The organism is Flavobacterium sp. (assembly GCF_041911335.1).
In the GTDB taxonomy this organism is placed as follows: Bacteria; Bacteroidota; Bacteroidia; order Flavobacteriales; family Flavobacteriaceae; genus Flavobacterium.
In genome coordinates this window covers 1-57671 of record NZ_JAYRPD010000001.1, presented here as the reverse complement: position 1 = coordinate 57671, position 57671 = coordinate 1, and the positions used below count along the sequence as shown (strand labels likewise).

Annotated in this window: 51 protein-coding genes and 2 tRNA genes (1 of these 53 running past the window's edge); 29 read left to right on the top strand and 24 right to left on the bottom strand. The window is 32.3% G+C overall.

Going from position 1 to position 57671, the window contains the following annotated elements; all coding sequences use genetic code 11:
* The 4 genes from ACE3PD_RS00265 to ACE3PD_RS00250 form a co-directional block, all read right to left on the bottom strand.
* A protein-coding gene (locus tag ACE3PD_RS00265; RefSeq protein WP_374398478.1) for a polyribonucleotide nucleotidyltransferase crosses the window boundary here: on the bottom strand, positions 1-1106 show its 5' portion. The gene continues 1063 nt to the left of window position 1, outside the view; only the first 1106 of its 2169 coding nucleotides appear in the window; its start codon is at positions 1104-1106; its stop codon lies beyond the left edge, outside the window.
* 137 nt (positions 1107-1243) lie between these two features.
* A complete protein-coding gene (gene rpsO / locus ACE3PD_RS00260; RefSeq protein WP_231843136.1) occupies positions 1244-1513 on the bottom strand; it encodes a 30S ribosomal protein S15 in 270 nt (89 codons plus the stop codon).
* A gap of 117 nt (positions 1514-1630) precedes the next feature.
* Positions 1631-2857, bottom strand: a complete 1227-nt coding sequence (locus ACE3PD_RS00255; RefSeq protein WP_374398475.1) for a cation:proton antiporter — start codon at positions 2855-2857, stop codon at positions 1631-1633.
* A 70-nt stretch (positions 2858-2927) separates the two neighbouring features.
* A complete protein-coding gene (locus tag ACE3PD_RS00250; protein ID WP_374398473.1) occupies positions 2928-3383 on the bottom strand; it encodes a GAF domain-containing protein in 456 nt (151 codons plus the stop codon).
* Positions 3384-3385: 2 nt separating this feature from the next.
* On the opposite strand from ACE3PD_RS00250, the gene xrtF reads away from it, so the two are divergent.
* From xrtF to ACE3PD_RS00200, 10 genes are all read left to right on the top strand, one after another.
* Positions 3386-4009, top strand: coding sequence for an exosortase family protein XrtF (gene xrtF, locus ACE3PD_RS00245; RefSeq protein ID WP_374398471.1), 624 nt, complete (start codon positions 3386-3388; stop codon positions 4007-4009).
* Positions 3990-4439 carry an exosortase F system-associated protein gene (locus ACE3PD_RS00240; RefSeq protein ID WP_374398469.1) on the top strand — a complete coding sequence of 150 codons (450 nt, stop codon included), beginning with the start codon at positions 3990-3992 and terminating at the stop codon, positions 4437-4439. Before xrtF ends, ACE3PD_RS00240 begins: the two co-directional genes overlap by 20 nt.
* Before the next feature lie 4 nt (positions 4440-4443).
* Positions 4444-4908: a hypothetical protein gene (locus tag ACE3PD_RS00235; RefSeq protein WP_374398467.1), complete on the top strand. Its 465-nt coding sequence runs from the start codon at positions 4444-4446 to the stop codon at positions 4906-4908.
* Positions 4909-4964: 56 nt separating this feature from the next.
* Positions 4965-7265 carry a TonB-dependent receptor domain-containing protein gene (locus tag ACE3PD_RS00230; protein ID WP_374398465.1) on the top strand — a complete coding sequence of 767 codons (2301 nt, stop codon included), beginning with the start codon at positions 4965-4967 and terminating at the stop codon, positions 7263-7265.
* A gap of 11 nt (positions 7266-7276) precedes the next feature.
* Positions 7277-7624 (top strand): heavy-metal-associated domain-containing protein, encoded by a 348-nt coding sequence (locus ACE3PD_RS00225; protein WP_374398463.1) that lies wholly within the window; start codon positions 7277-7279, stop codon positions 7622-7624.
* Positions 7625-7775: 151 nt separating this feature from the next.
* The gene (locus tag ACE3PD_RS00220; protein ID WP_374398461.1) at positions 7776-8111 is read left to right on the top strand and encodes a hypothetical protein; all 336 of its coding nucleotides are present in this window, start codon (positions 7776-7778) and stop codon (positions 8109-8111) included.
* A 74-nt stretch (positions 8112-8185) separates the two neighbouring features.
* Positions 8186-10681, top strand: coding sequence for a YbcC family protein (locus ACE3PD_RS00215; RefSeq protein ID WP_374398459.1), 2496 nt, complete (start codon positions 8186-8188; stop codon positions 10679-10681).
* 3 nt (positions 10682-10684) lie between these two features.
* The gene (locus tag ACE3PD_RS00210) at positions 10685-12553 is read left to right on the top strand and encodes a proton-conducting transporter membrane subunit (RefSeq protein WP_374398457.1); all 1869 of its coding nucleotides are present in this window, start codon (positions 10685-10687) and stop codon (positions 12551-12553) included.
* 15 nt (positions 12554-12568) lie between these two features.
* The gene (locus ACE3PD_RS00205; RefSeq protein WP_374398455.1) at positions 12569-14179 is read left to right on the top strand and encodes a SulP family inorganic anion transporter; all 1611 of its coding nucleotides are present in this window, start codon (positions 12569-12571) and stop codon (positions 14177-14179) included.
* A 3-nt stretch (positions 14180-14182) separates the two neighbouring features.
* Positions 14183-14944 (top strand): DUF2490 domain-containing protein, encoded by a 762-nt coding sequence (locus ACE3PD_RS00200; protein WP_374398453.1) that lies wholly within the window; start codon positions 14183-14185, stop codon positions 14942-14944.
* 63 nt (positions 14945-15007) lie between these two features.
* On the opposite strand, the gene groL is transcribed toward ACE3PD_RS00200, so the two are convergent.
* From groL to miaB, 8 genes are all read right to left on the bottom strand, one after another.
* Complete coding sequence (gene groL / locus ACE3PD_RS00195) at positions 15008-16633, bottom strand: chaperonin GroEL (protein ID WP_374398451.1); 1626 nt, start codon at positions 16631-16633, stop codon at positions 15008-15010.
* Between the two features lie 55 nt (positions 16634-16688).
* A complete protein-coding gene (gene groES, locus ACE3PD_RS00190; protein ID WP_374398449.1) occupies positions 16689-16964 on the bottom strand; it encodes a co-chaperone GroES in 276 nt (91 codons plus the stop codon).
* A gap of 138 nt (positions 16965-17102) precedes the next feature.
* Positions 17103-17465 carry a preprotein translocase subunit SecG gene (gene secG / locus ACE3PD_RS00185; protein WP_374398447.1) on the bottom strand — a complete coding sequence of 121 codons (363 nt, stop codon included), beginning with the start codon at positions 17463-17465 and terminating at the stop codon, positions 17103-17105.
* A gap of 2 nt (positions 17466-17467) precedes the next feature.
* The gene (locus ACE3PD_RS00180) at positions 17468-18274 is read right to left on the bottom strand and encodes a tetratricopeptide repeat protein (protein ID WP_374398445.1); all 807 of its coding nucleotides are present in this window, start codon (positions 18272-18274) and stop codon (positions 17468-17470) included.
* 47 nt (positions 18275-18321) lie between these two features.
* Positions 18322-18825 (bottom strand): LptE family protein, encoded by a 504-nt coding sequence (locus ACE3PD_RS00175; protein WP_374398443.1) that lies wholly within the window; start codon positions 18823-18825, stop codon positions 18322-18324.
* A complete protein-coding gene (locus tag ACE3PD_RS00170; protein WP_374398441.1) occupies positions 18825-20084 on the bottom strand; it encodes a sigma-54 interaction domain-containing protein in 1260 nt (419 codons plus the stop codon). The genes ACE3PD_RS00175 and ACE3PD_RS00170 overlap by 1 nt, the downstream gene beginning before the upstream one ends.
* Before the next feature lie 44 nt (positions 20085-20128).
* Positions 20129-20500 carry a GxxExxY protein gene (locus ACE3PD_RS00165; protein WP_374398439.1) on the bottom strand — a complete coding sequence of 124 codons (372 nt, stop codon included), beginning with the start codon at positions 20498-20500 and terminating at the stop codon, positions 20129-20131.
* 41 nt (positions 20501-20541) lie between these two features.
* The gene (miaB, locus tag ACE3PD_RS00160; protein WP_374398437.1) at positions 20542-21990 is read right to left on the bottom strand and encodes a tRNA (N6-isopentenyl adenosine(37)-C2)-methylthiotransferase MiaB; all 1449 of its coding nucleotides are present in this window, start codon (positions 21988-21990) and stop codon (positions 20542-20544) included.
* Positions 21991-22255: 265 nt separating this feature from the next.
* On the opposite strand from miaB, the gene topA reads away from it, so the two are divergent.
* From topA to ACE3PD_RS00125, 7 genes are all read left to right on the top strand, one after another.
* Positions 22256-24757: a type I DNA topoisomerase gene (topA, locus tag ACE3PD_RS00155; protein WP_374398435.1), complete on the top strand. Its 2502-nt coding sequence runs from the start codon at positions 22256-22258 to the stop codon at positions 24755-24757.
* A gap of 3 nt (positions 24758-24760) precedes the next feature.
* Positions 24761-25909, top strand: a complete 1149-nt coding sequence (locus tag ACE3PD_RS00150) for a formimidoylglutamase (RefSeq protein WP_374398433.1) — start codon at positions 24761-24763, stop codon at positions 25907-25909.
* A gap of 156 nt (positions 25910-26065) precedes the next feature.
* Complete coding sequence (gene gldK / locus ACE3PD_RS00145; protein ID WP_374398431.1) at positions 26066-27448, top strand: gliding motility lipoprotein GldK; 1383 nt, start codon at positions 26066-26068, stop codon at positions 27446-27448.
* 54 nt (positions 27449-27502) lie between these two features.
* Positions 27503-28138, top strand: a complete 636-nt coding sequence (gene gldL / locus ACE3PD_RS00140; protein WP_374398429.1) for a gliding motility protein GldL — start codon at positions 27503-27505, stop codon at positions 28136-28138.
* Between the two features lie 51 nt (positions 28139-28189).
* Positions 28190-29722 carry a gliding motility protein GldM gene (gene gldM, locus ACE3PD_RS00135; RefSeq protein ID WP_374398427.1) on the top strand — a complete coding sequence of 511 codons (1533 nt, stop codon included), beginning with the start codon at positions 28190-28192 and terminating at the stop codon, positions 29720-29722.
* A 50-nt stretch (positions 29723-29772) separates the two neighbouring features.
* On the top strand, positions 29773-30693 hold the full coding sequence (gene gldN / locus ACE3PD_RS00130; RefSeq protein WP_374398483.1) for a gliding motility protein GldN: 921 nt from the start codon (positions 29773-29775) through the stop codon (positions 30691-30693).
* A gap of 65 nt (positions 30694-30758) precedes the next feature.
* Positions 30759-31811, top strand: coding sequence for an NAD(P)/FAD-dependent oxidoreductase (locus ACE3PD_RS00125; RefSeq protein WP_374398425.1), 1053 nt, complete (start codon positions 30759-30761; stop codon positions 31809-31811).
* A 17-nt stretch (positions 31812-31828) separates the two neighbouring features.
* Here the strand turns inward: ACE3PD_RS00125 and ACE3PD_RS00120 are convergent, their stop codons facing one another.
* The gene (locus ACE3PD_RS00120; protein WP_374398423.1) at positions 31829-32245 is read right to left on the bottom strand and encodes a DUF983 domain-containing protein; all 417 of its coding nucleotides are present in this window, start codon (positions 32243-32245) and stop codon (positions 31829-31831) included.
* Between the two features lie 146 nt (positions 32246-32391).
* On the opposite strand from ACE3PD_RS00120, the gene ACE3PD_RS00115 reads away from it, so the two are divergent.
* Positions 32392-34314 carry an ABC-F family ATP-binding cassette domain-containing protein gene (locus ACE3PD_RS00115; protein ID WP_374398421.1) on the top strand — a complete coding sequence of 641 codons (1923 nt, stop codon included), beginning with the start codon at positions 32392-32394 and terminating at the stop codon, positions 34312-34314.
* A gap of 183 nt (positions 34315-34497) precedes the next feature.
* Here the strand turns inward: ACE3PD_RS00115 and ACE3PD_RS00110 are convergent, their stop codons facing one another.
* The 6 genes from ACE3PD_RS00110 to ACE3PD_RS00085 all read right to left on the bottom strand — a co-directional run bounded on the left by ACE3PD_RS00110 (position 34498) and on the right by ACE3PD_RS00085 (position 40991).
* The gene (locus ACE3PD_RS00110) at positions 34498-35154 is read right to left on the bottom strand and encodes a response regulator (RefSeq protein ID WP_374398419.1); all 657 of its coding nucleotides are present in this window, start codon (positions 35152-35154) and stop codon (positions 34498-34500) included.
* A 19-nt stretch (positions 35155-35173) separates the two neighbouring features.
* Positions 35174-36946, bottom strand: a complete 1773-nt coding sequence (locus tag ACE3PD_RS00105) for a tetratricopeptide repeat protein (protein ID WP_374398417.1) — start codon at positions 36944-36946, stop codon at positions 35174-35176.
* A gap of 320 nt (positions 36947-37266) precedes the next feature.
* Positions 37267-39081: a PQQ-binding-like beta-propeller repeat protein gene (locus tag ACE3PD_RS00100; protein ID WP_374398415.1), complete on the bottom strand. Its 1815-nt coding sequence runs from the start codon at positions 39079-39081 to the stop codon at positions 37267-37269.
* A 17-nt stretch (positions 39082-39098) separates the two neighbouring features.
* Positions 39099-39470 carry a hypothetical protein gene (locus tag ACE3PD_RS00095; protein ID WP_026724172.1) on the bottom strand — a complete coding sequence of 124 codons (372 nt, stop codon included), beginning with the start codon at positions 39468-39470 and terminating at the stop codon, positions 39099-39101.
* An 8-nt stretch (positions 39471-39478) separates the two neighbouring features.
* Positions 39479-39958 (bottom strand): YbjN domain-containing protein, encoded by a 480-nt coding sequence (locus tag ACE3PD_RS00090; protein WP_374398413.1) that lies wholly within the window; start codon positions 39956-39958, stop codon positions 39479-39481.
* 79 nt (positions 39959-40037) lie between these two features.
* Positions 40038-40991: a GSCFA domain-containing protein gene (locus tag ACE3PD_RS00085; protein ID WP_374398411.1), complete on the bottom strand. Its 954-nt coding sequence runs from the start codon at positions 40989-40991 to the stop codon at positions 40038-40040.
* 80 nt (positions 40992-41071) lie between these two features.
* Here ACE3PD_RS00085 and ACE3PD_RS00080 point away from each other — a divergent pair, with 80 nt between their 5' ends.
* Positions 41072-41443, top strand: coding sequence for a RidA family protein (locus ACE3PD_RS00080; protein WP_374398409.1), 372 nt, complete (start codon positions 41072-41074; stop codon positions 41441-41443).
* Between the two features lie 39 nt (positions 41444-41482).
* Here the strand turns inward: ACE3PD_RS00080 and ACE3PD_RS00075 are convergent, their stop codons facing one another.
* Positions 41483-41920 (bottom strand): lipocalin family protein, encoded by a 438-nt coding sequence (locus tag ACE3PD_RS00075; protein WP_374398407.1) that lies wholly within the window; start codon positions 41918-41920, stop codon positions 41483-41485.
* Positions 41921-42014: 94 nt separating this feature from the next.
* Positions 42015-44666: an alanine--tRNA ligase gene (alaS, locus tag ACE3PD_RS00070; RefSeq protein ID WP_374398405.1), complete on the bottom strand. Its 2652-nt coding sequence runs from the start codon at positions 44664-44666 to the stop codon at positions 42015-42017.
* Between the two features lie 176 nt (positions 44667-44842).
* Here alaS and ACE3PD_RS00065 point away from each other — a divergent pair, with 176 nt between their 5' ends.
* The 5 genes from ACE3PD_RS00065 (at position 44843) to ACE3PD_RS00045 (ending at position 48051) form a co-directional block, all read left to right on the top strand.
* Positions 44843-45820, top strand: coding sequence for a M23 family metallopeptidase (locus ACE3PD_RS00065; protein WP_026724164.1), 978 nt, complete (start codon positions 44843-44845; stop codon positions 45818-45820).
* A 65-nt stretch (positions 45821-45885) separates the two neighbouring features.
* A complete protein-coding gene (locus tag ACE3PD_RS00060) occupies positions 45886-46218 on the top strand; it encodes a MerR family transcriptional regulator (RefSeq protein ID WP_291109306.1) in 333 nt (110 codons plus the stop codon).
* A 30-nt stretch (positions 46219-46248) separates the two neighbouring features.
* A complete protein-coding gene (locus ACE3PD_RS00055) occupies positions 46249-46851 on the top strand; it encodes a LemA family protein (protein ID WP_374398403.1) in 603 nt (200 codons plus the stop codon).
* Positions 46851-47288, top strand: coding sequence for a TPM domain-containing protein (locus tag ACE3PD_RS00050; RefSeq protein ID WP_374398401.1), 438 nt, complete (start codon positions 46851-46853; stop codon positions 47286-47288). Before ACE3PD_RS00055 ends, ACE3PD_RS00050 begins: the two co-directional genes overlap by 1 nt.
* A 1-nt stretch (position 47289) precedes the next feature.
* On the top strand, positions 47290-48051 hold the full coding sequence (locus tag ACE3PD_RS00045; protein WP_374398399.1) for a YgcG family protein: 762 nt from the start codon (positions 47290-47292) through the stop codon (positions 48049-48051).
* A gap of 59 nt (positions 48052-48110) precedes the next feature.
* Here ACE3PD_RS00045 and ACE3PD_RS00040 read toward each other — a convergent pair whose 3' ends face one another.
* Positions 48111-50894 carry an outer membrane beta-barrel protein gene (locus tag ACE3PD_RS00040; RefSeq protein WP_374398397.1) on the bottom strand — a complete coding sequence of 928 codons (2784 nt, stop codon included), beginning with the start codon at positions 50892-50894 and terminating at the stop codon, positions 48111-48113.
* Between the two features lie 131 nt (positions 50895-51025).
* Entirely contained in the window at positions 51026-52336 is a 1311-nt protein-coding gene (gene der, locus ACE3PD_RS00035; protein ID WP_026724158.1) for a ribosome biogenesis GTPase Der, read from the bottom strand.
* A gap of 241 nt (positions 52337-52577) precedes the next feature.
* On the opposite strand from der, the gene ACE3PD_RS00030 reads away from it, so the two are divergent.
* Positions 52578-53069 (top strand): hypothetical protein, encoded by a 492-nt coding sequence (locus tag ACE3PD_RS00030; RefSeq protein WP_374398394.1) that lies wholly within the window; start codon positions 52578-52580, stop codon positions 53067-53069.
* A gap of 224 nt (positions 53070-53293) precedes the next feature.
* On the opposite strand, the gene era is transcribed toward ACE3PD_RS00030, so the two are convergent.
* On the bottom strand, positions 53294-54178 hold the full coding sequence (era, locus tag ACE3PD_RS00025) for a GTPase Era (RefSeq protein ID WP_374398392.1): 885 nt from the start codon (positions 54176-54178) through the stop codon (positions 53294-53296).
* 117 nt (positions 54179-54295) lie between these two features.
* Between era and ACE3PD_RS00020 the strand changes: the two genes are divergently transcribed.
* From ACE3PD_RS00020 to ACE3PD_RS00005, 4 genes are all read left to right on the top strand, one after another.
* A tRNA-Met gene (locus tag ACE3PD_RS00020) sits at positions 54296-54368 on the top strand.
* A 30-nt stretch (positions 54369-54398) separates the two neighbouring features.
* Positions 54399-54471, top strand: a tRNA-Met gene (locus ACE3PD_RS00015).
* A 254-nt stretch (positions 54472-54725) separates the two neighbouring features.
* Entirely contained in the window at positions 54726-55934 is a 1209-nt protein-coding gene (locus tag ACE3PD_RS00010) for a site-specific integrase (protein ID WP_374398390.1), read from the top strand.
* Positions 55935-55991: 57 nt separating this feature from the next.
* A partial coding sequence (locus tag ACE3PD_RS00005; RefSeq protein ID WP_374398388.1) for a DEAD/DEAH box helicase occupies positions 55992-57671 on the top strand: 1680 nt, incomplete at its 3' end.

The window sequence follows — 57671 nt, the reverse complement described above, 5'->3', positions numbered from 1 at the left end:
GCTTCTCTTGAAGTTCCTAAAGTTACAGTAGCTAATGCTTGAGTTTCCCCACGTGTGAATAAAGAAGAACCGTGTACAGAAGGTAAATAATCAACTTCACACCAAATTGGGCGAATATCAGTTGTTTTTCTACCGTCTAAACGAATTCCTTTTTCTAAAATTACGTTACGAACTGCTGTTTTTTGAACTTTATAGTTGTATTTGCTTACTAATTCTGATAAATCTGGATTTTCTGCATATTCTTCTTCTGAGAATAAAGCTTTAACTTCCTCTTTAACAACTGCAAATTTTTCTCCTCTTTCACTTTTTGCTGAAGCTTCTTGAGCAATAGCATAATATTTGTCGTAAGAAGCCGCTTTTACTTTTGCGTAAACGCTTTCGTCTTCTTTTTCTGGTTCATATTCTCTGTAAGCTGGTGAGCCAACAGCTGCTCTCAATCTCTCTTGAGCTTCAATTTGAACTTTAATTGCTTCGTGAGCAAATTTGATCGCTTCCACCATTTCGGCTTCTGAAATTTCTTTCATTTCACCTTCCACCATGGCAACAGAATCTTTAGAAGCACCAATCATCATGTCGATGTCTGATTGTTCTAATTCTTCTCTGCTTGGATTAATTACAAATTTTCCATCCACTCGTGCAACACGAACTTCAGAAATTAAGTTGTAAAAAGGAATGTCAGAAACAGCTAATGCTGCTGAAGCTGCTAATCCAGCTAAAGCATCTGGCATAACACTGTCATCATGACTCATTAATTGAATCATAACTTGTGTTTCAGCGTGGTAGTCATCTGGGAAAAGTGGACGTAATACACGGTCTACTAATCTCATAGTTAAAACTTCGCTATCACTTGGACGCGCTTCTCTTTTGAAGAAACCTCCAGGAAAACGACCTGCTGCTGCGAATTTCTCGCGGTAATCTACTGTTAAAGGTAGGAAATCTACCCCAGGATTGGCAGTACGGGCTGATACAGCAGTAGCTAACAGCATGGCATCGCCCATACGAACCACGACAGAACCATCTGCTTGTTTGGCTAATTTTCCAGTTTCGATTGAAATGCTTCTTCCATCTCCTAAATCGATTGTTTCTTGGAATACTTTTGGAATCATAAAATTTTAATTCTTAATTAAACAAAGGGTCAGTTGTGTTGTTGTTGTGTGTGTAGTTGTTTGTAACCCAATGAAAAACCAAACTTTTTCTGTCAATATAAACAAAACAAAAAGGGGCACGAAGCCCCTTTAGTTGATTATTTTCTAATACCTAATTCTTTGATAATCTCACGATATCTGTTGATATCTTTCTTTTTTAAGTAGTCAAGAAGACTTCTTCTTTTACCTACTAATTTCACTAACGAACGCTCAGTGTTGAAATCATGACGATTTGCTTTTAAGTGTCCGGTTAAGTGGTTAATTCTAAATGTAAACAAAGCGATTTGCCCTTCAGCAGATCCTGTGTTTTCCGCTTTTCCTCCGTGTTTAGCGAAGATTTCTGATTTAACTTCTTTAGTTAAGTACATGCTAATATTGTATTAAATGATTATTATGTATGAATTGCTTTTACAATTCGGTTGCAAAGGTACTCTTATTTTTTTAATACACAAGTAATCAAACTTATTTTTAAATTACATGTCAAATTATTTATCAATAGAAACAAATGCTCTTTTTAATAAGAAAGGTGTTGCTAATGTGGTAATTAATCCCATTATAACTAGCATAGAAAAGATTTCTGTATTAATAATTCCAGCTTTGTAAGCAATATTTGCAATTACTAATTCCATAATGCCTCTAGCATTTAATCCAAAACCTAATGCAAGTGAAATTTTATGATCTAAACGAGCAAAACGCCCACCAACATATCCGCCAATAATTTTTGATAAAAATGAAACCGCAATTATGGCAAATAAAAGGGGGTAATTTTGAATGGATGAAAATTGAAATTCTAACCCAATTCCAGCAAAAAAGATTGGAGCTAAGAATCCCATCGCCATACTATTTGTTGTGTTGTGAAATGTGTTTAAATGTTTTTCGCCAACTAATTCTTTTGAAATAAGCATCGAAGCAAAAAATGATCCAATGATAAAATGTAGCCCTATACTTTCTGTAATTGTTGCAAAAATCAAAATAAAGACAAAGAAAACAGCAAATAAAGATTCTTTACCTTTTAATACTTCTAATATTTTATTCAACTTGTTCTCGATGAAGTTTTCTTCGTGAGATAATTTTTTAATTAATTTATAGGTTGCAATTACCAAGATTAAAAAGCAACTTAATTTTAATATAGTAATAAGCGTTGCTTCGGTAATGTTTGCAAAAGTAGGTTCAACATCTTTAATGTCTAATAAAATTCCTAAAATTGTTAAAGCAATTACATCATCAAAAATGGCTACCGAAATAATTTTTTGACCTACAGGCGAATTTAGTTTACCTAAATCCATTAAAATCCGAATGCTTACTGGCAAAGCCGTAATTGCTACACAAAGTCCAATAAAAATAGTAGACATTACATCCTGTCCAAAATAACTTCCTACTAAGTAACCAGAAATAATTGGGATAAAAAAGGCAAGTATTGAAATGACAATATTTCTTCCTTTCATGGATTTAACAATTTCATCTAAATGAATTTCTAATCCAGCAATAATAACCAATAAAAATACACCTAACTCCGAAATAACTTTTAACTCTTCGGTTCTATGTATAAAATTTAAAATAGTTGGTCCAAGTAAAACACCTGCTAAAATTTCTCCAATCATAGCGGGTTGCTTAAAACGCTCCATTATTTCGCCAAAAAGTCTCGCTAAGACTAATAAAATTAGAAGATTAGCAAAAAAAGGAAGTTCTAAACTTTGTACACCAAACTGCATAAAATATGTAAATCTAACTCTGTTAAAAATCAGACAAATGTATAAAAAAGAGTTAAAGATTATTTGTTACTTAAAATAATTTTGCAACTTGTTCATTTACAAACTCTAAAAAGCGTTCGTCAGCTTCTGTGAAAGGGTCTATAACGTGAGAATCGATGTCAATTTGACCTATATTAACTCCGTTAACGAATAGAGGAACCACAATTTCTGATTTTACTGTAAAACTACATGCAATGTAATTGTCTTGCGCTTTCACATCAGGAACCACAAAATTTGCATTTGATTCGGCCACTTGTCCGCAAATTCCTTTTCCAAATGGAATTACAGTATGATCGGTTTCAGCTCCAACATACGGACCTAAATGCAAAGTTCTAGCTTCGTGATTCGCGAAATAAAATCCTACCCAATCATAATAACTTACGTTCTCACTTAATAATTGGCAAATTTCTTTTAGTTTTTCATCGCGAGTAGCATTTTCTTTTTCAATAATGCTCGAAACAATTGGTTTTAATTCTTCAAATGTCATAGTTGTATTTTTTTTTGCAAAAGTATTTATTCCGCACTATTAAAAAATCTATATTTTTGTTAAAAATAATACGTTTGAAAAATATTTTTAATCAGTACAAGCAATTTTTTACTTTTTTACTAAAGTTTGTTTTGTTTTACGTTGTTTTTATTTTTGTTTACAAGTTGTATTTAAGTCAATTTGATTTGCAAAAAAACGAAGTAGATGGCATCACAAAGTCAGTAGCTTATCAAACTCAACAATTCATGTTGTGGTTTGAGAATGACGTTAATATAGTGAAAAATGAAAATGAGCCTTCAATAAAAATGATCTACAAAACTAAATATGTAGCGCGAATTATAGAAGGTTGTAATGCTATAAGTGTAATGATTTTATTTGCGTCGTTTATTTTTGCTTTTTCATCGCAATGGAAAAAAACCACTTTGTATATTCTAATAGGCATTTCTGTAATTCATATTTTAAACATTATTAGAATTGCTGTTCTGTCTTTGTCTTTATTTTATTTTTCAGAATATGAAGAAGTTCTTCACGGAACTTTATTTCCACTTTTCATATATGGAGTCGTTTTTATTTTATGGATTCTTTGGGTAACTAAATATTCGGGCTATGTTAAAAAAAATAAATAAGCACAAGTTCAGAATTAGTTTACTTCTTCTATCTCTTTTAGGGTTAATCTTAATACGAACATTCGAAAGTCAACTCTTTTACGATCCTTTTTTAGCTTTTTTTAAATTAGATTACCAAAACAAATCATTGCCTGATTTTGATGGTATTTCTTTGTTTTTCGGACTATTAATTCGGTATGTTTTGAATATGTTACTTTCTTTAGGAATTATCTATCTATTATTCAGACAATTACCGTTGGTTCGATTCGCGATGCTTTTATATGGTGTATTTTTTGTGGTATTGATAGTTTTGTTTTTTGGATTGCTTCATTTTTCTAAACATCCAGATTATTTGATTTTATTCTATATCCGAAGATTTTTAATTCAACCTCTTTTTTTAGTTTTATTTATCCCAGCATTTTATTATCAAAAAATAAATCGAGCTACATAAACAATTGAAATTTAGAATAAAATTAACGCAAATTAAAATTCAATTTCCTACTTTTGTTCCGATGAATTTCAGAAAACACATAAGTGTCGTTTTAGCTTCCTTAGTATTGCTTGCCAATTTAGGATTGAGTTTTGCTGTGCATTATTGTAAAGATGAAATTGCATCGGTTTCTTTTCAATATCAAGAAGACGAACCTTATGTTGAAGAGGTGAAATCATGTTGTGCAAAAGAAGATTCTCACGATTCTTGTTGTTCTAACAAGCTAATCAAAGTTGAAAAAAAGACCGATGATATATTGGTTAAATCCCTTCAATTAGATTTAGAACCAACTGTTTTTACAACTGATTGGAAACCAAGTTTTATTGCATTTGAATCAGAAAATTTTGTTTCAAATGAAGTGGCTTTTTATTGCGATTCTCACGCGCCGCCACTCTATAAACTCTATTGTCAATTGGTTTTTTACGCATAAGTTTATTGTTTTTTATTCTGTAAATCAAAGAATTAATAACAATAAATAACTTTATTATGTTTAAAAATATAGCGTTTTTGCTATTCTTTGTTTCTCAATTTCTTTATTCTCAAGAAACGATAAAAGGAACAGTAAAAGATGAAAATAATCAACCTTTATTAGGTGCTAATGTGTTTTGGTTAAATACCGCTATTGGAACCACCACAGATGAAAATGGGAATTTCACTATAAAAAAATCTCCCGAAACTTCTTTTTTGGTAGTGAGTTACATTGGATTTGAAACTAAGAAAATAGAAATTACTTCAAATACGATTTCAGTAGTTTTAAAAGAAGTAAATACCTTAAAAGAAGTCGTGGTTTCTAAGACGAAAAAAGGAACCGAACATTCTTTATACAAAGTTCAAAACATTCAAGTCATGGGACAAAAAGAGTTGCTAAAAGCGGCTTGTTGTAATTTGTCTGAGAGTTTTAGTACGAATCCATCCATCGATGTAAATTTTTCGGATGCCGTAACAGGAAATCGCCAAATTAAGATGTTAGGATTAACGAGTCCGTATATTTTAATTGCGGAAGAGAATATTCCTTCTGTTCGTGGTGCTTCGCAAGCTTACGGATTGTCGTTTGTGCCTGGAACTTGGGTAGAAAGTATCCAAATTACCAAAGGTGCTGGTAGTGTAATTAATGGTTACGAAAGTATTTCAGGGCAAATTAATTACGAAGTTTTAAAACCTTCAAATGATATTCCGTTTTTCTTAAATGCGTATGCTTCGCAGGATGAACGTTACGAGATCAATACGCATTTCAATAATAAATTTACTGATAAATTAAGCTCGACTTTGTTTTTGCACGGAAATACGCGTGTGGGAAAAAATGATATGAACAACGACGGATTTTTAGATGGTCCAATTGGAAAACAAGTCAATATTTTAAATCGTTGGCAGTATGCTGACGCTGAAAAAGGATTGGTGAGTTTTTTAAACGTTCGTTACATGAACGATGAAAAGCAAGCGGGAGAAATGGATTTCAATCCAGATACAGATAGATTAACAACAAACGCTTGGGGAAGTGAAATCAACACAGAAAAAATTGAAATATCAAACAAAACAGGTTATGTTTTTCCCGATATGCCGTATCAAAGTTTCGGATTTCAAAACTCGTTTCAATCGCACAAACAAGATTCGTATTTTGGTTTAAGTCAATATGATATTCATCAAAAAAGTTTTTATTCGAATTTATTATTCAATTCGATTATCAACAACACAAAGAATAAATTCACAACAGGTTTAAATTTCTCTTACGATGATTATAACGAATTTGTTGCGGTGAATTTCAGTCGTGATTTTTCAAGAATTGATAACTCAGTTGGTGCGTTTTTTGAATACACTTATGATAATTCTGGCAATTTCAGTTTAGTTGCTGGAGCAAGAGTTGATAATCACAATCGTTTAGGAACTTTTGTTACGCCAAGATTACATATTCGTTATAATCCATGGAAAGAAGCTGTAATTAGAGCTTCAGCCGGAAGAGGAAAACGTGCGGCTAATATTTTTGCTGAAAATCAACAATTATTTGCATCCAACAGAAATTTCTCAATTTTGAATACCGATGGGAAATTATATGGATTAAACCCTGAAATAGCATGGAATTACGGGTTGAGTTTTATTCAAAAATTCAAATTAGCTGGAAAAGATGCTGAGGTGATTTTAGATTATTACAGAACTGATTTCCAAAATCAAGCGGTGGTTGATGTGGATCATTCACCACAAGAAGTATTGTTTTATAACTTAAACGGAAACAGTTTTGCGAATTCATTTCAAGCAGAATTTTCAATTGATTTGATGACGCATTTAACTTTTAAAACGGCTTATAAATATTACGATGTTCAAACGCAATTCACAAGAGGACAGTTGGAAAGACCTTTACAGGCAAAACACCGAGTTTTTGGAAACTTAGCCTACGAAACTCATATCAAAGACAAAGGGCAACAATGGAAGTTTGATGTAACTTATAATTGGTTAGGCGAACAACGTTTACCTTACACACAATCCAATCCCGCGCAATATCGTTTGGATGAGTATGCGCCTTCTTTCGGAACATTAAATGCTCAAATTACGAGAACATTTTCAAGTGTTTTTGAAGTGTATGTGGGAGGTGAAAACATGACAAATTACAAACAAACAAACGGAATTATTCAAAATGAAAACCCTTTTGGTACTTATTTTGATAGTAGTATGATATACGGACCCACTTTTGGTGCCATGTATTATGCTGGATTACGATTTAAAATTAAAGATAAAAAAGAGAGTCATAAAATTGAAGAGCTAACTCCAGTTGAAGAGGAAACTCATAACCACTAAATAATAGAAAAATGAAAAGAATAGTTTTATTAGTATTATCCTGCATTTTTTCGCTAACTATGGTAGCCCAAGAGAAGAAAAGCAAAAACAAAAAAGTAGAGTTTAAAGTCGCAGGAAATTGTGAAATGTGCGAAAAACGCATTGAAAAAGCAGCTTATTCTGTAAAAGGAGTTAAAAGCGCTGAGTGGCACGCCGATCATGGTGATATTCATTTGATTATAGACGAAACGAAGTGTTCTAAAGAAGATGTTGCAAAGGCTATTGCCGCTGTAGGTCATGATACCCAATTTACAAAAGCCAAAGATGAAGACTATGATAAACTTCATGGTTGTTGCAATTATGAGAGAATAGAAAAATAGTAAAAAAACCGATTAGAAATTCTAATCGGTTTTTTGTTAAAATTAATCAGAAATTAATTTTTTGAATTAAAATATAATATACATTTGTAGTCACTTTAGGTAGCAAGTGAAATCAATTTTGAAAAGATTATTACAAGCATTTTTATTTTTTATGCTCACATTTTTCATGTGGGCTATTGTTGTTTCATATAATGTTTCAAAAGATGTTGAATTAAAAGCTAAAGCTGAATTTCAACAAAAGTATACCCCATCTGATTTTTCTCATTTTCAAACCGTTGATCTAGAAGAAGGAGAATATGTTACTGTTGAAATAGAACCTGAATTTAAAATTGAGTTGGATGTAATTTTAATTCCAACAAAATCAATTGTTATTGTTAAATCTTCTTTAGAGAAGAGTTCAAGTTCATATTTATCCCAATTCTTTTCTTCTAAAGAAATTATTCCACTTTACGATTTATATTGTAATTGGAAGTTTCATCTTTCTTAATACACATTTATTTTTTTTCACGTCATTAATTTGATTGTGAATGTTCACTGTGTATTAATTTATTTCATTAATCAATGAAAACAAATACCGTTGGTTTTGACGAACACGAAGTTCTTCATTACTTAACCCATTATTTACCAGCACAAAATCCGTTGAAAGACTTTGTGCATCACAATACATTACACGCTTTTCAAAATAAAAAGTTTCATGAAGCATTACTTGAGGCTTCTACGATTTTTGGTTACAAAACGTATTTATCAATAACTGATTTTAGACAACGATTTGCTAATAATGAGATCAATGAAATTGTTTTAGATGCTATCATTATAAAATCAAAAGGAGCTGAAAATCTTCAAACTTGGAAAGAGAAATTGCTCAAAACAAACTACGATGAATCCGTTTCTCCAAGAATTGGGAGTTTACGTTCTAATTGGAAAAAATACTACGCTATAAATCTTGAAAAATCAACGCATGGTTTGTTGTTTCGTGTATTGTGTAGTTATTTGGATCAAGGGGTTGCTATCTGGAATTTTCCTATCCATGATAAAGGATTTTTAGCTTCCATTAGAGAATTAGAAAGAAATACTTTTAAAGGAATTTTTACTTCTGACAGAGCCAAAAAGTTATTACAAGAAGACGCTTCCATTACACAATTATTAGAATTAATTGTTGGTAAAGAAGAATTATTCGAACAATATTTATTCGATCAACAATTCGGTCATCCAGGTTGGAGCGGAATGATTGCTACTATTGAAAACAATCCAAGTTCTTTATTAGATTCAAAACATATAACATTAGAAGAACTAATCAAGTTTGAATTACTTCTTGAGATTGATACTTTAGATACGAAGTTCAACAATATTTGGTCTCCATTAGGATTTAAAGTTAAGAATACTAATTTTTTACTTTTTGAAAAAGTAAATTATAACGAATTATTCGATGTTTTATCACTTTGGCAACAAGCATTTGAATGGAATTTCTATGATGCAGTTTTATCCAATGTTCAAAACGTTAAAGAAGAAAAGGTAGAACAAATACCAAGTTTTCAAGGCATGTTTTGTATGGATGACAGAGAGTGTTCGTTTAGAAGACATATTGAACACATCGACAAAAATGTTTCTACATACGGAACGGCAGCTTTCTTTAACTTTGAGTTTTTCTATCAACCGGTAAATGGAAAATTTTATACCAAATTATGTCCAGCTCCTGTTACTCCAAAATTCTTAATCAAAGAAGAACATAGAAAGAAAAAACAAGCTAAAGATTTACATTATCACAAGCAATCGCACTCGTTATTTTTTGGTTGGATTATAAGTCAAACTTTAGGGTTTTCTTCGGCTTTAAAATTGTTCTTGAATATTTTTAAACCTTCAATGTCGCCTGCAACTACATCTTCATTCAAGCATTTACATAAAAAATCGAAATTAGTTATTGAAAATACTGATGCTAATCTAAAAGAGAATGATTTACAAATTGGTTTTTCGGTAGAAGAAATGGCCAATAGAGTAGAAGGCTTGTTGAAAAGTATCGGACTTGTTTATAATTTTTCACCAATAGTTTACGTTGTTGGGCACGGAGCAACTAGTATCAATAATACGCATTATGCAGGTTATGATTGCGGTGCTTGTTCAGGTCGACCAAGTTCTGTAAACGCAAAAGTAGCTTCGTTTGCAGCGAATCATTCAGAAGTTAGAGCTATTTTGAAAGAAAGAGGAATTGATATTCCAAATGCAACTCAATTTTTACCAGCTTTACACGATACGACTCGCGATGAAATTGCTTTTTATGACGAAGATACTTTATCTGAAAATAACAAAGCTTTACACCAACAAAATGTAATCACATTTACAAAAGCCTTGGATAACAATGCAAAAGAGCGTTCAAGACGTTTTGATACGATTAATACTTCAGATACTTTAGAAAAAGTACATGAAAAAGTAAAACGTCGTTCTTTATCTTTATTTGAGCCACGTCCCGAATTAAATCACGCTACGAATGCGATGTGTATTGTAGGAAGAAGAAGTTTGTCAAAACAATTGTTCTTAGACCGACGTTCGTTTTTGAATTCGTATGACTATAAAGTCGATCCTTCCGGAGATTATTTAGCCATTATTTTAGGCGCAGTTGCTCCGGTGGGTGGGGGAATTAATTTGGAATACTATTTCTCCAGAGTTGATAATCAAAAATTAGGAGCCGGCTCTAAATTACCTCATAACGTAATGGGATTAATTGGAGTTGCGAACGGAATCGATGGCGATTTACGTCCTGGTTTACCAAGTCAAATGATTGAGGTTCACGACCCAGTTCGTTTGTTAGTCATTGCCGAACATTTTCCAGAAAAGGTAATTTATGCAATTTCTAAAAATCTAGCTACTTACGAATGGTTTAAAAACGATTGGGTAAAATTAGTGGCAGTTCAACCTGAAACTAAAGAGCTTTTTGTTTTTGAAGACGAAAAGTTTGTTCCCTATCAACCTATTCAAACTGTGAATTTCATTAAAGATGAAATGCAGTTAGTTGAAACCACAAAAGAGAATCTTCCGGTAGGAATAATTACAAATACATTTTAAGTCATGAACGAATTATTGCAATATTTTATACTGTTGCCGTTTTTAGGCTTTATCATTAGTTTGTTTTTGCCTGAATCTAAAGAAAAAGCCATTTCATGGACGGCTTTTGGAACGGTTTTTTTACAATTAGTAGGATTAGTAGCTTTTATCATTTTTTGGATAATTAATGGCGCAAAAGATTTGAATTTAGTAGAATTGTCGATATTAAAAACAGCTCATTATGAGTTTTTTATCGATTTCTATTTTGATCAAATTTCTGCTGTTTATTTATTCATTGGAGCTTTATTAACTTCTATGATAACTACGTATAGTCGCTATTATTTACATAGAGAAAAAGGATACAAACGTTTTTTTAATACGGTTTTGCTTTTCTTTTTCGGATATAACTTAGTTGTTTTATCAGGAAATTTTGAAACCTTATTCATTGGTTGGGAAATCATTGGAATTTCTTCTTTCCTTTTAATCGCTTTTTACAGAGAACGTTATTTGCCTGTTAAAAATGCTTTCAAAGTATTTTCAATTTATAGAATTGGCGATGTCGGATTGTTATTAGCGATGTGGGCAAGTCACCATTTATTTCATGAAAATATTACCTTCATGAAGTTGAATAATTACGAATTGGTAAATGAGCATTTGCAAAATCATTCTATCATCGGAATATTCATTGCGCTTTGTTTGGCTTGTGCTGCTGCGGCAAAATCGGCTCAGATTCCGTTTTCATCTTGGTTACCAAGAGCTATGGAAGGTCCAACGCCTTCGAGTGCTATTTTCTACGGTTCGTTATCAGTACATTTAGGAGTTTTCTTAATGTTGAGAACATTTCCATTTTGGGAACATCAAACCACCATGCGATTTGCTATTGGATTAATGGGACTAACAACGAGTTTAGCGGCATCGGTTATGGCAAGAGTTCAGTCTTCTGTTAAAAGTCAAGTTGCCTATAGTTCAATTTCTCAAATCGGAATTATATTTATTGAAATTGCTTTAGGATTTGAAACTTTAGCGTTAATTCACTTTGCTGGAAATGCATTTTTGAGAACGTATCAATTATTGGTTTCTCCATCAGTAGTGAGCTACTTGATTCGCGACCAGTTTTACAATTTCAAACCAAGAGAAAAAGCAATCGAAGATTCCTATCCAAAGAAAATAGAATACACACTTTACATTTTAGCTTTGAAAGAATTCAATTTGGAAGGATTTCTAAATATGGTATTATGGAAACCATTGAAAATTATAGGTAAATCGTTAGATTTCTTGAATATCAAGAGAATTTATTTCTTCTTTATTCCAATTTATTTAATGGGATTCATCACGTATAAATTCAAGTTGCATTTACCTTATCAGTTGACGAATATTCTTCCTGAATTGTTTGCTTTTATTGGATTGGTATTCGTATTCAAATCATTTTCAGAACGAAGAAGTCCGTTTTTAGCATGGATTTTAATCGTAATGAATCATTTTTGGATAGCCTTAGCCATCGTATTTAATGATAAAGTAAGTGTAAGTGAAATTGCTTACTACTTAGCAGGAATTATTGTTGCAGGAATCATTGGTTACATAGCTTTATTACAACTTCGAAAATTAGAAAGAAGAATTTTAATAAATCAGTATTTAGGTCATGTTTACGAACATCCTAAGTTTGCTTTCTTTTTCTTGTTAGCTACTTTGGGAATTACGGGTTTTCCAATTACAACAACTTTCATTGGCGAAGATTTGATTTTTAGTCATATCGATAGTAATCAACTTTTCTTAGCCTTTTTTGTAGCATCAAGTTTTGTGGTTTCGGGTATTGCTGGAATCCGAATTTATGCTCGTCTTTTCTTAGGTCCTCATGTTAAAACGTATCATGAGTTGCCTTACAAATCATCTTAATTTATTTGAAAATATATGAACGCAAATATAAAAAAATACATTCCTGCTGATGGTTTAGCAGGTTTAAAAGAAAATTTTAAAACCGATGCTATTTCAGGTTTCATCGTGTTTTTATTAGCATTGCCATTGAGTTTAGGAATTGCAAAAGCTTCTGATTTTCCACCAATTATGGGATTAATAACGGCTATTATTGGTGGAATTGTCGTTTCGTTTTTCATGGGTTCTCGCTTAACGATTAAAGGACCTGCAGCAGGTTTAATTGTAATCGTGGCAGGAGCTGTGGCCGAGTTTGGTCAAGGGAACAACGAATTAGGTTGGAAATTAGCACTTGGAGCAATGGCTGTTGCTGGAGTAATTCAAATTCTTTTCGGAGTTTTGAAATTAGGAAAATTAGCCGATTTTTTTCCGCTTTCTACTATTCACGGAATGTTAGCGGCTATTGGAATTATCATTATTGCTAAACAAATCCCAGTTTTATTGAATGATAATCCTGCGTTAGCGAAAGGTATGGGACCAATTGAATTACTTGTAAACATTCCAAAATTCATCATCAATTTAGATGCAAAAGCTTCGATTATTGGAGTAGTGAGTTTGGCAATTATGTTGGGTTGGCCATACATCAAAAACAAATCGATCAAAATGATTCCAGCTCCTCTGGTTGTGTTGTTATTTGCTATTCCATGTGAGTTATTTATGGATTTTGCGCACACAGAACCACCTTATGCTTTAGTGAAAATTGGAAATTTGGTAGATAATATCCATTGGAATGTAGATTTTTCAGGAATTAGTCAAACCGGATTATTCATTAAATATGTCATTATGTTTGCTTTGGTGGGTACTTTAGAATCGTTGTTAACTGTAAAAGCTATCGATTTATTAGATCCTTTCAAAAGAAAATCCAACACAAATAAAGATTTAATCGCTGTTGGAATTGGAAATACATTAGCCTCTATTTTAGGAGGTTTACCAATGATTTCCGAAGTTGCTCGTTCTTCATCAAATGTAAATAATGGTGCAAAAACGCGTTGGGCTAACTTCTTTCACGGATTTTTTATCTTAGTTTTCGTATTGTTAGCAGCACCTTTATTAGAAATGATTCCTAATGCAGCTCTTGCGGCAATGTTGATTAGTGTGGGAATTAAATTAGCGCATCCAAAAGAATTCATTCACATGTTACACATTGGAAAAGAACAATTATTTATTTTCACAGTAACGGTTTTGGTAACTTTATTCGAAGATTTATTATTGGGAATTTTTGCTGGAATGTTAGTAAAAATGATCATTCATGTGGTAAATGGAACACCAATTTCTTCGTTTTTTAAAGCCCCAACGGTAGTTTCGTTTGTAAATAACGAATACAAAGTTGAGATTAGTAAAGCTGCTATTTTTTCGAATTATTTGGGTATCAAAAGAAAATTAGAAGAAATTCCACCAGGATATCAAGTGCGTATTTGTTTGAAAAAAACTAAGTTGGTTGACCATTCTGTAATGGAAAATTTAGAGCATTTTAAACATGATTATGAAGCTAATGAAGACGGCGGAACAGTTACGATTATTGGTTTAGATAATCATAAAGCCTTATCTTCGCACCCAAAAGCTTCTAGAAAAAATTTAATCGTTCAATAAGTAATGAAATATATAAAAATACGCTTGCTATTCTTAGTTGGAATAGCGAGCTTTCTTGCTGTGAATACTAGTTTAGCACAAGTAAAAGAGAGTAACAATAACATTTGGTTGCACTATTTTGGAAAGAACATGATTACGGAAAAATTCTCTTTTTCATTTGAAGCCACAATGCGATATGCCAACGGGGTTTCGGAAAAACAACAGTATTTTATTCGTCCGTCAGTAGATTATCAATTTACTAAAAAGTTTATGGGAAGTGTTGGATTTAGTCATTATAACACGTATTCCTACGGAAATCCTGCGATGAATAAAATTAGTATTCCCGAAAATCATTTTTGGATTCAAGGAACGTTTGTTCATAATAGCGGACAATTAAAAATTACACATCGATTACGAGATGAACTTCGATATGTTGGAATAGCAAAAGCACAATCGAATGGTGATTTAGAAATAGATCATTATGATTATAGAAATCGAATGCGTTATATGCTTTTATTCAATTATCCTTTGATAAAAAAAGAAGACGTAACGAAGTTTTTTGCTTTGTTTGGCGATGAGGTTTTTGTGAATTTAGGTTCGAATGCAGGAAAGACTTTTTTAAATCAGAACCGATTGATAGGCGGAATAGGTTATAATTTTGATAAAAAACATCAAATTCAATTAAGTTATATTCATCAAAATATTTGGAATTATACCAATACATTTCAGGAAAGTAATCCCACAGTTCGTTTAACTTATGTTACCAATTTTGATTGGAGCAAATAAAACAAAACCCCGATTCGAAATTTCAAATCGGGGTTTTTATTACTTTGTGTTTTTCACTTTGAATTACATCATGCCTGGCATTCCTCCGCCCATTGGCATTGCAGGACTATCTTCTTTGATGTCAATTAAAGCACATTCAGTAGTTAAAATCATTCCAGCAACAGAAGCAGCGTTTTCTAAAGCTACACGAGTTACTTTCTTAGGATCGATAATTCCAGCAGCTAACATTTGAACGTATTCTCCTGTTTTTGCATTAAATCCGAAATCATTTGTTCCTTCTGTAACTTTTGCAATTACTACTGAACCTTCACCACCCGCATTTTCAACGATAGTTCTTAAAGGCGCTTCTACTGCTTTGTTCACGATTTGAATTCCTGTCGCTTCATCAGCATTTTCAGCTTTAATAGTATTTAATGCTGCTTTTGCTCTTACTAAAGCAACACCACCACCAGCAACAATTCCTTCTTCAACCGCTGCACGAGTTGCATGTAAAGCATCATCAACGCGGTCTTTTTTCTCTTTCATTTCTACTTCAGAAGCTGCACCAACATATAAAACGGCAACACCTCCAGCTAATTTAGCTAAACGCTCTTGTAGTTTTTCTCTATCGTAATCAGAAGTGGTTGTTTCTATTTGCGCTTTGATTTGGTTTACTCTTGCTTTGATGTTTTCAGCATCTCCAGAACCGTTTACAATTGTAGTGTTGTCTTTATCAATTGTGATAGTTTCTGCAGTTCCTAACATGTCTAAAGTAGCGTTTTCTAATGAATATCCACTTTCTTCAGCAATTACAGTTCCTCCAGTTAAGATTGCGATGTCTTCTAACATTGCTTTTCTTCTGTCACCAAAACCTGGAGCTTTAACCGCAGCGATTTTTAATCCACCACGTAATTTGTTTACAACTAAAGTTGCTAATGCTTGTCCATCAACATCTTCAGCAATAATTAATAAGGGTCTACCTGATTGTGCTACTGGTTCTAAAACTGGTAATAACTCTTGTAAGTTAGAGATTTTTTTATCGTATAATAAAACGTATGGATTGCTTAATTCAGCCACCATTTTATCAGCGTCAGTTACGAAATAAGGTGATAAATAACCTCTATCGAATTGCATTCCTTCAACCACATCTACATAAGTATCTGTTCCTTTTGCTTCTTCTACAGTGATAACACCTTCTTTTCCAACTTTAGAGAAAGCAGTTGCGATTAAATCACCAATAGTTTCATCATTATTCGCAGAAATAGAAGCTACTTGTTTGATTTTTTCAGAAGAGTCACCAACAGCAACAGATTGTTTTCCTAATTCTGAAACAATAGTTTCCACGGCTTTGTCAATTCCACGTTTTAAATCCATTGGATTTGCTCCAGCAGCTACGTTTTTCAAACCTTCTTTAACGATTGCTTGAGCCAAAACGGTTGCAGTAGTTGTTCCGTCACCAGCTAAATCATTGGTTTTAGAAGCTACCTCTTTTACCATTTGAGCACCCATATTTTCTAATGGATCTTGTAATTCGATTTCTTTTGCAACAGAAACACCATCTTTAGTTACCGTTGGACCACCAAATGATTTTGAAATAATTACATTTCTTCCTTTTGGACCTAAAGTTACTTTTACTGCATTTGCTAATGCGTCAACACCACGTTTTAAACCATCGCGAGCTTCAATATCGAATTTTATATCTTTTGCCATTTTATTTTTTGTTTAAATGTTTAAGTTTAAATGTTTAAAAGTTGTTGTTATACGATTAAAGAACTGCGTATATTTCGTCTTCACGCATGATTAGGTAATCTTTACCTTCGTATTTAAACTCTGTTCCAGAGTATTTTCCATAAAGAACTACATCGCCAACTTTAACAGTCATGGTATGATCTTTTTTACCATTTCCTACGGCTACCACAGTTCCTTTTTGAGGTTTTTCTTTTGCAGTGTCTGGAATAATAATTCCTGAAGCGGTTGTAGTTTCAGCTGCTAACGGCTCAATAACTACTCGATCTGAAATAGGTTTAATGTTTAATGACATAGTTTTTATATTTTAATAGTGTTATTAATTTGTTGCTTGCATTATTTCAGAAATTATGCCAAAGCAATTTTCTGACAATTTTTCGGTAAAAAAAATGCCAGCACTGACATGCTGGCATTTTGTTATTTTGTACAATTCTTATTTTGTAGAATCAGTAGCTGTTGGTGCTGGTGTAGCAGCAGGAGCAGCTTGTTGTGTAGCTTCTGGAGTAGTAGGTACTGTTGTGGTAGGAACCGCAGTGTCGTCATTACCTAAAACTTTAGAACCAGATGCAGTTCCATTGAAACTTAAACTAGATAGTAAAATTAATGCAATTAAAATTCCTCCTAATGTCCAAGTACTTTTATCTAAGAAATCAGTTGTTTTTTGAACTCCACCTAATTGTTGAGAACCACCAAATGAAGAAGATAAACCTCCACCTTTAGGGTTTTGAACCATAATAGCTAAGATTAATAAAAAACAAACAATTGTTATCGCAATTAAAAAACCTGTGAATCCCATAATTAATTATTATTTTGTTGTAAATTTTTGATTTCATTTATTCGGTCTGCAAAGAAACTACTTTTTTCTGGATATTTCAAAATTAATATTTCATATGCTTGTATCGCTTTTGTGTATTTTTTTTGTTCCAGATATACTTTTGCTAAAGTTTCCGTCATTAGGTGTGTTGGTTCTTCAACGCTTTTACTAATGTTTATAGGTGTTTTGATGTTTTCTTTTATGGGAGCAATTTTAGGGTTGGCTTCGATAAATTTATCAATAATAGCTATTTTTTTTTCCTTTTCGGTGTCAATTTGAGCTTTTATTTCCTCTTTTACACGCACTATAGGTGAAATTTTCGTCAATTGTAGCCATTCCTGAAACGAATGTCTTTCTGCAGGAGTAAAAGGTAAAGGTTTGCCTATTTCCAATTTTTCTTCTGAACTTTCACCAATTGTTTCTTCTTCTGAAGTTTCAATATCAGTGTTTATTTCTTCAATTTCAAGTGTTACAGTAACTTCATTTAGGTCATGCACTTCAATATCTAGAATTGATTTTTGAATTGCATCGATCTTTTCTTGTTGGATAGCTGTGAAATTATCCGATGTAATAAATTCAAATAAAATAGATCGGTCTGTGGTGTAAGCTGCTGTTTTTTTTAATTCGTAGTTGTACCTAAAACTTTCTTGATTGTTCAAACCTTTTAAATGTAAAGCACGTGCTGCCTGAAAATAGGGGAATTGTAAAACTACATTCTCTAAAGCAATGGTCTGCTTTTCGTTTATAGTTTCGGGCTTATTTAAAAGATAGGTTAAATCAGATAGGTTCATTTTAATATTAATTACACTTCAAGTTCAAAATTTAAAACTATTTAAAATTACCATTTAGCTAATGATTCGTTAAAAATATCTTGTGTTATTCGTTCAAAAATTACATCTAATGATTTGTTGAGTTGTGAACCAACCAATTGTTGATTGGCATCAAAATCATCAAAATGCGAAAAGCGTTTTTCAAAATTATCATCTTCTTTATTTCTGTTAGTAAATCGTACCATTACAGTTATTGTCAAGCGGTTTTGCGCCGCTCTTTGATCTGCTGTAGCAGTCATAGGAGTTATACGATAATCAACGATTTCACCTTCATAAATCAATTCGCCACCTTGAGAAACAAGATTTAAATTGGTTTGACTTTGAATAATATCTTGCAATTCTAATGTGAAAGTTCTTTCAATTCCTGGTTCAACCAATGGAGCATTGTTTTGAAAGTAATTTACTTGAAATGTTTTAGCATCCACAGGTTTTGCTCCTGTAAAATTATAAACACCACAACTAGTTAATAGAAAGGAAAAAGTTATAGTTATTGCTTTGATGAAATATCTCATTATAAATCGTATTGTTTAATTTTTCTGTATAATGTGCGTTCTGAAATTCCTAATTCGTCAGCTGCTGCTTTTCTTTTTCCTTTATTGCGTTCTAAAGATTTTTTGATTAATTCAATTTCTTTCGCCTCCAAACTTAAGGTTTCTTCTTCGTCAACGGTTTCGGCAAATAAATAATTCTCATCGTCATCGTTTTCAAACTCTTCTTGAATCATATTGTTTTGATTTGGAAGCATTTCAACTCTTGGTTCTTCTTCAAAAATAGCATTTTCTTCGGGTTTGCCGTAAATTTTTTGAATTAATCCTTTGTTGGCTTCCTGAACTTTTGAACTTCCGTTTTGCATTAATTCCATCGTAAGCTTTTTCAAATCGTTCAAATCGCTTTTCATATCGAAAAGGACTTTGTACAAAATTTCTCTTTCGTTACTAAAATCACTTTCCGATTTTTTAGTTCCAATGACTGAAGGTAAATTCGGATTTTCTATTGGTAAATAGGAGAGAAGCGTTTGCGATGAAATCTCACGTTTTGTTTCTAAAACCGAAATTTGTTCGGCTACATTTCGTAATTGACGAATGTTTCCGCTCCATCTATATTTTAAAAGTATTTCAACTGCGCTGTCATCTAATTTAATAGGTGGCATTTTGTATTTATGTGCAAAATCCGAAGCAAATTTTCTAAACAACAAATGAATGTCGTCTTTACGTTCACGAAGTGGTGGTAATGTAATTTCAACTGTACTCAAACGATAATATAAATCCTCACGGAATTTACCTTTTTCAATGGCATCAAACATATTCACATTCGTAGCCGCTACGATTCTTACATTCGTTTTTTGAACTTGCGATGAACCTACTTTTATGAATTCGCCATTTTCTAAAACACGTAATAAACGTACTTGAGTAGTTAAAGGTAATTCACCAACTTCATCTAAGAAAATAGTTCCGCCATCTGCTACCTCAAAATACCCTTCACGTGTGTTGGTTGCTCCAGTAAACGAACCTTTTTCGTGGCCAAAAAGCTCACTGTCAATGGTTCCTTCCGGAATAGCTCCACAGTTTACTGCAATATATTTTCCGTGTTTTCTGTGCGAAAGCGCGTGAATAATTTTTGGAATACTTTCTTTTCCAACACCACTTTCACCTGTTACCAATACCGAAATATCCGTTGGAGCAACCTGAATGGCTTTCTCCACGGCACGATTGAGTTTTGGGTCGTTCCCAATAATTTCAAATCGTTGTTTTATAGCTTGTACTGATTCCATTTTTTTATTTTTTTGCCACGGATTAAAGGATTTTCACGGATTAATTAAAATACTAATCTTTTATGTTGTAGTGATTTGTTTTGAAAATTTACCAATAATCCAATTTCTGAATCTGAAAGTTTCATATAATTCAATAGTTGTGCAGTATGTTCTCCTGAAAATTCTTTTACTGCTTTTACTTCTAAAACAATATCTTCATTTACTATGAAATCAGCATAAAATTTATGCGGTAATATTACTCCTTTATATTCGATTGAAAATTCTTTTTCTCTTTCAAAAGGAATATTATTTGCTTTAAATTCTATCTCTAACGCATCTTTATATACTACTTCAAGTAATCCTGGACCAAGATTCCTGTGAACTTCCATACAAATCCCAATAATTTTAAAAGTTTCTTCTTCTCTATAAAGTCCCATGTTAAAATCCGTGTTAATCTTTTAATCCGTGGCTTATATTTTTAATTCATTATTTCAGAATAACCAACTGCTTCTCCAATTAAAGTTGCAGCGGTACAATCTGTGATTTTTACCATTACGAATTCACCTACTTTGTAATTTTCTTTTGGGAAAACCACTACTGTGTTTTGAGAATTTCTTCCGCTCCAGTGAGCATCTGAACGTTTTGATTCTTTTTCAATCAATACTTCTACTTCTTGACCAATAAAACGTTGCGTTCTTTCTAAACCAATTCTTTGTTGTAAGTCGATGATTTCATTTAAACGTCTTTTCTTCACTTCTTCTGGAACGTCATCTTCCATTTTTCTAGCAGCTAAAGTTCCTGGACGTTCTGAATACGCAAACATAAATCCGAAATCATATTTTACATATTCCATCAAACTCAACGTATCTTGATGATCTTCTTCTGTTTCTGTAGGGAAACCTGCAATCATATCTTGCGATAAAGAAATATCAGGAATAATAGTATATATTTTATCAATCAACGCCATGTATTCTTCACGCGTGTGTTGACGATTCATTTCTTGTAAAATTCGAGTGCTTCCACTTTGAACAGGTAAGTGAATGTACTTACAAATGTTATGGTGTTTAGCCATAGTTTCAATAACTTCCACATGCATATCTTGCGGATTAGAAGTTGAGAATCTAAAACGCATTTTTGGAAACAACGTAGCGCATTTGTCTAACAATTGGGCAAAATCAACTGCAGTTGCTTTTTGCATTTCAGTTGCTTTGTCGAAATCTTTTTTCAAACCACCACCATACCAAAGATAACTGTCTACATTTTGTCCTAATAAAGTAACTTCTTTGAAACCTCTATCGTATAAATCTTGAATTTCATCATAAATACTTTGTGGTTCACGACTACGCTCACGACCACGTGTAAAAGGAACAACGCAAAACGTACACATATTATCGCAACCTCTTGTAATCGATACAAAAGCATTAACTCCGTTGCTATTCAAACGAACAGGTGAAATATCACCATAAGTTTCTTCTTTTGAAAGAATTACGTTGATAGCATCTCTTCCTTCTTCTACTTCCGCTAATAAATTGGGTAAATCTTTGTAAGCATCAGGTCCAACCACCATGTCTACAATTTTCTCTTCCTCTAAAAACTGACTTTTCAAACGTTCCGCCATACAACCTAAAACTCCAACTTTCATTGAAGGGTTGATTTTCTTTACCGCGTTGTATTTTTCTAAACGCTTACGAATGGTTTGTTCCGCTTTATCGCGAATAGAACAAGTGTTTACCAAAACCAAATCAGCGTCTTCCAGATTTTGAGTGGTATTATATCCGTTTTCATAAAGAATAGATGCCACAATTTCGCTGTCCGAAAAATTCATTTGGCAACCATAACTCTCTATAAAAAGTTTTTTAGTATTTCCTTCTTTTTGGTCAAGCACTAAACTCTGACCTTGTTTGTTTTCATCAATTACCTTTTCCATATCAAAGATTTCCATTAATCATTCCGAAGATTCGGAACGCAAAGATAATACTAAATTATAAAATCTGACAAGATGGCAGAAAAGGTTTAACATGAAATTTTAAAATATTTTTTTCTCTATTTCTAAGTAGTCGTTTTTCGTGGATTTTATACCTATATATATAGGAGTAATTTGACTGATATTTTGGTTAATTATAGGTAAAAAAAAGCTCAAGATGTTAAAATTTAAAAAAAACCTATACTTTTGCGATTCAAAAAAATATGAAATGGCAAAGAATTTAGTAATCGTTGAGTCGCCTGCAAAAGCAAAAACCATCGAGAAATTTCTAGGAAGTGAGTATCAAGTTGAGTCGAGTTATGGACATATTGCTGACTTGCCTTCGAGAGAAATAGGAGTGGATGTAGAAAATGGTTTTAAACCGAAATATGAAGTTTCGGCAGATAAAAAAGCATTGGTGACCAAATTAAAAGGATTAGCTAAAAATGCCGAAATGGTTTGGTTGGCTTCCGATGAGGACCGTGAGGGAGAAGCAATTTCTTGGCACTTATCTGAAGAATTAAAATTAAAACCAGAGAAAACAAAACGTATCGTTTTTCACGAGATTACAAAATCAGCTATTCAAAAAGCAATCGAAAATCCGAGAGGAATAGATTATAACTTAGTAAACGCACAACAAGCGCGTAGAGTTTTAGACCGATTAGTAGGTTACGAATTATCGCCAGTACTTTGGAAAAAAGTTAAAGGAGGTTTATCTGCAGGTCGTGTGCAATCAGTTTCGGTTCGTTTAATTGTGGAGCGTGAAAGAGAAATTCAAAATTTCAAACCAGAAGCTTCTTACAGTATTACAGCAGAATTTACAAACGAAGCAGGAAAAACATTCAAAGCAAAATTGCCTAAGAACTTCGCAACTAAAAAAGAAGCAGAGGATTTCTTAGCTAAAAATATTGGTTCGTCTTACAAAGTAGGAGATTTAGAAACCAAACCCACAAAAAAATCACCAGCAGCCCCTTTTACAACTTCTACGTTGCAACAAGAAGCAGCAAGAAAATTGTATTTGCCTGTTGGAATTACCATGCAAATTGCACAACGTTTGTACGAAGCCGGATTGATTACTTACATGAGAACGGATAGCGTAAACTTATCGCATGAAGCAATGGCGGCAGCTCAAGCTGAAATTACAAGTTACTACGGAAAAGAATTTTCGAAACCAAGAAACTTCAATACCAAATCAAAAGGAGCGCAAGAAGCGCACGAAGCGATTCGTCCAACAGATATGTCAAGACATACAGTAGATATTGATAGAGATCAAGCGCGTTTGTACGAATTGATTTGGAAAAGAACATTAGCATCTCAAATGAGTGATGCTGAATTGGAGAGAACAAATGTAAAAATCGAAGCAAGCAATCATTCAGAAACTTTTACTGCAACAGGAGAAGTAATCAAGTTTGAAGGTTTCTTAAAAGTATATTTAGAAGGACATGATGATGACGAAGAGGAACAAGAAGGAATGTTACCTGCTTTGAAAATAAACGAAAAACTTACGAATAATTATATCACGGCAACGGAACGTTTTTCGCGTCCGCCAAGTCGTTACACAGAAGCTTCTTTGGTTAAGAAATTAGAAGAATTAGGAATTGGTCGTCCATCAACGTATGCGCCAACTATTTCTACTATTATCGCAAGAAATTATGTAGAAAAAGGAAGTTTCGAAGGTCAAGAAAGAAAATACAACCAATTGATGTTAAAAGGAGGAGAAGTAAAATCTCAAGTTTTAACGGAAAATGTGGGATCAGATAAAGGAAAATTAGTTCCAACGGACATCGGAATTATCGTGAATGATTTCTTAGTGAAAAACTTCAACACGATTTTAGATTACAATTTCACGGCAAAAGTAGAGCAAGATTTTGACGAAATTGCAGAAGGAAAAGTAGATTGGGCGAAAATGATGAACGATTTCTACAAACACTTCCATCCCAATGTAGTTGATGTAGAGAAAAATGCAGATAGAGAAAGCGGTGAAAGAATCTTAGGAGTACATCCGGTTTCAGGAAAACAAGTTTCGGTTCGTTTAGGAAAATATGGAGCAATGGCTCAAATTGGAGATGCGGATGATGAAAACAAACAATTTGCAAGTTTACGTCCTGATCAAAATATTGGAAACATCACTTTAGAAGAAGTATTGAACTTATTTTTACTTCCAAAACAATTAGGTACATATAAAGGAGAAGAAATCGAAGTGAATAATGGTCGTTTTGGTCCTTATGTTCGTTTTGGTTCTCAATTTATTTCATTGCCAAAAGGTATGGATCCTATGGATGTTACTATGGAAATGGCTCAAGGTTTAATTGATGAGAAAATGCAAGCGGATGCTCCAATTGGAACTTATGATGGATTGCCAATTCAAAAAGGTGTGGGGCGTTTTGGTCCTTTCATCAAATGGAATGGAATGTTTATCAATGTAAACAAGAAATACAATTTCGATAACTTATCGCAAGCCGATTTAAATGAACTAATCGAAGAAAAACAACAAAAAGACATAGATAAAGTAATTCACGATTGGAAAGAGGAAGGAATCAAAGTGGAAAAAGCACGTTGGGGTCGTTCTGTAATTACCAAAGGGAAAATCAAAATTGAATTGAGTAAAGATGTTGATGCAAGTAAATTGACTTTGGCTCAAGTTCAAGAAATGATAGAAAAGAAAACGCCAGCTAAAAAGACAGCGACAAAAAAAGCGCCAGCTAAGAAAACAACCGCTAAAAAGAAATAAGCAATGGTTTTTGATTTTTTACAACCAATCTCAACTTCTGTAGAAGAATACATTGCAACATTATCCAATCAAACATTGGGAAAAAAAGTGGTTTTTCATACGCAGACAGATTTTCCGGTTTTGGACAACATTGCTATAGCTATAATCACTGTTAATGAATTTAGAGGAAGTGAAAAAGACAATGATGATTTTTCTTTTGACAACTTTAGAAGGCAATTTTACAGTCTTTTTCCTGGAAATTGGAATGCTTCAATTGTAGATTTAGGAACTATAGAAGCAGGAGCAAGCATTGAAGATACCTATTTTGTTGTAAAAAGTTTAGTAGCTGAGTTGATTAAAAAAAGAATTATACCAGTTGTTATAGGAGGAAGTCAAGATTTAACTTATCCAATGTATCGCGCTTACGATAATTTAGATCAAATGGTAAATTTGGTTTCCGTAGACAATCAATTTGATTTTTCTAAAGAGAATAAATTGGATTCGGAGTCTTATTTGTCGAAAATTATCGTAGAAGAGCCTAATAATTTATTCAATTTCAGTAATTTAGGTTTTCAGACCTATTTTAATTCACAAGAAGAAATCGATTTAATCGAGAAATTATACTTTGAAGCCTATCGTTTAGGAGAAGTTTCAAATAATATTGTAGTTGCAGAACCTGTTTTTAGAGATGCAGACTTAGTTAGTGTTGACATGCATTCGGTACAGTCTTCTTATTCGGGAAATTTCGATGTTTTTAATCCAAACGGATTTACAGGAAAAGAGATTTGTGCTCTAACTCGTTATGCAGGGATAAGTGATAAAGTAACTTCTTTTGGGATTTTTAATTTTAATCCTAACGGGAATGAAGTTGTTTTGACAGCTCAAATGCTTTGGTATTTTATTGAAGGATTTTGTTTCCGTTCAAATGAGTATCCATTTGGTACAAAAGAGAACTATATAAAGTATATTGTTCCTATCGAAGATGAAGAATTAATCTTTTATAAGAGCAATAAAACCGAAAGATGGTGGATAGAAATACCGTTTTTAACAAATGTTAACAATAAATTAAAAAGAAATACGTTATTACCTTGCACACATGAAGATTATTTAGCAGCTTGCGAGCAGGAAATTCCAGAAAGATGGTGGAAAGCCCAAAGAAGGAATATTTTGTAAAAGTTGTTATTTTTCAAAGTGTTAAAGCATTGTTAAAGCAGGTGTAAAGCTAAATTTTAATATTTTTTTCACGTTTTTAAAAAAAATGTTGTTTTTTTCAAAATTATTGAATAGGTTTACGCCCTTAAATAGAAATTACATTTAACCCAAGTTTATATGAAGAAGTTTGTTGCATTTTCAGCAATTTTGTCATTATTTATCAGTTGTGGTAAAGGCGATAAAGGAGAATTAGTAGGAGTTAAAGGGAGAAAATGGCATCCCGAGAAACCTTACGGTATGACGTTAATCCCTGGAGGAGCTTTTATTATGGGTAAAGCCGATGATGATTTAGCTAACATTCAAGACGCGCCTACTAAGACAGTTACGGTTCGTTCATTCTATATGGATGAAACGGAAATCACAAATAGTGAGTACCGTCAATTTGTTGAATGGGTGAAAGATTCGACTATCAGAACGCGTTTGGCTATTCTTGCAGATGAGCAAGGTCAAAAGCCGGGTTCAGGTGGTGGAAAAGGCGGAAGTATTGGTGATTTTGCCTTTGCGGATGTTGATCCAGAGAAAATGACTCCATACGATAAATATATGTATGAGAATTACTACAGTGTAGGTACTGATGATGATATCTATGCGGGTAGAAAATTAAATAAGAAGATTAAGCTTATAAAAGAGCCTGGAAAATATCCAGATGAGTTTTATGTTGAAGTTATGGACTCAATGTATTTGCCTGAGTCTGAATCATACAATGGGTTAAAAACTATTGATGCTTCTAAGCTTAAATTCAAATACAATCAAGTTGATTTAAATAAGGCTGTTAAGAAAAAAGGGCGTAAAAATTTCTATGAAGATGCGCCGCCTATTGAAATCTATCCTGATACAACTGCTTGGATAAAAGATTTTGCTTATTCATACAATGAGCCAATGCATAATGATTATTTCTGGCATCAAGCTTATGGAGAATATCCTGTAGTAGGTGTTTCTTGGAATCAAGCTAAAGCGTTTTGTGCTTGGAGAACAATGTACAAAAATGCATATGTTAAAAAGAAAAAAGGAAGAGATCAAGTTAACTCTTTCCGTTTGCCAACTGAAGCAGAATGGGAATATGCTGCAAGAGGTGGTCTAGAAGGAGGAACTTATCCTTGGGGAGGTCCTTATGCTAAAAATGACAGAGGTTGTTTTATGGCTAACTTCAAACCAAATCGTGGAGATTATGCTGCTGATGGAGCTTTATATACTGTAGAAGCAAGATCTTATGAGCCGAATGACTATAACTTATATAATATGGCTGGTAATGTTTCAGAATGGACTGAGTCTTCTTATTACGCTGAAGCATATGAGTTCGTGTCTACAATGAATCCGCATGTTGCAGACAAGAAGAATCAAAGAAAAGTGGTTCGTGGTGGTTCTTGGAAAGATGTTGCTTATTTCTTACAAGTGTCTACTCGTGATTACGAATATGCTGACTCTGCAAGAAGTTATATTGGATTCAGAACTGTACAAGATTATATGGGTACAGCGGCAACAGGGACTAGACCAAAATAGTATTTAACCAATTTTTATTATATAATTAACTTAACTAACTAAATTTTATTTATTATGGCAATTTTAAGCAAAAAAGTGATGGGATTCCTTTACGGAATGGGAGCGGCAGTAGTAATCGTTGGAGCATTATTCAAATTAATGCACTGGCCAGGAGCGGGACCAATGCTTGTAATCGGTTTGTTAACTGAAGCTGCGATTTTCGCATTATCAGCTTTTGAACCAGTAGAAAAAGATCTAGACTGGTCTTTAGTTTACCCTGAATTAGCAGGTGGTGAAGCCAAGCCAAAAGATAAAAAAGCTGAAAACCCAGCTGAAGCTCAAGGTTTATTATCTCAAAAATTAGATAATATGTTGAAAGAAGCTAAAATTGATGGTGAATTAATGGCTAGCTTAGGAAATAGTATTAAAAACTTCGAAGGTGCTGCAAAATCAATTTCTCCTACTGTAGATGCTATGGCAGGGCAAAAGAAATATGCTGAAGAAATGACTACAGCTGCAGCTCAAATGGAAGCTTTAAATAGTTTATACAAAATACAATTAGAAAGTGCAGATAGAAATGCACAAGCAAACAAAGAAATTGCTGAAAATGCTGCTAAATTAAAAGAGCAAATGCAATCAATGACTTCAAATATTGCATCTTTAAATGCAGTTTATGGAGGTATGTTATCTGCTATGAGTAACAGAGGATAATTAGTTTTATCATTAAATATTTTATTAATTACAAAACTAATTTAAAGAAAAATGGCAGGAGGAAAATTAACCCCTAGACAGAAGATGATTAACCTAATGTACTTGGTTTTCATCGCAATGTTGGCATTGAATATGTCAAAAGAAGTGTTGACTGCTTTTGGTAATTTCAATGACAAATTTACTGAGTCAAATGTATTAACTGAGCAAGCTAATGCAACATTATTAAGTGCTTTAGATACTAAAGCGGCAGATGAGCCAGCAAAATATGCAGAGCCTGCAAGAAAAGCTAAAGAAGTTGCTAAGATTTCTAAAGATTTTGCAGCCTTTTTAGAAACTGTTAAAGCTGAAGTTGTTGAAGGTATTGAACCAGATGAGAAAACTGGAAAATTACCATTCGAAGCAATGGATAAGTCAACAATTGACGAAAAATGGTTTCAAGGTGATGGGTATAGCCCAAGAGGAACAGAAATTGTTTCTAAAATTGATAAATATGTAGCTGATATCAAAAAAGTATTAGGGAATGATGTAAAATACATCCCTTTTATCAAAGAAATTGAGAAAAAATTCTCAACTGCTGATATCGCAAACAGAGAAGGAGTTAAGCAAAAATTCTTAGATTATAAAACTAAAGGTTTTCCTGCGGTTTCTACTCTTACATTTTTAACTGCTATGCAAAACGATGTTAAAAATACTGAAGCTGGTGCTTATAATTTATTCTTAGGAAATGCATTAAAATCTGCTGCATCTATGAAAAATTTCCAGGCGATTGTGGTTTTAGAGAAAAATGCTTATTTCCAAGGTGAAACTGTTAAAGGTAAAGTTGTTTTAGGTCGTTATGATGCTAATACTGTTCCAACATCTTTCAACGGTCCTGGAAAAATTGAAAACGGTCAAGCTGTAATTTCTACAACTGCTGGTTCAATTGGAGAACAAAAAATTTCTGGTAAGTTTGGTTTCTTAGAAGATGGTAAGGAAATTCCATTAAGCTTTGAAGGTACTTACGTTGTTGTTCCAAGACCAAACCAAGCAATTATTTCTGCTGACAAAATGAACGTTGTTTACCGTGGTGTTCCTAACCCTATCTCTATCTCTGTTCCTGGTATTGCTTCTAATAAAGTAAATGCTAGTGCTCCAGGTATGTCTAAAGTAGGTGATGGTAAATTCATGTTAAAACCAGGTTCTGGTAATGAAGTAAAAATTAACGTTAGTGCTACAATGCCTGATGGTAAAACAATGTCAAGTGCTCAAGTATTTAGAATTAAAGGTTTACCTGCTCCAACTGGAAAAGTGGGTGGCTCTGAAAAGAACAAAGGACCTAAATCAAACTTAGAAGTTTGTACTGTTACAGCTGTTATGGAAGATTTTGATTTCCCTGTAAATGTTAATGTAACACAATTTAACGTTAAAGTTCCTGGGCAACCAACAATTGTAGTTTCTGGTAACAGAATGGATTCTAGAGCTAAATCTGCAATTGCTAAAGCACAAAAAGGTGATGTTGTAGTTATTTCTGAAATCAAAGCTAGTTTCCAAGGTATTGATCAGATGGCTAAGAAAGTATCAATTTGTACTTACGAAATACAATAATTTAAATTAATTTGAGTTTATCTTTGTAAACCAAATAAAAAATGAATAAAATGAATTGGAGAAATAGTATTGCAATTTTAGTATTAGGTTTAAGCGCTACTACTTTTGCTCAGTCAAACTTATTAAACGCTAAGACGCCTGATCAAATCGGGAAGAAAACAGAAGCTGAATTAAGCGCTGATAATGATAAACCGTTGCCTTATGGGTATGTTCATGATAGAGATATCTTAATGGGAAAACGTATTTGGGAATATGTAGATCTTGACGAAAGAGTTAATTTCCCTCTTTACTTTCCTGTAGATGGTGATGTAATGTCATCTCCAGACAGAAGACCTCTTTATAATGTTTTAATTAACGGAATCAAAGAAGGTAAAATAACAGAAGTTTATGACTCAAGTTATTTTACTACTAAGAAAACTCTTAAAGATATCGAATCATCTTTATTCACTGTTGATACAACCGATGCTGGTCGTGATTTAATGAATGAAGATATGGATGCCTATAGAAATGGTACCAAAAAAATTGATGAGGAGTATATAAGAAAAACCGAGATTGAGGCTTTTGATGTAGCTGCTTATAGAATTGTAGGATATTGGTATTTTGATAAACGTCAAGGGGAATTAAAATACCGTTTATTAGGTATTTGTCCTGTTGTTCCAGACGTGTTTTCTAAGAAAAATAGTGATGCTGAATTAGAATATATCGATTTATTTTGGGTTTATTTCCCTTCAACAAGAGATATTCTTCATGAAGCAAAAGCTTTCAATAATAGAAACTCGGCAATGCCATTTTCTTTTGATCATATGTTAAACGCTCGTCGTTTTACTGCTATGATTTATTTAGAAGAGAATGTTTACGGTGACCGTAAAATTGCTGACTATATGAAAGAAAACGCTCAAATGCAATTATTAGAATCTGATCGTGTAAAAGAAAAGATTCGCGACTTTGAACAAGATATGTGGAATTATTAATAGTATTTCTCCAATTTCATTTAAAAAACTCTTACCATTTGGTAAGAGTTTTTTAATTTTACACCATGATAGATTTTATTATTGTTGGAAGTGGTCTTGCGGGAATTTCTTTTGCTGAAATTGCCTTGCAAAACAATAAATCAATTTTAGTTTTTGATAACAATTCGCAGCCTTCATCACGTATTGCAGGTGGATTGTACAATCCAGTGGTATTAAAACGTTTCAGTGAAGTTTGGAAAGCAAAAGAACAATTAGAATTTGCATTTCCGCTTTACCACCAAATTCAAGAAAAACTAAATGTTGTTTTTGATTATAAGATTCCTATTCTTAGAAAATTAGCTTCAATTGAAGAACAAAACAATTGGTTTCAAGCTGCTGATAAACCAAATTTAGCGCCATTTCTTAGTCCTAACTTAGTAAACAAAAAGTATCAGAATATTGATTCTCCATTTCATTATGGTTTGGTTAATGAAACAGGTTACTTAGATATTAATACTTTGATTTCTTCCTATTCAAAGTACCTTGAAAGTTTAGGAGTTTTTTCAAAAGACACATTCAATTACGACGCCATTCAATTTCTTGATAACAAAATTTCTTATAATGGAATAAAAGCAAAACATATAATTTTTGCAGAAGGTTTTGGATTACATGCCAATCCTTATTTTAATGATTTGCCTTTGGATGGAACAAAAGGCGAATTGCTTATCATTAAAGCTACTAATTTGGATTTGGATGTAGTAATTAAGTCTAGTGTTTTTATTCTTCCTATAGGAAATGATATGTATAAAGTTGGAGCTACTTACGATTGGAAGGACAAAACAAACATACCAACAGAAGAAGGAAAACAAGAGCTTGTTGAAAAATTAAAAGAAATTATTTCCTGTGATTTTGAAATTGTAGAACATTTTGGTGGTGTACGGCCAACAGTTAAAGATAGAAGACCATTAGTTGGAACACATCCAGATTATTCTCAACTTCATGTTTTAAATGGTTTGGGAACTCGTGGTGTTATGTTAGGACCTTATTTAGCAAATCAACTATTTCAACACATTGAAAACAAAATCCCTTTAGAAAAAGAAATTGATATTGTAAGATGTTATAAAAAAAACCGAAACTAAAGCGTTTCGGTTTTTATTTATCGTAATGTAGGTTTGTTTTTGTCTCTAATATGTTCTTTCCAATCTTTATCATAACTGATAAACATATTAATCCAGATGTTTCGAGATAATCTCATAATGATAGGCATAAAAACAATTAAAGTGGCAATTATCACTATAAAGTTGTTGATTAAACTTTTTTCTCCAACAAAAAAATAGGTGATGATGAATGCGGCAACTCCAAATGCAATTCCAAGAGCATAACTTACATACATAGCGCCATAAAAAAACGAAGGTTCCATTTTATATTTGGTTCCACAATGGCTGCAATTTTCGTGCATTTTGTACACATTTAGAACATTATACGGATTTTTGTCTAAAAACATGCTTTCTTCGTGACAAGTAGGACAACTTCCTGTTAAAATACTATTTAATTTGGATCCTTTTTTTAACATTTGCAAAATATTTTACACAAAGGTACAACATCTAATAATTCTATGTGTAACAATTGTAACTGTAATCAATTTGTTTAATAGTAAATTGAGTTAATTGGAATTGTAACTCCTAAACTCATAAACAGTTAAACTTATAAACTTTTTAAATGCTAAACATACATAATTTATCGGTTTCTTTTGGAGGAACTTATCTTTTTGAAGAAGTAACTTTTCGTTTAGGTTCTGGAGATAGAGTGGGACTTGTTGGAAAAAATGGTGCAGGAAAATCAACCATGTTGAAAATGCTTGCGGGTGATTTTAAACCTGATAGCGGAACTATTGCTACAGAAAAAGAAGTGAAAATTGGATTTCTTCGTCAGGATATTGATTTTGTGAAAGGAAGAACGGTTTTGGAGGAAGCTTACATGGCTTTTGAGGAAATTAAACGTGCCGAATTCAGAATAGATGAAATTAATCACCAATTAGTTACTCGTACCGATTATGAAAGTCAGGAATATTCCGATTTGATTGAAGAGTTGAGCGATGTAACTCATCATTATGAAGTTCTTGGAGGTTATAATTATGTTGGAGATACCGAAAAAATTCTGTTAGGTCTTGGATTCAAAAGAGAGGATTTCGACAATCAAACCGATACTTTTTCTGGTGGTTGGAGAATGCGTATTGAATTGGCAAAATTGTTATTACAATCGAATGATATTTTACTTTTAGATGAGCCAACGAACCACTTGGATATTGAAAGTATCATTTGGTTAGAAGGATTTTTACGAAATTTCCCTGGAGTTGTGGTAATCGTTTCACACGACAAAATGTTTTTGGATAATGTTACAAATCGGACTATCGAAATTTCATTAGGAAAAGCTTACGATTTTAGTAAACCGTATTCGGAATATTTAGTGTTGCGTCAGGAGATTCGCGAAAAGCAATTGGCAACACAAAAAAATCAAGCCAAAAAAATTGAAGAAACTGAAAAGTTAATCGAGAAATTTAGAGCTAAAGCTTCTAAAGCATCGATGGCGCAATCGTTGATTAAAAAATTAGATAAAGTAGAACGAATTGAAGTCGATGAGGACGATAATTCGGTGATGAATATTTCTTTTCCCGTTTCGCAAACACCAGGAAGAGTTGTGGTAGAGGCAGAGCACGTTACCAAAGCATACGGAGATAAAGTAATTTTAAAAGATATTTCGCTTTTAGTGGAACGTGGAAGTAAGGTTGCTTTCGTTGGTCAAAATGGTCAAGGGAAATCGACTTTCATGAAAGCCATTGTGAATGAATTTGAATACGAAGGAACCATCAAACTTGGCCACAATGTTCAATTGGGATATTTTGCTCAAAATCAAGCGGAATATTTAGATGGTGAAAAAACTTTGTTAGATACGATGTTAGAAGCTGCAACCGATACGAATCGTTCAAAAGTGCGCGATATGTTGGGTGCATTTTTATTCCGTGGTGATGAAGTAGAGAAAAAAGTTAAAGTGCTTTCGGGAGGCGAGAGAAATCGTTTAGCTCTATGTAAATTGCTTTTACAGCCGATTAACGTCTTGGTAATGGACGAACCAACAAATCACTTAGATATCAAGTCTAAAAACGTTTTAAAAGCCGCTTTACAGCAATTTGAAGGAACATTGTTGTTAGTATCTCACGACCGTGATTTCTTGCAAGGAATGTCAAATATTGTATACGAATTCAAAGATCAAAAAATCAGAGAATATTTAGGTGATATCAATTTCTTCTTAGAGCAGAAAAACGCTATGAATATGCGTGAAATTGAAAAGAAAGATGTCGTAGTGAATGCTCAATCTCAAAATGCGAAAGCTGTAAAAAGTATTTCGTACGAAGATCAAAAGAAAGCCAAAGCACTTCAGAATAAATTGAGCAAAATTGAAAGTCAAATTCAGCAATTAGAAAAAGCCATTCAAGCAGATGATAAAGCCTTAGCTTCAAACTATGACAAACATATTGAAGATGCTACTTTTTTTGCGGCTTATGAAAAGAAGAAAAAAGAGTTGGAACAATTATTAGAAGATTGGGAAAACGTGCAATTAGAAATTGAAGAATTGAATAGTTAGTTGCAATATATAATATTATAGCAATTAAGTAACAAGAATAAAATGACTATGATTATGATAATCATGGTCATTTTATTTTTCTTTATAAATGCACCAATAGTCCGCTTCATTTCGTCAAATTTATAATGTTGTAAAATTGCAATAATTAAACTCGATAACCCATACGTCAAATAACGTATTTTTTTAAATTAGATTGTTCTTCTTTGCTTTTTGAACTGCTTCTAATTTGTTGTGAACTTGAAGTTTCGTGTAAATATTTTCAATATGTTTTCTTACCGTTGCTGGAGACAAAAATAAATTCTCAGCAATATTAATGTAATTTAATCCTTTGCTTAGTTGTTCTAAAACATCAACTTCTCTTGTAGTTAATTTGATGATTTCTTCTTCCTTTTTATTGTCTAAATCTATTGGATTGCGAAGTAGTTTTAATGTTTTCAAGGCAATGGAAGGATTCATGGCGGCACCTCCGTTTAAAGTGTCGATAATGCCTTCATAAAGAGTTTTTGGCTCTACTTCTTTTAATAAATAACCATCTGCACCAGCTTTAATTGCGTTGAAAATATTTTCATCATTATCAAAAACAGTTAACATGATGACTTTGATATGCGGATATTTGTTTTTTATGATTTCGGTGGCTTCAATTCCGTTTAAAATAGGCATATCGATATCCATTAAAATAACATCGATATTGTGATTGTTACTTATCTTGGTTAGTAAATCAGATCCATCTAATGCAGTGAATTTTATTTGAATATCATCAAAAAAAGAAAGTTTTTCTTGAATAGCTTTTATTAAGAAAGTATTGTCGTCTACGATTACTGTTTTGATAATTTTTTGCATTTTTTGATGATTAGTTTTATTAAACTTCCTTTTGATTAGGTAAACTTAGATAAATTTTAGTTCCTTTTTCAGTAGATTCAATGTTGAAATTTCCTTTTAATTCGGAAGCTCTTTTTTTCATTGTATTCAACCCATTCCCAACTTCGGCTGTCTCTAAATCAAATCCGGTTCCGTTGTCAGCAATTGCAATAGTTATTTCGTTTTCAGACTCTGTTAAAGATACGTCAATTTGACTTGCTTTTGCATGTTTTATAGCATTATTTACCGCTTCTTGAATTAAGCGATAAATATTCATTCCGTCTCTAGAACTAAACGATTGAAACGATTTTGTGTTGAAATTAAAATTAAATTGAATTCCGTTTAATGATAGTTGGGCATTATCAATAAAGTTTGAAATTCGGGTTTTTAAATCTTCAATTGTAATTGCATCTTTATTCATGGCCCAAATCGTATCTCGCAATTCGTAAATAGTTTCTTTGGTAAACGAACTAATATTATTTAATTTATCCTCTAACTTCGGATTTCCATCGGCAAAAGCATATTTTAATGAATCTACAGATGAAATAATAAATGTAAGTTGCGCTCCAATGTTATCATGCAAATCTCTCGAAATTTGAAGACGTTGTTCTTGAAGTCGATTTTGAGTTTCGATTTTTAATAACGCATCTTTTAATTCGTTTTCTTTTTGCAATTGAAGGGTTTTCATTTTTTGATTTTTTAGCATAAAATACCCGACAATTATTGATAAAATTAAGAGTGAAACAATGATTACAATATAAGTATTTTTAACGGCTAAATCTGCTTTTTGAGTTAAAATTTCCTTTTCTTTTCGTACTGTGTCAAACTCGGTATCAAGTTCGGCTTGTTTTATTCGGAGATTGATATTTGAAATACTGTCTTTATAAGCCGTGTATTTTTTAAAGTTGTCTAAAGCTGTTTTGTAATCGGAATTTAATTCGTACAACTCAGATAATTTTTGATAATTGTCTTGGGTTAAATAATTGTAATTGTAAGTTTTACTATAATTGAGAGCTTTGTTGAAATAGTCAATTGATTTTTGATGGTCTTTGGTTTCAAAATAGTAGTAACCATAGAAATTGAGGTTTTCTGCAATTCCAATTTTATCATCAATCTCTAATCGAATTTGATAGGCTTTGTCTAAATTTTGTTTCGCTTTAGCAAATTGTTTTAAAGTTAATTGAAGCATTCCAATTTTATTCAAACTATACGGAATTCCTATTTTGTCATTCGCTTTTTCCTTTAGAGCCAATGATTTATTGTAGAATAAAAAAGCACTATCGTACTCTTTTTTCATCTCTTTTAAAACACCATAATTGTCATAAATAGCCCTAAGTTCGTACTCTGCATTGTGTTTTTCGCCAATTTTTAATCCTTTTTGCATGTACAAAATTCCAGAATCTAAATTGCGTCTTTTTAAATGATAGCCATAACTTCCATAAAGCGAAGCTACTTTGTCGTATTGCTTTAATTGATTGAATTGATTAATTGCCATGAAAATATATTTGGCTTGTAAATCATACTTACTTTGATAAAAATAACAAAGTGCCATTTTATCATAACTATTAGCAATACCTAATTTGTAGTTTTGTTTTTTTGCATCCGATAAAACTTTGTTGAACAATTGTAATGACTTAGAAGTATTCGCAACAATATCATCGTATGGCATATTCAAAACCGAATCAATTTGTTTTACCGAATAGGTTTGTCCCCAACTAAGACTAAAGAGTTGGGTAAGAAGTAAAACGAAAAGGATAGATATATAGTTTCTCATTTTGAAATTGATCAATGTTTACTATAAAAGTATAAAATCAAATTTAAAATACGTTTAAATTAATGCAATACATAAATGAGATTGTAAACATTCAATAGTAAACAAAGTAAAACGAATAAACTTAAAAGAATTACATGTAACTCTTTCTTTTGACTCATTGATTTGATGGAAAGAAATAATTTAGACATAACTCAGCTTTTAATTACTACGTAAAATTCGTTTAAAACCGCACTATTTCCTATACGACATTTGACGTATTTAAAAAAAGCGAATTGCCAAATGACAATCCGCTTTCGGTAATCAAACTATAAAAAAACAAATTAATTATTCACTTTTATCTTCTCAACTTTTTTGCCTTTGAAAGCAAAAATGAATTCTCCATCTTCGGTAATGTCTAAACCGTCACCGTATTCTGGACTTCCGCCTTTTCCTTTTGATTGAACTGAACCTTTGGTGTCGCCATTTGTCATATCAATTGCATGAAGAATGTTTTTGCTGTTTCTTTGGTCGCGTAAGAAGTAGTTTCCGTTAACATCATAAAAATAATCTACTCCTTTAATTTTCTCAGTTGCATAAGCTCTTGAACCATCTTTTTTGTTGTATGATGCTAATCCTTTTTCAGATAAAACTACCACAGTTTCTCCAAAATCAATTACGTCTTTTGCTTTTCCAACACCAGCATCGTTATGTTTTACATCAAAAATTTGTTTTCCCGAAGCAATGTCATAACAATAGAATTGATCGCCATCTCCAACAAAAACATTTTTATTTTCATGAATGATGAAATCTGTAATACGTTTGTCAAATCTTTCAGAACGCCATGAAGTAGTTCCTGTTTTATCATCAATTACTATTAAGCTATTTTTTTGCGCTTTATAATCCCAATAAATGTAAGGAACAAATGAAGTGTAAGTTCCTCCATAAATACTTGGTTGTTGTTCTTTTCTGTACTCTTGAACTTGTACTTTTCCTCCAACTTGAACAATTACTTTATCCCCCGATCTGTAAATATTTGGCATAGAAAAAGCACCTGTAATTTTTTCAGACGTCCACATGATTTTACCACTTTCTAAATCATGTTTTTGAACGTATTTAGCTCGGTCTCTTCCACCTAACATTACTATATAAACCGCATTGTTTGTAAATAATGGATCAGCAATTGTTCTGTAATATTTTTTTTGCGTTGTGTTAGAGAACATGCCTCCTCCGCCGCCATCCATGTCGTTTTCATAGATAGATTCCCAAAGTTTTTGTCCTGTATTGATATTGAAAACTTGTAATCCATTCAAATACATGAATACTTTGTCGCCTTTAATCCATAAATCTAAAATGGCTCTTCTGGTAACTAATTCTTTTTCTACAGTTCCCATAAAAGTGTTTTCCCAAATGATTTCTCCATTGCTAGCGTTTAATTTCACCATCTGATTTTTGAAACCTGCAAACAAAGCTCCTAAAGCTGTTGGTTTAAAATTCACCATGATAATTTCGTTCTTTTTAGAATCGTAAATGTATTTTCCAACACCACCTTTAAAACGATTCGTTTCCCAAACTTTTTCTCCCGTATTGGCTTTTACTAAAATTACAGAAGCTTTTTGAGAAATTAAAAACGCATCCAATTCGTAAATGTATTTTACAGTTTCCAATTCCCCTTGGTCAGCACCGTCTTCCGATTTTGTTCCTTTTGGAAGTAAATTTTGGTATTGTTCTGAATTCCATAATTCTTTTCCTGAAGCAATATCAATTACAGCAACTCGGTCAGTTCCCATTTTTCTTTCGTCAAACAAGAACAAATAACCTCCATTATCTTTCCAGATAACGTATTGATATTCACATTTATTCGTTTTGTTGGTGGTAATATTTTTGTAATCGCCATTCCAAATTAGCTTTCCTTCACCATTTAATACTGAAGCAGAGTTATCATCTGTTCCTAAAATATAAGAATCATCGCTATTGTTTACGGCTAATCGAGTGGCTTTGTTTCCAAATTCTGATTCCCAAACCGTAGCAAGACTTCCTGACTTTTTTGAACCACCACTTCCTTTTACTTTGTCTAATAACTTCCCAAATTGAGCAGTTGCAGGAGTAGTTCCTACTATGGCTACAAGAAGAGAGTACATAATAATTGATTTTTTCATGAGTTTCGTTTTTAATGTTAAAATGATATGTTGTATCTAATTTTGTATCTTTTCTTCTTCTCTAATTTGAATTTAAATTTGTGAGTAAGAATGTATTCTGACATAAAGTTGATAAAATCGATGTCTTTGATTGTGCTATCTACTTTGAAAAAAGTAGCAACTTTTCCGCTCTGAATTACAGTAATATCAATAGTCATATCGCCTGTTACTTCAGAAAATTTCTTGTTTTTCTTTTTAATAAAATCAGGAGATTGAAATACTTCGTGCATTTCGGATATAACCATTTCTGAAACAGTTTCTTCGTCTGTAAGAACAGGTCTTTGAGACCATATTGATTCGCTGTAAAAAAGATTAATCACAAGCAATACAAAGGCGATTCTTATTTTCATAAATATTTTTATTTAATAAGTTTACCTGTATCTTTATCTAAAGATAAATCCAATGCTGTTTTATAAAGGCGTAAAGAACTAATTAAGGATTTTTGTGTAAATCCGCCTTCCGTCCAAAAATAATAGAAATAAGTAATGGTGTTTGTGCTTTCGGAATAGTAAACCTTAATTAAAGCTACTTCAGCATTTAATTTGTTTACTAATTCTAGTGCATCTTTTTTTGAAGCACCTTCTACTAGATTATAAACGCTACTAAAGGTTATGAATCTTTTGTTGGCATCAATATCAAGATAAACACTATAGGTGTTTTTAATTTTTATATAAGTGTCTTTAACCTCTAATACTTCTATATAAGCATTGTCGAAAGTTTCTTTTAATAAAGAAGTAGTAACTTCCGATGCATTAACTAATTTTTGAGCTGTTGCGAATTGAACAGAAAAGAATAAAACAAATAGATAAAAAAACGAGGATAATTTTAAAGTTTTCATAAGATTGATTTTTTATAATTATTGATAAATCAAAATTCATAAAAAACGAAAACTTCTGAAATACGACAATTGTCGTATTTTAACAAAATTTTATAAAAGGATATTGATTTTTAATGGCTTTAATTTTTAAATCGAGTTGTTTTAAAAATTTCTGATGATTTTCTGTATTTGGATTAAACGGACGATGTTGTAACCCTTTTTGAATAGAGCAAATCTCATTCATCAATCCAAACACCGATTCAGAAACATAATTTTTAAAGAATTGAATCCAAATATAATCGATTGCAGTTTGATTCGGATGCAGCATATCTTCAGCATAAAAACGATAATCGCGCAATTCGTCCATCATGATTTCAAAAGCTGGGAAATAGGTTATGGGTGATGGGTGATGGGTGATTGTTTTGTGAATTGCTGCAATCAAATGTGCTTTATTCAACGTATTTTCTGTAAAACCATCTTTTATATGTCGCACAGGAGAAACTGTAAAAACGAAATTACAATTTGGATTCACCGAATGAATTAAACCAACAATATTTTGTAAACTTTCTTCCGTTTGATTTATTGAAAGTAATTCTTTCGTAAACTGTTTTTGTGGTACTTTATGACAATTGGCAACAATTTCGTTGGTTTCTATATTTCTGTAAACCCATGAAGTTCCTAAGGTGATGATACAATGTGTCAATGAGGCAATTTGTTGATGTGTCGATTCTAAAATCGAATTCAAATTACTCAAAAACTCTTCTTTATCTGGATTTGATAATTCGGAATGCACTTCATAACAATGCCATAAATCGTTATGAAAGAAAATATCGTTTTCGGTAAAAGTTCTATTTTCAACAGCGCGGCGGATTAACTTTTCTAAAGAAACCGCATTAAAAATAATCCCAAAGGGATTAGTAATTGCCTGAAACTTAAAATAAGCAAATTTATTTCCCATATTCTCCGCAAAACACGAACCCAATAACATAACTTTCGAATCATAATCGATTGGGAAAGCGCTTTTTTGAACGGGTATTTTGGTAGTGAATTGCAAATCTATTGGGTTTAAAGCCCAAATTTAAACTACTTTTTACAAAAAACGAGTATTTTTACTGAGGAATTAATCTGATAACAATGATTGAAAAAGAATATATAGAACCAAACGAAGGTTTCTCCCAAACTGTTGTAGTAAAAACTGGAAATTTCAAAACACTATACATTTCAGGACAAATTGGTGATGGTGCTGATTTAGAAGCTCAAACCATAACAACTTTTCAAAATTTAGAAAAGCAACTCACGAATTGTAATGCTACTTTTAAAGATGTGGTAAAAATGAATACGTACATCGTAAATTTTAATCCAGAAGTAGATTTACCTGTTTTCAGAAAAGTTAGAAAGGAGTTTCTAGGAAATGAAAATTATCCAGCAAGCACTTTAGTGGGTGTTGAAAGTTTAGGTAGAAAAGAATGGTTGATTGAGATTGAGGCGATTGCAGTAATAGAATAAAAAATCCCGATAAGGTTTGAAGTTTATCGGGATTTTTTTCTAATTTCTTGTGAAAGTTGATCTATATACGAAAGTTCCTTCAGGTTCCGAAACAGTTTCTTTTAATATCAATTCATCGGAAGTTAAACTTTCAATAATATATTCATATTCATAAATCATGGGGTCGAAATTTGTATTTGTAACAGTTAATCTGTTTCCATTTAAGAACCATAATGAAGTTTCAATTTCATCTAAACTACATTCCGAGTTATAACCATTAAAAGTGATTTCTCCATTATTAAAAAATTCTTGAAAATCTTTTTTAGTTGTGCAATCATGTGTGTGATTTTCAAATGAACCATTATTAGTTGTTCCACCTTTTAAATACCATTTTCCTAAAAGGTTTTGTGAATTGATAGCTAATCCATCTGAATCATCACTTGAACATGAACTCAGAATAATTATTAAAAAAGTAAAAAGGGAAAGAAGTTTTTTCATTTTTCTGTTTAATTTGTTGCTAATATATAAAAAAACCTACAAAGAATTTATCTCTTTGTAGGTTTTTAAATAATTTAGAATCTTTCTGTTTCTTCTATTTTACATATTCCACAACCTTCTCCAACGCTTCCTTAATTCCACTCACATTCTTCCCTTTTCCTGAAGCAAAGAAAGGTTGTCCGCCACCATTTCCGTCGATTAGTTTTCCTAATTCTCTGATGACGTTTCCAGCGTTTAATCCTTTTTCAGCAACTAATTCTTTTGAAATGTAGCAGTGAATATTTGGAGCATTATCTTCAATTGAAGCTAAAAATACAAACGCATTCGGTTTTGAAATCCCGATAGCTTGTGCCAAATCTTTTGTCGAACTCATGGATAAATCTACTTGTTTGGCTAAAAAGTTGATTCCGTTGATTTCTTGAAAATCAGCAACTAATGTGTTTTTTAATCCTTCGATTTTTTCTTTTACTAATTGCTCTAATTGTTTTTTCAATTTCGCATTATCATCTTGTAACGAAGCCACAGATTTTAAAACATCTTGTGGGTTTTTCAATACTTCTTTGATTTCCGCCAAAGTATCTTCTTGATTTTTATAGAAATCTTTCACCGCATCACCTGTAATCGCCTCAATACGACGAATTCCAGCAGCAACAGCTCCTTCTGAAACAATTTTGAAATGCCAAATATCAGCGGTGTTTTTCACGTGAATTCCACCACATAATTCTTTACTTTCACCAAACTCAATCATACGAACATTGTCGCCATATTTTTCTCCAAATAAAGCCATCGCACCTTTGTCTAATGCTTCTTTGATTGGGATATTTCTGTGTTCTACTAATTGTAATTGGGCTTCAATTTGAGCATTTACACTTGCTTCTACTTGACGTAATTCTTCATCCGAAACTTTAGAAAAATGCGAGAAGTCAAAACGTAAGTAATTTGGATTTACCAATGAACCTTTTTGCTCCACATGCGTTCCTAAAATACTTCTCAAAGCCAAATGCATCAAATGCGTTGCCGAGTGATTTTTAGAAGTCGAAGTTCTTAAATCGGTATTTACCTTTGCTACAAATCCAGCTTCCACGTTTTCAGGAAGTTGTTTTGCGAAATGTAATATTAAGTTGTTTTCTTTTTTCGTATCAATGATTTCGATAGTTTCGTTTGCTGAAACTAATGTTCCTTTATCACCCACTTGTCCACCACCTTCTGGATAGAACGGCGTAGCATCTAAAACAATTTGGTATAAAACCCCATCTTTTTTAGAATCTACTTTACGAATTCGGGTGATTTTAACGTTGTTTTCCGTTTGGTCATAACCAACGAATGTTTCCACGTTTCCATCAATTAAAACTTTCCAATCGTCAGTCGTTACTTCCGAAGCCGCACGAGAACGCGCTTTTTGTTTTTGTAATTCCGTTTCGAATTCGGTTTCATTAAATGAATAACCTTTTTCTTTTAAAATCAAAGCCGTTAAATCTTTCGGGAAACCAAAAGTATCGTACAATTCGAATACTTTTTCACCCGAAACTTCTTTTCCAGACGTTTCCGCAACTACTTTGTCTAATAATTGTAATCCTTGTTCTAAAGTTCGTAAGAAAGACGCTTCTTCTTCGCGAATTACATTAGTAACCAATTGTTGTTGCGATTTAATCTCTGGGAAAAATTCGCCCATTTGATTCGCTAAAACTTCCACTAATTTGTTGATGAAAGGTTCTTTCGTTCCTAAAAACGTAAATCCGTAACGAATCGCACGACGTAAAATTCTACGAATTACATAACCAGCACCTGTATTTGAAGGTAATTGTCCATCAGCAATAGCAAAAGCTACCGCACGAACGTGGTCTACAATTACACGAATCGCAATATTAGTTTTGTTTTGCTCTTCTTGTATTGACAAGTCGCGACTTGTCATTGCATCATTTGAAGTGTATTTTAATCCTGTAATTTCTTCAACTTTCGCGATAAGCGGTGTGAAAACATCCGTATCATAATTCGAAGTCACGTTTTGCATTGCCATACACAAACGCTCAAATCCCATTCCGGTATCTACGTGTTGTGCTGGTAATTTTTCTAACGAGCCATCGGCTTTACGGTTGAATTCCATAAATACGTTGTTCCAAATTTCCACTACTTGCGGATGATCAGCATTAACTAAATCTCTTCCTGAAACTGCATTTCTTTCAGCGTCAGTTCTTAAATCGATATGAATTTCAGAACATGGACCACACGGACCTTGGTCGCCCATTTCCCAGAAGTTATCTTTTTTATTTCCTAAAATGATGCGGTCTTCTGAAACGTATTGCTTCCAAATATCAAAAGCTTCTTGGTCAAACGGAACGTTCTCTGCTGGATTTCCTTCAAAAACAGAAACATACAAACGGTCTTTGTCTAACTTTAAAACTTCTGTAAGAAATTCCCAAGCCCAAGCTAATGCTTCTTTCTTGAAATAATCACCAAAAGACCAGTTTCCAAGCATTTCAAACATGGTGTGGTGATAAGTATCAAAACCTACATCTTCCAAATCATTGTGTTTTCCAGAAACACGAAGACATTTTTGCGTATCGGCAATTCTTGGACTTTTTGGAGTTCCATTGCCTAAGAAATATTCTTTGAATTGGGCCATTCCCGAGTTGTTGAACATCAAGGTTGGATCGTCTTTTAAAACGATTGGCGCAGAAGGAACAATTAAATGCCCTTTTGATTCAAAAAAATTAAGGTATGCTTTACGAATGTCTTGCGATTTCATTATCAATAATTTAGATCTGTTTTTATTTGTTTATTGTGATGCGGAAACGAAAGTAAATGTCCAAAAAAATAGCCCAACTAAAAATAAAATAGCTAAAGAATGAAACATTTCTTAAATTTGTTCGTATAACCTATGTCAACCAATAAATTTGGCACAAAAATAGTATATTTTCATATATGTCGAAGGTAAAATATTATTACGATTCAGAAAATTTAGCATACAAGCGCATTCAGACAAGAAAAAGGAAGAAGTTTGGCTATGTTGTGTTGTTTTTGGTGTCTTCGGCGTTGTTTGGTTTTTTAATTTTTCTACTATTGATAAATACGAGTTATTTCGAAACACCAAAAGATAAAATTCAGGCAAGAGAAATTGAAGCTTTAAAATTAAATTACACCGTTTTGAATAAAAAGTTGGATTTGATGGACGATGTTTTGGAAGCGATTGAAAATAGAGACAACAATATTTACAGAATATATTTTAATACGACTCCTATTTCTGAAGAAGAACGAAAAGCAGGTTTTGGAGGTGTTAACCGTTACAAAGATTTACAAGGTTTCAATAATTCAGAGTTAATGGAAAACACGACAAAACGCGTGGATATTTTAACGAAAGAATTGGTAATTCAGTCGAAATCGTTGGATGAAATTGTGGCTTTGGCCAAGCAAAAAGAGAAATTGTTAGCCGCTATTCCAGCAATTCAACCGGTTAAAAATGAAGACTTGAAACAAATGGCTTCAGGTTATGGTTATCGAAGTGATCCATTTACGAAAATTAGAAAATTTCATTACGGAATGGATTTCACTGCTAGAACGGGAACACCAATTTACGCCACAGGTGATGGAGTTGTCTATAAAGCAGACGCTTCGTTATCAGGTTATGGGAATCATATTGAAATTAATCACGGTTATGGCTACAAAACCTTGTATGCGCATTTGAGTAAATACAATTGTCGCCCAGGTCAAAGAGTAAAACGTGGTGATATTATTGGTTATGTGGGAAGTACAGGAAGAAGTCAGGCACCGCATTTGCACTATGAAGTTTTCAAAGGAAGCGAACGCGTAAATCCGCTGAATTTCTATTACGGAAGTATTTCAGCAAAAGAATATATAGAAATTTCAAAATTAGCGAACCAAGAAAACCAATCGCTGGATTAACGATTTAAGATTGATGATTTCAGAAGTTTTGAACTTGTAATTGAATTTGAACTTGAACTTAAAAAATGCATTTAGAATTAGCACCAAATAAAAGATATTACAGCATTGGCGAAATCGCTAAGGCTTTTAATGTAAATGCTTCCTTAATTCGTTTTTGGGATAAAGAATTCGATATTCTAAAACCAAAGAAAAATGCCAAAGGGAATCGCATGTTCACACCAGAAGACGTGAAGAATTTGCAATTGATTTATCATTTGGTAAAAGAGCGCGGATTTACCTTAGATGGAGCCAAAACACATTTGAAAGAAAATCAAAAGAAAACACTAGATAAATTTGAAATTATTAGCAAATTAGAAACAATCAAAGCACAATTGAACACAATTAAAAATCAACTATAAACAATTAATAAACTTTAAAATTTAAAAACTATGAGAAAATTTTTGCCTTGGATAATAGTAGGAGGATTATTGCTAATCATCGGATTTTGGTACATCAGTATTAAAAATGGAGCTGTTCGTGTAAATCAGGAAGTAAATAAAGAATGGGGAAATGTTGAAACCTCATACCAAAGAAGAAATGACCTTATTGGTAATTTAGTAAAAACGGTTCAAGGTTCTGCTGATTTTGAAAAATCTACTTTAGAAGCCGTAATTAAAGCACGTTCTGAAGCGACTTCTGTGAAAATTGACCCAACGAATATGACGCCAGAACAATTAACACAATTTAATCAAGCACAAGGGAATTTAAATAGCTCTTTGTCAAGATTATTGGTTACTGTGGAACAATATCCAGATTTAAAAGCAAATCAAAACTTCTTGAAATTACAAGATGAGTTGGCAAGTACTGAAAATCAAATTTTAACAGCAAGGACTCGTTTTAACGAATCGGTTCAAAAATATAACAACTACATTTTGGTTTTCCCTAATTCTATTTTCTTAGGAAACTACAAAGAAAAACCATATTTTGATGCAGTTGCAGGTGCTGAAAAACCAGTTGATGTAGAATTTGACTTTAATAAGGAGAAAAAATAATGTCTAAAACAGAAGATTTCTTATCAAAAGCAGACGAACAAGAAATTGTTCAAGCGATTATTGAAGCGGAAAAAAACACTTCGGGAGAAATCAGAGTGCATTTAGAAGAACATACCCAAAAATCACCTCTTGACCGAGCTCAGGAGGTTTTTTTTGAACTTCACATGCACGAAACTCAAGATCGAAACGGAGTGCTGTTTTATGTAGGTGTAGCCGATAAAAAGTTTGCTATCATTGGTGATGAAGGCATTGATAAAGTAGTAGAAGCTGATTTTTGGGATTGTACTAAAGATGTTGTAATTGCGAATTTTAAGGAAGGCAACTTCAAGAAAGGCTTAGTAGAAGGAATTCTTAGAGCTGGCGAACGATTGAAAAAATATTTCCCATATCAATCGGATGATACCAATGAATTGTCTAACGAAATCTCAAGAAGTTAATATGAAAAAGTTATTTTTATTTGTATTAGCTTTAAGCGGATTGATAGCTCATGCGCAGTTTGATATCCCAAAAAAACCTAGTTTTCAAACAAGTGTTTACGATTATGCTGATGTTTTAAATCCAACAGAAGAAAAAGAATTAGAGAACAAATTGGTTCGCTATTCCGATTCGACTACGACTCAAATTGTTGTCATCACAATTGATGATTTAAAAGGTGAAGATATTGGGATTTTAACACCAAAATGGGGACATGAATGGGGAATAGGTCAAGAAAAAGAAGACAACGGAATTCTAATTTTACTTTCTAAAAACGATAGAGAAATTTGGATTTCTCCTGGTTATGGGGTAGAAGATAGGTTAACCGCAGGAATCAACGGAGAATTGATAAGAAACGTTATTATTCCTGAATTTAAAGCCGGAAGTTATTACCAAGGATTAGATAAAGGTGTCGATGCGATTTTTGAAGTCTTAAAAGGAAAATACAAAGGTTCTAGAAAAGAATCGAGTAATCCTTTGCCTTTTATCTTAATTGTTATTTTTATAATTATTCTAATTGTTTTAGCTTCTAGAGGAAATAAAGGAGGCGGAAATTATAGAGGTGGCAGCGGTTTAGATTTAGGCGACATTATCATTCTTAGCAGTCTCGGAAGAGGAAACGGAGGTTTTGGTGGTGGAAGCTTTGGTGGCGGTTCATCAGGAGGATTTGGCGGCGGCTTCGGCGGTGGTGGATTTTCTGGTGGTGGCGCTGGCGGTAGTTGGTAAATTAAATTACAAAGTAATCATAAAAAAAACTCGTTAGTAAACACTAACGAGTTTTTTGTTTAATCCATAAACATAATGCCTCCCTCTTTTTTCTTGCCTCCAAATTTCTCTAATTTATAGGTTAAAGAAAACATAGCATATTGTTGTAAAACCGTGTTTTCCATATCGGTAATGGAAGTTGGTGTAATCGTTCGGGTTGCGCTAATATTTTGATTTAAAACATCGTACACTTTTACTTTGGCTAATAATTTGTCTTGGAAGAAATTATATCCCAAACTCAAATTCCATAAATAGAAATCTTTTTTAAAACCATCAGCTATGTTTGAATTGTAGTTGTAACCAAAATCACTTCCTAAAACTACTTTTTTAGGCCAGTAACTTGTGATTTCTAACTTGGCAGTATGCTTAAAGTTTTTTGTGTTATCAATAACATAATTTGTGAAATCATTGTTGATATAAGTGTATCGATACGAAGGATTAATTGTAATCATTTCGTCAATCGACCACGAAATATTAGCTCTTGGGCTTAAAGTCAAACCTTTAGATTCAAATAATGCAGCATTGGTTAATCCTTGATCATAATTGTAATCAAACTGCAATCCCAATCCATATTTAAACGTTCTTTTTTCTTTCTTAAGGGATTTGTTTAAACTAAAACCAACGTAAGTGTTATAAGCTCTGTCAACATTTTGATAGGTGGTTGTTGCTTTAAAATCGGCATCATAAGTAGTAGAAGCTACAATTTGATTTACATTGTAATCTCCTCCTGCATAAGCATAAAAACCACTTCGAGTTGCATAATCATAATTGTTGAAGTTGGTGTAAATAGAGTAATTTTCGTTAGGTTTTAAATCGGCATTTCCAATAATAGTATTCAATGGATTTGCTAAATTTTCGAAAGGTAAAATTTGATTAGCACTAGGTAAATTTACTTCGTATGAGTAATACGTATAAATAGATTTTGATTTACCTAATGTAACACTCAAATATCCATTCATTTTTGGATACATATAGTTTTTATTTACCGTAGTTGTGTTTAATAAATAGTTAGATTGGTTGTCAAAATTTGTAATTTCAGTTCCAAACCAAATGCTTCCTCTAATTTTCTTTTTTTGCAATCTAATTCCAACCATTGGGGTTACTGATGAAGTTGTAGAGATAATATCGTTTGAAAGTAAATCATTAAAGTTTGAATACGAATTTAATCCGTTATCAAAATCAAAAGTTTCTCTTGTATCATTAGATTTTTTATAATTATAAGTAGTTTTAAAATTAAATGATAAGGAGTCTCTTAAAGGTTCAGAATAGCCAATCTCTGCTCTAAAGCTATCGTTTTTAGAATTATCTATTCTAAATTGATCTCTGTTATCAGAAGTATTTCCAGATTGTAGAAAAGTTGTTGTTGTTTTGGTTAATAATTCTGAATCATTTTTGCTGTTTTCATTACTCAAAGAAAAATTAATTCCTCTTCCTTTTTTCTTTAACTGCTTGTAAAAATAAAGACTATTTTTAAAGGTGTTTTTATTGCTTGACCAGTTGTTATTGTTCGTGTTTTCATTTAAAGCAGTTCCAGATTCATCAAATGTAGCATCAAAACCCGAATTCTTATTTTTTATTTCACTTTTAGTAAAACTCGGACTCAAATATAATGTTGTTGTTGAATCGATTTTTATTTCAAAATCCATTGCAATACTATGTCCATCAGAAATTGATTTAGTTTTTGACTCTGCTAAAGTATTAGTGTTTCCTGTAGGAAGTAAGTTGATTCTGTTAGTTCTGTTGTTATTGTTCGTTTCTGTGTTTGAATAGTAGTAACTTCCATTTGGATTGATTTTCTTTTTTGCCCATTCATCAGCAAAATTGACACCAATCATGTTTGAAGTGGTTATACCATTGTTGCCGCCAAATTGCATTCCGTTAATTCCAAAACTACCATTGTCGTTTACCCAAATTGAACTATTTCTTCCGCCACCCATATTATCAAAAATCTCATCCATCGAAAATCCGACCGAGTTGATGTTATTCGACGAACCTAAAACACTAATCTTTTGCGTGTCTTTAAAATAATTAAATAGTAAGCTAGATTCGTACCGATCATCTGTTCCATAACCCGCATTTGCTTTTCCAAAAACACCTTTATTTTTATCTTCCTGAATGGTTAAGTTGATTGTTTTTTCGTTAGAAGTCGCATCTTGACCAGATAATTCTTCTTCTTTTGTTTTGGTGTCGGTTACTTGTACTTTACTAATTATTTCAGCTGGTAAATTTTGAGTGGCAATTTTTCCGTCTTTTCCAAAGAAAGGCTTTCCATTGACTAAAATATTGTTTACTTCCTTTCCATTCACTGTGATTTTACCTTCTTCGTCTATTTCTACACCAGGAAGTTGTTTTAATAACGCTTCTACATTAGCATCGGGTCTAACTTTAAATGATGAAGCGTTAAATTCCAATGTATCGCTTTTAATTGTAATAGGTGGAGCTTCTGATTGAACTACAACCTCGTTTAAAGTGCTTACATTTTCAGTCAATTTAATGAAGCCAAAATCTTTGTCTTTGCTTAAATTGTCTAATTTTTCAGTGTAATCGGTATAACCAATGTAGGATATTTTAAAATAAATTGGACTTTCATTCTTCTTGGTTTTGATTTCAAAATTCCCATTTTTATCCGAAATGGTGTAATCTACAACAGTTGAATCTTTTACAGTTTTTAAATAAATGGTTGCAGATTCTAAAGGGAGAGCACTATTCTTATCAATTATTTTTCCTTTTAATGAAATAGTGTTTTGAGAAAAAATGGCTGAGGTAACCAGCAATAATAAGGCTAATAAAAAATTATTTCGCATAAAAAAGTAAAATTTGTTTTAAGTTGTTATAAACTACGAAATAAAATATTTATTGTGTAATTAAAAATTTTCTTACGAATAATTTAACAAAAACCACAAAAAAACCGAAGTTAATGCTTCGGTTTTTTCAATTATTTCTGTCTGAAATAAATATCAATTGGAACACCACTAAAATTGTAGTTTTCTCTTAATTTATTTTCAATAAAACGCTTGTACGGATCTTTTACATATTGTGGTAAGTTCGCAAAAAACACAAACTGAGGCGTTGGTGTTGGCAACTGCATACAATATTTAATCTTAATATATTTTCCTTTTAATGCCGGTGGTGGTGTAGCTTCAATAATGGGCAACATCAACTCATTGAATTTCGAAGTCGAAATACGTTGTTTTCTATTTTCAAAAACTTCAACCGCAGTTTCTAATGCTTTTAATAAACGTTGTTTCGTTAAAGCTGAGATAAATAAAATCGGCACATCAGTAAAAGGAGCAATTTCTTCTCTAATTTTTCTTTCGTAATCACGAGTACTCATGGTGTCTTTTTCAACTAAATCCCATTTGTTTACTAAGATTACAATTCCTTTACGGTTTTTCTCCGCCAACCAAAAAATACTTTGGTCTTGTCCTTCAAATCCGCGAGTTGCATCGATAACTAATAAACAAACATCACTGTGCTCAATTGCTCTTACCGAACGCATTACCGAATAAAATTCTAAATCTTCTTTTACTTTTGCTTTACGTCTAATTCCCGCTGTGTCCACTAAGTTGAATTCAAATCCAAAACGGTTGTATTTCGTGTCAATCGCATCACGAGTTGTTCCTGCAATATCAGTTACTACAAATCTATCTTCGCCAATTAAAGCGTTAATGAATGATGATTTTCCTGCATTTGGTCTTCCTACTACACAAAATCTTGGTAACGGATTTTCTTCTTCTATCGCTTCTGGTAATTCAGGTAAAACCTCTACGATTTTATCTAACAATTCCCCAGTTCCACTTCCGCTCATTCCCGAAATCGTGAAATATTCGCCTAATCCTAAATTATAGAATTCCACTGCGTCTTTTTCACGCATGGCGTTGTCTACTTTATTGACTACTAAAAGTATAGGTTTTTTAACTTTACGAAGCAATTTCGCTACTTCCTCATCCATTGGCGTAATGCCTTCTTCAACATCAACCACAAAAACAATAGCATCCGCCTCGTCGATAGCTAATTCTACTTGACGACGAATCTCTCCTTCAAAAATATCATCCGAACCTTTTACATAACCTCCGGTGTCAATTACCGAAAATTCTTTTCCGTTCCACTCACTTTTTCCATAATTTCTATCACGCGTAACACCGCTTACCGAGTCAACAATGGCCTCTCTTCGCTGAATTAAACGGTTAAAAAATGTGGATTTTCCAACATTTGGTCTTCCTACAATGGCAACAATATTGTTCATAATCTTATTTTGAATCGGCAAAAGTACGATTTTTTTTGGAGCTTTTTCCAGCTATCCATTACAACACCACAATTTTACGTCTTTTTTTCTAAATTTATTGCAGCAGCTTCTAGGGTCGCTACCGCAATAAAAAGAAAAAATAGGTGTAAAATTTGCGGGGTTTTCATTGCTATCTGGGCTAGACTGAAAATTTTATTCAACATTTGTTAAAAATTTATATATTCGCATAAATCCCAAGTGTATGGAACCCGAAAAAAGCATCGCACTTCGCCCCAGATTTGAAGTGGAATCAAAAAATAGTGTTACGCAAATCTTAGAAAAAGCAAAACAACTAAAAACGGAACTTAAAGCCGATTACCAAATCAAAATCATAGACGAACATTTGTATTTCTATTTCAGTAAAGAAAAACGAAAATATTATTCGCCTTTTTTGCATTTAGAACTAGAAGCAAACGAAGATAAAACCACTGTAAAAGGATTGTTCGGTCCTGAGCAATTGTTGTGGACGCTTTTTATGTTTCTTCATTTTATCATTGCAGGTTTATTTTTGGTTTTTGCTATGATGGCTTACACGCATTGGTCGTTAAAACAATCTGTAGTTTTAGATGTAGTGGTAATGACTTTTATGGTTGTTTTTTGGATATTACTCTACGTTATCGCTAGAATCAATAGAGAAAAAGGAGTTCCACAAATGCACGAATTAGAAGATTTGATGTATAAGGTTTTGGAGTAGGAATTACATTTCAAATGGAAACATAATTCCACTAACGTAACTTCGAGTTTTTTTATTTGAAAAGCCTAAGATTTTCAAATAAAAAAAGTATCGAGAACTATAGAAGGTAAAATCGTTTCTAAAGTTCTCGATACAATTTTCAAAAGCAAAAATTAGCATTTTTACTTTTAAAAATCACTCGAAATGACGGAGCGATTATCTGGTTTTATTTGGAATTCGCAACTCTATTTTTGGTTATACCCAAAACGTCTCAACTGACGTTCGTTGCTTCTCCAATCTTTATTTACTTTAACGTAAGTAGCTAAGTGAATTTGTTTGCCAAAGAATTTCTCTAAATCTTCACGGGCTTGAATTCCAACTTTCTTCAAAGCGGCACCTTTGTGACCGATGATGATTCCTTTTTGTGTATCGCGTTCTACCATAATTACGGCACGAATTCTTATTATGTTGTCGTCTTCAATAAATTCTTCCGTTTCAATTTCTACGGCATATGGAATTTCTTTATCGTAGTTCAATAAGATTTTCTCACGAATGGTTTCGTTGACAAAGAAACGTTCTGGTTTATCAGTCAAAGCATCTTTTGGATAAAACGCTGGAGAAACTGGAAGTAATTCGATAATTCGGTCAAAAACCGTTTGCACATTAAAGTTCTCTAAAGCCGAGATAGGATAAATTTCTGCATTTGGTACTTTTTCTTTCCACAACTGCATTTGTTCTTCTAATTGTTCCTGATTCGATTTGTCAATTTTGTTTAATAATAATAAAACAGGAATCTTAGAATGGATAATTTTATTAAAAAACGCTTCGTCTTTTAATTCTTTTTCGCCAATCTCTACCATATAAACCAAAATATCAGCATCTTCAAAAGCCGATTTCACAAAATCCATCATAGAATTTTGTAATTCATACGCTGGTTTAATAATTCCAGGCGTATCTGAAAATAAAACTTGAAAATCATCTCCATTTACAATTCCTAAAATACGGTGTCTGGTAGTTTGTGCTTTAGATGTGATAATAGAAAGACGTTCCCCTACAAACGCATTCATAAGAGTTGATTTCCCTACATTCGGATTTCCAATGATATTTACATAACCTGCTCTGTGCTCCATTTCAATAAATTTATGGGTACAAAGGTAGTGATAACGCCTGAAATAGTAGAAAGAAAACATTATTTTTAAAAAAGTCTTGTAATTTTAAATAAAGAGTGTACCTTTGCACTCACAAATCGCGGGATAGAGCAGTAGGCAGCTCGTCGGGCTCATAACCCGAAGGTCACAGGTTCGAGTCCTGTTCCCGCTACTAAGAATTTATTGAATTACAACCGTACATCGCGGGATAGAGCAGTAGGCAGCTCGTCGGGCTCATAACCCGAAGGTCACAGGTTCGAGTCCTGTTCCCGCTACTAAGAAAAGAGAATCAAGAAATTGGTTCTCTTTTTTTATGCTTTATACTTATCTATTCTACAAGGATTTTTTAAAAATCTACTTACTTATTACAAATTCAAATTTTAGTTTTTTTTGGGTTACAATGAGGTACACATTTTTATTAACTGGGTACACATTTAGGATTACAGTTTTTTAATTAGGTACACATTCAGGTACACAATTGGGTACACATTAATTAATCTTTAGGTACACACAAATAAATCCCTTATTTATGAAGAATTTCACTATTATTAAAATTCTGTTTTTATTAAATAAGACCAGGATTAATATGAAGGATGAAGCACCTATTAGGTGTAGAATTACTTACAATGGAATTAGGAAGGTATTCTCAACAGGATTATTTATAAATCCTGATAATTGGGAGAGTTCAATGCAAAAAGCTATTCCTAATGATACCAAACACAAACAAATAAACACTCAATTGAGCCTGATTAAACAAGAAATTAATCAGGCTTTTTTATTTCTACAAGTTCAAAAGGAACAGTTTGATGTAGAGGATATTTACTTAAAATTCAAAGGAGAAGATATTAAGCCATCAAAAACTTTAATTGAAGTATTTAATCTCCATAATGCAAGAATGGAAAAATTGGTAGGTATTGAGTACACTAAATCTACATTTTCAAAGTTTACAGAAGCCAAACAGCATATAGAAAACTTCCTTTTTTATAAGTACAAAAAGAGAAATATAGCTTTAGAAGATATCTCTTTAAAGTTCTTAAATGACTTTGATTACTATTTGAAAACTGAAAAAAAGTTTAAGCAGATTACAATCAATAAAAGCATTCAAAGGGTTAGGAAGATTATTAAATTGGCTATTGCAGAGGGTTTTCTAATGACAGACCCATTCTTGCTTTATAAACCCAAAAAGGTCATAAACTCCATAACTTATCTAACTACTAAGGAACTTTACAAATTAGAGAATCATAAATTTTCTCAAAAGAGATTGGAGCAAGTTAGGGATATGTTTGTTTTCTGTTGTTATACTGGTTTACCTTATCAAGAAATGTCTATTCTGACACAAAAGCATATTGTAAAAAAGTTTGATGGAAAACTGTGGATTGATATGTTCAGACAAAAGACAAAGAGGCAATTTTCAATTCCATTGTTACCTAAAGCCATTTCAATAATTGAAAAATACCAGGATGATAAAAGATTATTACCTGTTGTTAGTAATCAAAAATTCAATTCCTATTTAAAAGAAATAGCTGAGATTATAGGTATTGAAAAGAAATTAACTCATCACATTGCAAGGAAAACTTTTGCCACAACTGTATTGCTTTACAATGATGTTCCAATAGAGGTGGTTTCAGAACTTTTAGGACATTCCAAAATTTCAACTACTCAAGACCATTATGCAAAAGTGGTTCAGAGAAAAGTTAGTGAGCAGATTTCAACTTTAAGCAGAAAGTTGGATAAATGATACTTTATAAATAACTGTGTTGTAATATCTTTACAGCACAGTTTTATTTTAAGTTTTATGAGTATAATAGATTTTGATTTAGTAAATGTTCCAGTAGAATACAAAAAAATAAATATAGAGGATTTTGATTCTAATTATTATAACTCAACTAAAGAGTTTATTAGTCCTAATCCTGAAACTGGTTATATTTCAGAAGAGTTAATGCCTATTTTGATAAGGGATTTAGATGTAAAAAATACAACTGTAATAAATGCAGGTACTGGTCAAGGAAAATCAAAGTGCATAATTGACATTGTTTCAGAGTATGCCAATAAAGAAGATTATATAGTTGTTTTTGCACTTCCATACAATAATTTAATTGAACAGTATTTTGAAGAATGTAAAACGATTATTGAAGAAAATAAAATATTTAGTTTATTTCATATTGACAAACCTGTTAATGAAAATATGATTGGAGCTGTAAATGATGAATTAGATATAGTTAATAGCTCAAATATTGATAAATTCAAAATTCATATTTTAACTGTCTATGCTTTACTTGAAAACCCTGGTGAAGACGCTTTATTTCAATCAAATAAAAGGAAAAAATATTTCAGAAATTTAATTAAGTATTGTGAAAATCATAATAAAAAGGTTGTGTTGATTTTTGATGAATTACACGATTCTATACATACTTTTAAAGAGGAGTATATTTTTAACCTTTGGAAATTTAAAAAAGTTGTTCATAAGAATTATGTAATCAGTGCTACTTTTAATGAAGCATCAAAAGAAATTATAAAATACCTTTCAGAATTTACAGATAACACAATTCACATAATTGAATCTAAAAGAATTGTTATTGAAGAAAAACAAGGTAACTTACATTTAATACTACATCAAGACAACAGTAATATTATTGATAATTTAAGTTTGAAAAGATTGTTTAATAGGTTAATTCATGAAAACAAAAAATTTGATGTCATTGTTTATTCAAGAAGCCAGCTTAAAAAAATGCAGAAAAAACCATATTTTGGAATAATAAACAGGTCAGAATTGAATTTTTGTTATAATGATATATTTAGCCCTAATTATATTAGAAAATACAATAAAAGTAAAATTAATATTGGCACAAATTTTTCAACTGGTATAAATATTACAAAAGAAAATCATACTCTTATTATTATACTACCTCCAAGTACAAATATTAAATATTTCAATAACAAAGGAGTGTTTACTTCTGGTTATGTTTCAATTCTTCAAGCAATTGCAAGGTTAAGGACAAAAGGGGATATTTACATTGTAATGTCAGAACCTCTTGGCATACAAGAGAACTCATTGCCTTTTGGAATTGCAGAAAAAAATAAAATAACTGAATTGTTTGAAAAGTATCAAACTCTTGGAACAATTGAATATTCAGATATTAATTTACAAAAACAAATCTTAAATGATGCTTATACCGAATATACCTACAATATTAGAAAAGCAAAGAAGTATAAAACAGAAGTAAATAGATTTGGACTAAATACTCTTAATTATTTGGAAAAAGAACAGTTTATTTTGAAAAAAGGAGAGAGGTATCTGAATAGTGATTATTTTAATGGAGATTTAGCAACATATATGTTTTATATTTCTGTTACAAATCAACTTTCAAATTGTAAATTAAAATCAATAGACTTTAATCCAGATATATATTTTCAAAGTGAATCATTAATAGAATCTTTGAGATATAATTATTATACATTAGTTAATTCAGCTTAC

Coding starts and splice junctions, on each gene's coding strand:
- rpsO (WP_231843136.1), bottom strand. CDS start 1,513: ATGTACTTAACTAAAGAAGTTAAATCAGAAATCTTCGCTAAACACGGA.
- ACE3PD_RS00255 (WP_374398475.1), bottom strand. CDS start 2,857: ATGCAGTTTGGTGTACAAAGTTTAGAACTTCCTTTTTTTGCTAATCTT.
- ACE3PD_RS00250 (WP_374398473.1), bottom strand. CDS start 3,383: ATGACATTTGAAGAATTAAAACCAATTGTTTCGAGCATTATTGAAAAA.
- ACE3PD_RS00240 (WP_374398469.1), top strand. CDS start 3,990: ATGTTAAAAAAAATAAATAAGCACAAGTTCAGAATTAGTTTACTTCTT.
- ACE3PD_RS00230 (WP_374398465.1), top strand. CDS start 4,965: ATGTTTAAAAATATAGCGTTTTTGCTATTCTTTGTTTCTCAATTTCTT.
- ACE3PD_RS00225 (WP_374398463.1), top strand. CDS start 7,277: ATGAAAAGAATAGTTTTATTAGTATTATCCTGCATTTTTTCGCTAACT.
- ACE3PD_RS00220 (WP_374398461.1), top strand. CDS start 7,776: ATGCTCACATTTTTCATGTGGGCTATTGTTGTTTCATATAATGTTTCA.
- ACE3PD_RS00215 (WP_374398459.1), top strand. CDS start 8,186: ATGAAAACAAATACCGTTGGTTTTGACGAACACGAAGTTCTTCATTAC.
- ACE3PD_RS00210 (WP_374398457.1), top strand. CDS start 10,685: ATGAACGAATTATTGCAATATTTTATACTGTTGCCGTTTTTAGGCTTT.
- ACE3PD_RS00205 (WP_374398455.1), top strand. CDS start 12,569: ATGAACGCAAATATAAAAAAATACATTCCTGCTGATGGTTTAGCAGGT.
- ACE3PD_RS00200 (WP_374398453.1), top strand. CDS start 14,183: ATGAAATATATAAAAATACGCTTGCTATTCTTAGTTGGAATAGCGAGC.
- groL (WP_374398451.1), bottom strand. CDS start 16,633: ATGGCAAAAGATATAAAATTCGATATTGAAGCTCGCGATGGTTTAAAA.
- groES (WP_374398449.1), bottom strand. CDS start 16,964: ATGTCATTAAACATTAAACCTATTTCAGATCGAGTAGTTATTGAGCCG.
- secG (WP_374398447.1), bottom strand. CDS start 17,465: ATGGGATTCACAGGTTTTTTAATTGCGATAACAATTGTTTGTTTTTTA.
- ACE3PD_RS00180 (WP_374398445.1), bottom strand. CDS start 18,274: ATGAACCTATCTGATTTAACCTATCTTTTAAATAAGCCCGAAACTATA.
- ACE3PD_RS00175 (WP_374398443.1), bottom strand. CDS start 18,825: ATGAGATATTTCATCAAAGCAATAACTATAACTTTTTCCTTTCTATTA.
- ACE3PD_RS00170 (WP_374398441.1), bottom strand. CDS start 20,084: ATGGAATCAGTACAAGCTATAAAACAACGATTTGAAATTATTGGGAAC.
- ACE3PD_RS00165 (WP_374398439.1), bottom strand. CDS start 20,500: ATGGGACTTTATAGAGAAGAAGAAACTTTTAAAATTATTGGGATTTGT.
- miaB (WP_374398437.1), bottom strand. CDS start 21,990: ATGGAAAAGGTAATTGATGAAAACAAACAAGGTCAGAGTTTAGTGCTT.
- topA (WP_374398435.1), top strand. CDS start 22,256: ATGGCAAAGAATTTAGTAATCGTTGAGTCGCCTGCAAAAGCAAAAACC.
- ACE3PD_RS00150 (WP_374398433.1), top strand. CDS start 24,761: ATGGTTTTTGATTTTTTACAACCAATCTCAACTTCTGTAGAAGAATAC.
- gldK (WP_374398431.1), top strand. CDS start 26,066: ATGAAGAAGTTTGTTGCATTTTCAGCAATTTTGTCATTATTTATCAGT.
- gldL (WP_374398429.1), top strand. CDS start 27,503: ATGGCAATTTTAAGCAAAAAAGTGATGGGATTCCTTTACGGAATGGGA.
- gldM (WP_374398427.1), top strand. CDS start 28,190: ATGGCAGGAGGAAAATTAACCCCTAGACAGAAGATGATTAACCTAATG.
- gldN (WP_374398483.1), top strand. CDS start 29,773: ATGAATTGGAGAAATAGTATTGCAATTTTAGTATTAGGTTTAAGCGCT.
- ACE3PD_RS00125 (WP_374398425.1), top strand. CDS start 30,759: ATGATAGATTTTATTATTGTTGGAAGTGGTCTTGCGGGAATTTCTTTT.
- ACE3PD_RS00120 (WP_374398423.1), bottom strand. CDS start 32,245: ATGTTAAAAAAAGGATCCAAATTAAATAGTATTTTAACAGGAAGTTGT.
- ACE3PD_RS00115 (WP_374398421.1), top strand. CDS start 32,392: ATGCTAAACATACATAATTTATCGGTTTCTTTTGGAGGAACTTATCTT.
- ACE3PD_RS00110 (WP_374398419.1), bottom strand. CDS start 35,154: ATGCAAAAAATTATCAAAACAGTAATCGTAGACGACAATACTTTCTTA.
- ACE3PD_RS00105 (WP_374398417.1), bottom strand. CDS start 36,946: ATGAGAAACTATATATCTATCCTTTTCGTTTTACTTCTTACCCAACTC.
- ACE3PD_RS00100 (WP_374398415.1), bottom strand. CDS start 39,081: ATGAAAAAATCAATTATTATGTACTCTCTTCTTGTAGCCATAGTAGGA.
- ACE3PD_RS00095 (WP_026724172.1), bottom strand. CDS start 39,470: ATGAAAATAAGAATCGCCTTTGTATTGCTTGTGATTAATCTTTTTTAC.
- ACE3PD_RS00090 (WP_374398413.1), bottom strand. CDS start 39,958: ATGAAAACTTTAAAATTATCCTCGTTTTTTTATCTATTTGTTTTATTC.
- ACE3PD_RS00080 (WP_374398409.1), top strand. CDS start 41,072: ATGATTGAAAAAGAATATATAGAACCAAACGAAGGTTTCTCCCAAACT.
- ACE3PD_RS00075 (WP_374398407.1), bottom strand. CDS start 41,920: ATGAAAAAACTTCTTTCCCTTTTTACTTTTTTAATAATTATTCTGAGT.
- alaS (WP_374398405.1), bottom strand. CDS start 44,666: ATGAAATCGCAAGACATTCGTAAAGCATACCTTAATTTTTTTGAATCA.
- ACE3PD_RS00065 (WP_026724164.1), top strand. CDS start 44,843: ATGTCGAAGGTAAAATATTATTACGATTCAGAAAATTTAGCATACAAG.
- ACE3PD_RS00060 (WP_291109306.1), top strand. CDS start 45,886: ATGCATTTAGAATTAGCACCAAATAAAAGATATTACAGCATTGGCGAA.
- ACE3PD_RS00055 (WP_374398403.1), top strand. CDS start 46,249: ATGAGAAAATTTTTGCCTTGGATAATAGTAGGAGGATTATTGCTAATC.
- ACE3PD_RS00050 (WP_374398401.1), top strand. CDS start 46,851: ATGTCTAAAACAGAAGATTTCTTATCAAAAGCAGACGAACAAGAAATT.
- ACE3PD_RS00045 (WP_374398399.1), top strand. CDS start 47,290: ATGAAAAAGTTATTTTTATTTGTATTAGCTTTAAGCGGATTGATAGCT.
- ACE3PD_RS00040 (WP_374398397.1), bottom strand. CDS start 50,894: ATGCGAAATAATTTTTTATTAGCCTTATTATTGCTGGTTACCTCAGCC.
- der (WP_026724158.1), bottom strand. CDS start 52,336: ATGAACAATATTGTTGCCATTGTAGGAAGACCAAATGTTGGAAAATCC.
- ACE3PD_RS00030 (WP_374398394.1), top strand. CDS start 52,578: ATGGAACCCGAAAAAAGCATCGCACTTCGCCCCAGATTTGAAGTGGAA.
- era (WP_374398392.1), bottom strand. CDS start 54,178: ATGGAGCACAGAGCAGGTTATGTAAATATCATTGGAAATCCGAATGTA.
- ACE3PD_RS00010 (WP_374398390.1), top strand. CDS start 54,726: ATGAAGAATTTCACTATTATTAAAATTCTGTTTTTATTAAATAAGACC.